The 54800-nt window shown below is 68.3% G+C and carries 58 protein-coding genes (2 of these 58 running past the window's edge); 36 read left to right on the top strand and 22 right to left on the bottom strand.

Annotated features, from left to right (window positions below; all coding sequences use genetic code 11):
- Together proC and ACIP5T_RS07820 are read left to right on the top strand one after the other, a co-directional pair.
- A protein-coding gene (proC, locus tag ACIP5T_RS07825; protein WP_400862060.1) for a pyrroline-5-carboxylate reductase crosses the window boundary here: on the top strand, positions 1-472 show its 3' portion. It extends 368 nt beyond the left edge of the window; the window shows 472 of its 840 coding nt (coding positions 369-840); the start codon falls outside the window, past its left edge; it ends in the stop codon at positions 470-472.
- Between the two features lies 1 nt (position 473).
- Positions 474-761, top strand: a complete 288-nt coding sequence (locus ACIP5T_RS07820) for a DUF1905 domain-containing protein (protein WP_400862058.1) — start codon at positions 474-476, stop codon at positions 759-761.
- Positions 762-780: 19 nt separating this feature from the next.
- On the opposite strand, the gene ACIP5T_RS07815 is transcribed toward ACIP5T_RS07820, so the two are convergent.
- Entirely contained in the window at positions 781-1452 is a 672-nt protein-coding gene (locus ACIP5T_RS07815; RefSeq protein WP_042538973.1) for a TrkA family potassium uptake protein, read from the bottom strand.
- On the bottom strand, positions 1445-2875 hold the full coding sequence (locus tag ACIP5T_RS07810; RefSeq protein WP_400862056.1) for a TrkH family potassium uptake protein: 1431 nt from the start codon (positions 2873-2875) through the stop codon (positions 1445-1447). Before ACIP5T_RS07810 ends, ACIP5T_RS07815 begins: the two co-directional genes overlap by 8 nt.
- A gap of 104 nt (positions 2876-2979) precedes the next feature.
- On the opposite strand from ACIP5T_RS07810, the gene ACIP5T_RS07805 reads away from it, so the two are divergent.
- Positions 2980-3396 carry an ArsR/SmtB family transcription factor gene (locus ACIP5T_RS07805; RefSeq protein WP_400862054.1) on the top strand — a complete coding sequence of 139 codons (417 nt, stop codon included), beginning with the start codon at positions 2980-2982 and terminating at the stop codon, positions 3394-3396.
- 195 nt (positions 3397-3591) lie between these two features.
- On the opposite strand, the gene ACIP5T_RS07800 is transcribed toward ACIP5T_RS07805, so the two are convergent.
- Positions 3592-4410: an ABC transporter permease gene (locus tag ACIP5T_RS07800; protein WP_400862053.1), complete on the bottom strand. Its 819-nt coding sequence runs from the start codon at positions 4408-4410 to the stop codon at positions 3592-3594.
- The gene (locus ACIP5T_RS07795) at positions 4407-5297 is read right to left on the bottom strand and encodes an ATP-binding cassette domain-containing protein (protein WP_400862051.1); all 891 of its coding nucleotides are present in this window, start codon (positions 5295-5297) and stop codon (positions 4407-4409) included. Before ACIP5T_RS07795 ends, ACIP5T_RS07800 begins: the two co-directional genes overlap by 4 nt.
- Before the next feature lie 113 nt (positions 5298-5410).
- On the opposite strand from ACIP5T_RS07795, the gene ACIP5T_RS07790 reads away from it, so the two are divergent.
- The 8 genes from ACIP5T_RS07790 (at position 5411) to ACIP5T_RS07755 (ending at position 9440) form a co-directional block, all read left to right on the top strand.
- Positions 5411-6343 carry a TetR/AcrR family transcriptional regulator gene (locus tag ACIP5T_RS07790; RefSeq protein WP_400862049.1) on the top strand — a complete coding sequence of 311 codons (933 nt, stop codon included), beginning with the start codon at positions 5411-5413 and terminating at the stop codon, positions 6341-6343.
- A 29-nt stretch (positions 6344-6372) separates the two neighbouring features.
- Positions 6373-7302, top strand: a complete 930-nt coding sequence (locus ACIP5T_RS07785; protein ID WP_400862047.1) for a cyclase family protein — start codon at positions 6373-6375, stop codon at positions 7300-7302.
- A gap of 77 nt (positions 7303-7379) precedes the next feature.
- Positions 7380-7571, top strand: coding sequence for a helix-turn-helix domain-containing protein (locus ACIP5T_RS07780; protein ID WP_042538977.1), 192 nt, complete (start codon positions 7380-7382; stop codon positions 7569-7571).
- Between the two features lie 135 nt (positions 7572-7706).
- Entirely contained in the window at positions 7707-7805 is a 99-nt protein-coding gene (locus tag ACIP5T_RS07775) for a 30S ribosomal protein bS22 (RefSeq protein WP_003792170.1), read from the top strand.
- 81 nt (positions 7806-7886) lie between these two features.
- The gene (locus tag ACIP5T_RS07770) at positions 7887-8189 is read left to right on the top strand and encodes a rhodanese-like domain-containing protein (RefSeq protein ID WP_400862045.1); all 303 of its coding nucleotides are present in this window, start codon (positions 7887-7889) and stop codon (positions 8187-8189) included.
- Positions 8186-8476 (top strand): glutaredoxin family protein, encoded by a 291-nt coding sequence (locus tag ACIP5T_RS07765; protein ID WP_400862043.1) that lies wholly within the window; start codon positions 8186-8188, stop codon positions 8474-8476. Before ACIP5T_RS07770 ends, ACIP5T_RS07765 begins: the two co-directional genes overlap by 4 nt.
- Positions 8473-8772, top strand: coding sequence for a Dabb family protein (locus ACIP5T_RS07760; RefSeq protein WP_400862041.1), 300 nt, complete (start codon positions 8473-8475; stop codon positions 8770-8772). The genes ACIP5T_RS07765 and ACIP5T_RS07760 overlap by 4 nt, the downstream gene beginning before the upstream one ends.
- 44 nt (positions 8773-8816) lie before the next feature.
- The gene (locus ACIP5T_RS07755; protein WP_400862039.1) at positions 8817-9440 is read left to right on the top strand and encodes a 4'-phosphopantetheinyl transferase family protein; all 624 of its coding nucleotides are present in this window, start codon (positions 8817-8819) and stop codon (positions 9438-9440) included.
- Positions 9441-9449: 9 nt separating this feature from the next.
- On the opposite strand, the gene ACIP5T_RS07750 is transcribed toward ACIP5T_RS07755, so the two are convergent.
- The 3 genes from ACIP5T_RS07750 to ACIP5T_RS07740 are packed head-to-tail and all read right to left on the bottom strand — an operon-like array spanning position 9450 to position 15314.
- Positions 9450-10757, bottom strand: coding sequence for a M1 family metallopeptidase (locus tag ACIP5T_RS07750; protein WP_400862037.1), 1308 nt, complete (start codon positions 10755-10757; stop codon positions 9450-9452).
- A complete protein-coding gene (locus tag ACIP5T_RS07745) occupies positions 10754-14671 on the bottom strand; it encodes a Pls/PosA family non-ribosomal peptide synthetase (protein ID WP_400862035.1) in 3918 nt (1305 codons plus the stop codon). Before ACIP5T_RS07745 ends, ACIP5T_RS07750 begins: the two co-directional genes overlap by 4 nt.
- Before the next feature lies 1 nt (position 14672).
- Positions 14673-15314 (bottom strand): hypothetical protein, encoded by a 642-nt coding sequence (locus ACIP5T_RS07740; RefSeq protein ID WP_400862033.1) that lies wholly within the window; start codon positions 15312-15314, stop codon positions 14673-14675.
- 236 nt (positions 15315-15550) lie between these two features.
- On the opposite strand from ACIP5T_RS07740, the gene ACIP5T_RS07735 reads away from it, so the two are divergent.
- The 3 genes from ACIP5T_RS07735 to ACIP5T_RS07725 are packed head-to-tail and all read left to right on the top strand — an operon-like array spanning position 15551 to position 17950.
- On the top strand, positions 15551-16366 hold the full coding sequence (locus tag ACIP5T_RS07735) for a transporter substrate-binding domain-containing protein (protein WP_400862031.1): 816 nt from the start codon (positions 15551-15553) through the stop codon (positions 16364-16366).
- Between the two features lie 34 nt (positions 16367-16400).
- A complete protein-coding gene (locus ACIP5T_RS07730; RefSeq protein ID WP_290159859.1) occupies positions 16401-17198 on the top strand; it encodes an amino acid ABC transporter permease in 798 nt (265 codons plus the stop codon).
- On the top strand, positions 17195-17950 hold the full coding sequence (locus ACIP5T_RS07725) for an amino acid ABC transporter ATP-binding protein (RefSeq protein WP_400862029.1): 756 nt from the start codon (positions 17195-17197) through the stop codon (positions 17948-17950). Before ACIP5T_RS07730 ends, ACIP5T_RS07725 begins: the two co-directional genes overlap by 4 nt.
- A gap of 89 nt (positions 17951-18039) precedes the next feature.
- On the opposite strand, the gene ACIP5T_RS07720 is transcribed toward ACIP5T_RS07725, so the two are convergent.
- The 5 genes from ACIP5T_RS07720 to ACIP5T_RS07700 form a co-directional block, all read right to left on the bottom strand.
- A complete protein-coding gene (locus tag ACIP5T_RS07720; RefSeq protein WP_400862027.1) occupies positions 18040-18219 on the bottom strand; it encodes a YegP family protein in 180 nt (59 codons plus the stop codon).
- A gap of 87 nt (positions 18220-18306) precedes the next feature.
- Positions 18307-19386, bottom strand: coding sequence for an ABC transporter ATP-binding protein (locus ACIP5T_RS07715; RefSeq protein WP_400862025.1), 1080 nt, complete (start codon positions 19384-19386; stop codon positions 18307-18309).
- The gene (locus ACIP5T_RS07710) at positions 19383-20177 is read right to left on the bottom strand and encodes an ABC transporter permease (protein ID WP_400862023.1); all 795 of its coding nucleotides are present in this window, start codon (positions 20175-20177) and stop codon (positions 19383-19385) included. Before ACIP5T_RS07710 ends, ACIP5T_RS07715 begins: the two co-directional genes overlap by 4 nt.
- A complete protein-coding gene (locus ACIP5T_RS07705; RefSeq protein WP_400862021.1) occupies positions 20174-21121 on the bottom strand; it encodes an ABC transporter permease in 948 nt (315 codons plus the stop codon). Before ACIP5T_RS07705 ends, ACIP5T_RS07710 begins: the two co-directional genes overlap by 4 nt.
- On the bottom strand, positions 21118-22266 hold the full coding sequence (locus ACIP5T_RS07700) for an ABC transporter substrate-binding protein (protein WP_400862019.1): 1149 nt from the start codon (positions 22264-22266) through the stop codon (positions 21118-21120). Before ACIP5T_RS07700 ends, ACIP5T_RS07705 begins: the two co-directional genes overlap by 4 nt.
- Before the next feature lie 169 nt (positions 22267-22435).
- Here ACIP5T_RS07700 and ACIP5T_RS07695 point away from each other — a divergent pair, with 169 nt between their 5' ends.
- Positions 22436-23263 (top strand): sulfite exporter TauE/SafE family protein, encoded by an 828-nt coding sequence (locus tag ACIP5T_RS07695; RefSeq protein WP_400862017.1) that lies wholly within the window; start codon positions 22436-22438, stop codon positions 23261-23263.
- A 230-nt stretch (positions 23264-23493) separates the two neighbouring features.
- Here ACIP5T_RS07695 and aspS read toward each other — a convergent pair whose 3' ends face one another.
- Positions 23494-25275, bottom strand: a complete 1782-nt coding sequence (aspS, locus tag ACIP5T_RS07690; protein WP_400862015.1) for an aspartate--tRNA ligase — start codon at positions 25273-25275, stop codon at positions 23494-23496.
- Positions 25276-25404: 129 nt separating this feature from the next.
- Between aspS and ACIP5T_RS07685 the strand changes: the two genes are divergently transcribed.
- Both ACIP5T_RS07685 and ACIP5T_RS07680 read left to right on the top strand, forming a co-directional pair.
- A complete protein-coding gene (locus tag ACIP5T_RS07685) occupies positions 25405-25779 on the top strand; it encodes a DUF5684 domain-containing protein (protein WP_400862013.1) in 375 nt (124 codons plus the stop codon).
- Position 25780: 1 nt separating this feature from the next.
- Positions 25781-26410: a histidine phosphatase family protein gene (locus ACIP5T_RS07680; protein WP_400862011.1), complete on the top strand. Its 630-nt coding sequence runs from the start codon at positions 25781-25783 to the stop codon at positions 26408-26410.
- Positions 26411-26497: 87 nt separating this feature from the next.
- On the opposite strand, the gene ACIP5T_RS07675 is transcribed toward ACIP5T_RS07680, so the two are convergent.
- Entirely contained in the window at positions 26498-27397 is a 900-nt protein-coding gene (locus ACIP5T_RS07675; RefSeq protein ID WP_400862009.1) for an NAD(P)/FAD-dependent oxidoreductase, read from the bottom strand.
- Positions 27398-27457: 60 nt separating this feature from the next.
- On the opposite strand from ACIP5T_RS07675, the gene ACIP5T_RS07670 reads away from it, so the two are divergent.
- From ACIP5T_RS07670 to ccsB, 5 genes are all read left to right on the top strand, one after another.
- Positions 27458-27862, top strand: coding sequence for a MerR family transcriptional regulator (locus ACIP5T_RS07670; RefSeq protein WP_400862007.1), 405 nt, complete (start codon positions 27458-27460; stop codon positions 27860-27862).
- A 64-nt stretch (positions 27863-27926) separates the two neighbouring features.
- Positions 27927-28580, top strand: a complete 654-nt coding sequence (locus tag ACIP5T_RS07665; RefSeq protein WP_400862005.1) for a TlpA family protein disulfide reductase — start codon at positions 27927-27929, stop codon at positions 28578-28580.
- A 16-nt stretch (positions 28581-28596) separates the two neighbouring features.
- The gene (locus tag ACIP5T_RS07660; RefSeq protein WP_400862004.1) at positions 28597-29373 is read left to right on the top strand and encodes a cytochrome c biogenesis CcdA family protein; all 777 of its coding nucleotides are present in this window, start codon (positions 28597-28599) and stop codon (positions 29371-29373) included.
- A gap of 28 nt (positions 29374-29401) precedes the next feature.
- A complete protein-coding gene (locus ACIP5T_RS07655; protein WP_400862002.1) occupies positions 29402-31189 on the top strand; it encodes a cytochrome c biogenesis protein ResB in 1788 nt (595 codons plus the stop codon).
- A gap of 4 nt (positions 31190-31193) precedes the next feature.
- Positions 31194-32180 (top strand): c-type cytochrome biogenesis protein CcsB, encoded by a 987-nt coding sequence (gene ccsB, locus ACIP5T_RS07650; RefSeq protein ID WP_400862000.1) that lies wholly within the window; start codon positions 31194-31196, stop codon positions 32178-32180.
- A gap of 15 nt (positions 32181-32195) precedes the next feature.
- Here ccsB and ACIP5T_RS07645 read toward each other — a convergent pair whose 3' ends face one another.
- The 3 genes from ACIP5T_RS07645 to ACIP5T_RS07635 form a co-directional block, all read right to left on the bottom strand.
- Positions 32196-32792, bottom strand: coding sequence for a 2'-5' RNA ligase family protein (locus tag ACIP5T_RS07645; RefSeq protein WP_400861999.1), 597 nt, complete (start codon positions 32790-32792; stop codon positions 32196-32198).
- A 164-nt stretch (positions 32793-32956) separates the two neighbouring features.
- Positions 32957-34921: a YhgE/Pip domain-containing protein gene (locus ACIP5T_RS07640; protein ID WP_400861997.1), complete on the bottom strand. Its 1965-nt coding sequence runs from the start codon at positions 34919-34921 to the stop codon at positions 32957-32959.
- Positions 34918-37719 (bottom strand): efflux RND transporter permease subunit, encoded by a 2802-nt coding sequence (locus ACIP5T_RS07635; RefSeq protein ID WP_400861995.1) that lies wholly within the window; start codon positions 37717-37719, stop codon positions 34918-34920. Before ACIP5T_RS07635 ends, ACIP5T_RS07640 begins: the two co-directional genes overlap by 4 nt.
- 121 nt (positions 37720-37840) lie before the next feature.
- On the opposite strand from ACIP5T_RS07635, the gene ACIP5T_RS07630 reads away from it, so the two are divergent.
- On the top strand, positions 37841-38464 hold the full coding sequence (locus ACIP5T_RS07630; RefSeq protein WP_400861994.1) for a TetR/AcrR family transcriptional regulator: 624 nt from the start codon (positions 37841-37843) through the stop codon (positions 38462-38464).
- A 97-nt stretch (positions 38465-38561) separates the two neighbouring features.
- On the opposite strand, the gene ACIP5T_RS07625 is transcribed toward ACIP5T_RS07630, so the two are convergent.
- Positions 38562-39539 (bottom strand): o-succinylbenzoate synthase, encoded by a 978-nt coding sequence (locus ACIP5T_RS07625; protein ID WP_400861993.1) that lies wholly within the window; start codon positions 39537-39539, stop codon positions 38562-38564.
- 59 nt (positions 39540-39598) lie between these two features.
- A complete protein-coding gene (locus ACIP5T_RS07620; protein WP_400861991.1) occupies positions 39599-40618 on the bottom strand; it encodes a GNAT family N-acetyltransferase in 1020 nt (339 codons plus the stop codon).
- Positions 40619-40718: 100 nt separating this feature from the next.
- On the opposite strand from ACIP5T_RS07620, the gene ACIP5T_RS07615 reads away from it, so the two are divergent.
- The 11 genes from ACIP5T_RS07615 (at position 40719) to ACIP5T_RS07565 (ending at position 50631) form a co-directional block, all read left to right on the top strand.
- Positions 40719-41051, top strand: coding sequence for a PadR family transcriptional regulator (locus tag ACIP5T_RS07615; RefSeq protein WP_082586537.1), 333 nt, complete (start codon positions 40719-40721; stop codon positions 41049-41051).
- 1 nt (position 41052) lies between these two features.
- Positions 41053-42012: a permease prefix domain 1-containing protein gene (locus ACIP5T_RS07610; protein ID WP_400861988.1), complete on the top strand. Its 960-nt coding sequence runs from the start codon at positions 41053-41055 to the stop codon at positions 42010-42012.
- A gap of 78 nt (positions 42013-42090) precedes the next feature.
- Positions 42091-43002 carry a 1,4-dihydroxy-2-naphthoyl-CoA synthase gene (locus ACIP5T_RS07605; RefSeq protein WP_400861987.1) on the top strand — a complete coding sequence of 304 codons (912 nt, stop codon included), beginning with the start codon at positions 42091-42093 and terminating at the stop codon, positions 43000-43002.
- 16 nt (positions 43003-43018) lie between these two features.
- Positions 43019-44179 carry an AMP-binding protein gene (locus tag ACIP5T_RS07600; RefSeq protein WP_400861985.1) on the top strand — a complete coding sequence of 387 codons (1161 nt, stop codon included), beginning with the start codon at positions 43019-43021 and terminating at the stop codon, positions 44177-44179.
- A 30-nt stretch (positions 44180-44209) separates the two neighbouring features.
- A complete protein-coding gene (locus tag ACIP5T_RS07595) occupies positions 44210-45001 on the top strand; it encodes a class I SAM-dependent methyltransferase (protein ID WP_400861984.1) in 792 nt (263 codons plus the stop codon).
- 64 nt (positions 45002-45065) lie between these two features.
- A complete protein-coding gene (locus ACIP5T_RS07590; RefSeq protein WP_400861980.1) occupies positions 45066-46241 on the top strand; it encodes a sensor histidine kinase in 1176 nt (391 codons plus the stop codon).
- The gene (locus tag ACIP5T_RS07585) at positions 46238-46873 is read left to right on the top strand and encodes a response regulator (protein WP_400861978.1); all 636 of its coding nucleotides are present in this window, start codon (positions 46238-46240) and stop codon (positions 46871-46873) included. The genes ACIP5T_RS07590 and ACIP5T_RS07585 overlap by 4 nt, the downstream gene beginning before the upstream one ends.
- Positions 46874-46981: 108 nt before the next feature.
- Positions 46982-47743 carry an ABC transporter ATP-binding protein gene (locus ACIP5T_RS07580; RefSeq protein WP_400861977.1) on the top strand — a complete coding sequence of 254 codons (762 nt, stop codon included), beginning with the start codon at positions 46982-46984 and terminating at the stop codon, positions 47741-47743.
- Positions 47740-49212, top strand: coding sequence for an FtsX-like permease family protein (locus ACIP5T_RS07575; RefSeq protein ID WP_400861975.1), 1473 nt, complete (start codon positions 47740-47742; stop codon positions 49210-49212). Before ACIP5T_RS07580 ends, ACIP5T_RS07575 begins: the two co-directional genes overlap by 4 nt.
- A gap of 85 nt (positions 49213-49297) precedes the next feature.
- Positions 49298-49954, top strand: a complete 657-nt coding sequence (locus tag ACIP5T_RS07570) for a 2-phosphosulfolactate phosphatase (protein ID WP_400861973.1) — start codon at positions 49298-49300, stop codon at positions 49952-49954.
- 134 nt (positions 49955-50088) lie between these two features.
- Positions 50089-50631: a DUF3054 domain-containing protein gene (locus ACIP5T_RS07565; protein WP_400861971.1), complete on the top strand. Its 543-nt coding sequence runs from the start codon at positions 50089-50091 to the stop codon at positions 50629-50631.
- A 113-nt stretch (positions 50632-50744) separates the two neighbouring features.
- On the opposite strand, the gene ACIP5T_RS07560 is transcribed toward ACIP5T_RS07565, so the two are convergent.
- From ACIP5T_RS07560 to ACIP5T_RS07550, 3 genes are all read right to left on the bottom strand, one after another.
- On the bottom strand, positions 50745-51233 hold the full coding sequence (locus ACIP5T_RS07560) for a SprT-like domain-containing protein (protein ID WP_140036311.1): 489 nt from the start codon (positions 51231-51233) through the stop codon (positions 50745-50747).
- 106 nt (positions 51234-51339) lie between these two features.
- Positions 51340-51867, bottom strand: a complete 528-nt coding sequence (locus tag ACIP5T_RS07555) for a hypothetical protein (protein WP_400861969.1) — start codon at positions 51865-51867, stop codon at positions 51340-51342.
- A 101-nt stretch (positions 51868-51968) separates the two neighbouring features.
- Positions 51969-52829: a spermidine synthase gene (locus ACIP5T_RS07550; RefSeq protein WP_400861967.1), complete on the bottom strand. Its 861-nt coding sequence runs from the start codon at positions 52827-52829 to the stop codon at positions 51969-51971.
- A 327-nt stretch (positions 52830-53156) separates the two neighbouring features.
- Here ACIP5T_RS07550 and ACIP5T_RS07545 point away from each other — a divergent pair, with 327 nt between their 5' ends.
- Together ACIP5T_RS07545 and ACIP5T_RS07540 are read left to right on the top strand one after the other, a co-directional pair.
- Complete coding sequence (locus ACIP5T_RS07545) at positions 53157-54449, top strand: sugar ABC transporter substrate-binding protein (RefSeq protein ID WP_400861965.1); 1293 nt, start codon at positions 53157-53159, stop codon at positions 54447-54449.
- A 14-nt stretch (positions 54450-54463) separates the two neighbouring features.
- A protein-coding gene (locus tag ACIP5T_RS07540; protein ID WP_042539064.1) for a carbohydrate ABC transporter permease crosses the window boundary here: on the top strand, positions 54464-54800 show its 5' end (the start). 641 nt of this gene lie beyond the right edge of the window; the window shows 337 of its 978 coding nt (coding positions 1-337); its start codon is at positions 54464-54466; its stop codon lies off the right edge, out of view.

Genomic DNA, 54800 nt, shown 5'->3' with positions numbered 1-54800 from the left:
CGTCATCCGCTCGATGCCGAACACTCCGTCGACCGTCGGCAAGGGCGTCACGGGCCTCGCGGCGGGTGCAGCCGCATCCGCTGACGATCTCGCCCTCGTGCACCGCCTCTTCGCGACAGTGGGCGCTGTGGTCGAGGTGCCCGAGTCGCAGATCGATGCGCTCTCGACGATCTCCGGGTCGGGCCCCGCCTACGTCTACCTGCTCATCGAGGAGCTGACGAAGGCCGCCATCGGCATGGGCTTCAGCGAGAGCGATGCGCGGATCATGGTGGAGCAGACCTTCATCGGAGCAACGGCACTGCTCGACGCATCGGGGGAGGAGCCGTCGGAACTCCGCCGCCGGGTCACGAGTCCGAAGGGCACCACAGAGCGGGCCGTCGCGGTGCTGCAGGACGCGCACCTCGACCGGACGTTCGCGGAAGCCGCCGATGCGGCACTGGCCCGGGCGAAGGAACTCGCCGCAGGAGGCTGACATGCAGCTGCGGTTCTCGGGAGAGATCTGGTTCTGGCGCGGACCCGCGCCGTTCCATTTCGTCACCGTGCCGCCGGTCGAGAGCGAGATGATCGGCGAGATCGCCGGCGTCGTCACCTATGGGTGGGGCATGATCCCCGCGTCCGTGACGATCGGACGCACGACCGTGACGACGGCACTGTGGCCGAAGGACGGCGGCTACATCGTTCCGATCAAGAAGGCGCTGCAGGATCGGGAGAGCGTCGGGATCGACGACGTCGTCGAGATCACGCTCGACATCGACGCCTGAACTCGCGGCGGGCTGTCGTTCAGCGGTCGAGGGCCGCGAAGCGTTCGATGTCGCTGTTCGTTCCCGAGACGATGATGAGGTCGTGATTCGTGACGATCGTGTTCGCCTCGGCGTAGCGGAACGGCTTGCCGGGGCTCTTCACGCCGACGACGGTGACCTTGTACTTGCTGCGCACGCCGGATTCGTTGAGCCCCACGCCGCGGATGAACTTCGGCGGGTACATCTTCGCGAGGACGAAGTCGTCGTCGAAGCGGATGAAGTCGAGCATCCGTCCGGAGACGAGGTGAGCTACGCGCTCTCCGGCTTCGCGCTCGGGGTAGATGACGTGGTTGGCGCCCACTCGGGCGAGGATCTTGCCGTGCGACTGCGAGACGGCCTTCGCCCAGATCTGCGGCACCTTGAGGTCGACCAGGTTCGCGGTGATCAGCACGGATGCCTCGATCGACGAGCCGACGGCGACGACGGCGACCTGGAAGTCCTGGGCGCCGATCTGACGCAGGGCGTCGATGTTCTTGGCGTCGGCCTGAACGGTGTGCGTGACGCGGTCGGACCACTTCTGGACGAGCTCCAGGTTGCCGTCGATCGCGAGGACCTCGCGGTCGAGGCGGTCGAGCTCGCCGGCGCATGCGGCGCCGAAGCGGCCGAGGCCGATGACGAGTACGGGAGCGTCGCCCCGGAGCACTTCAACCAACGATCGGCCTTTCCACGGGCAGCGAGTAATACTGCGATCGCGATGTCGCGGCGACTGCCGCGGCGAGAGTCACTGTACCAACGCGCCCCATGAAGATGGTGGTCGCGAGCACGTACGAGGCGGAATCGGGGAGCTCGGCCGTGAGGCCGGTCGACAGGCCGACGGTGCCGAATGCCGAGATCACATCGAACAGCACATGACTGATGTCGGCCTTGGTGATCTGGGCGATGATGATCGTCGACAGTGCGACGATCGTGGCGCCCCAGGCGACGACGCTGAGCGCCACACGCTGCACGTCGCTGGGGATGCGGCGGCCGAAGACCTCGACCGACTGGCGTCCCTTCGCCTCAGACCACACCGCGATGGCGAGTACGGCGAGCGTCGTGACCTTGATTCCTCCGGCGGTGGATGCCGAGCCGCCGCCGACGAACATCAGCATGCTCGCGGCCAGCAACGACGAGCCGTTGAGGTCGTCCATCTCGATCACGTTGAAGCCGCCCGAACGGGTCATCGCCGAGAGGAAGAAGGCCTGGAAGGTGGTGTCCGCCGCGTCCATCGAGCCGAACGTCTTCGGGTTCGCGTACTCGAGGATGAGGAACACGGCTGCGCCGAGCACGAACAGGAGCACGGTGGTCACGAGAGTGAGCTTGGTGTGCAGCGACCACTTCTTCACGTGCCACACGTGCTTGGCCAGTGTGTAGATCACGGGGAAGCCGATGCTGCCGAGGAAGACGCCCACCATCAGAAGAGACAGCACGAGATAGTCGTCGGCGAAGACGGCCACGCCGCCGTCGTTGGGAGCGAAGCCGGTGTTCGTGAACGCCATGGCCGCGAAGTACGGAGCCTCCCACAGGGCGGCGATCGGGTCGACCTCCGCGAGGACCAGTGCGGGGTAGAGGAGTACCGCGAGTGCGCCTTCGATGATGAGCGACGACACCGCGACGGTGCGCAGGAGCTGGCCGACCTCGCCCAGCCGAACGGTCTGGCTCTCGTTCACGACGCCGCCGTGCGCTCGCAGCGGGTTCGTGTCGCCGGCCGCCATCAGCTTGGCCCGCAGCCCGAGGCGCTTGGAGATGACGAGACCCATCAGCGATGCCAGGGTGAGCACACCGAGCCCGCCGATGTTGACACCGACGAAGATCAGCACGTGCCCGAAGGGAGACCAGTGATTCGCCATGTCGACGGTGGCGAGACCGGTGACGCAGATGGTGGACACGGCGGTGAACAGCGCGTCGGCCAGCGGGGTGACCGTGCGCGATGCCGACGCGATCGGCAGCGACAGCAGCACGGTGAACAGGAGGATGAGCAGCGCGAAGATGACGATCGCGAAGCGCGAGGGCGACGAGGTGACGATGTGCTTGCCCCAGGAGGCGGCATTCTGAAGACGCTGTCGAGGTGACGACGCCGAAGCGATGCCCGACATCGAGTCCCCCTTCGCTTTCCCCTCGCCGCGCACCGCGGCTGCACGACGCCGATCGCCGAGCCTTCGTCATGGTACTCCGTGCCGGGGACGACTACCCTGATCACATGACGGACATCTTCGACGTGATCGCAGACGGTACGAGGCGCGACATCCTCCAGCTTCTCCTGCGACGCACCACCGAAGGGGACGCCGGTACCAGCGTGAGCCAGATCGTCGCCGATCTGGGCATCAGCCAGCCCACCGTCTCGAAGCATCTGAAGGTGCTCCGCGAGGCCGAGCTCGTCAGCGTGCGCGAAGACGGTCAGCGCCGCTTCTACAGCCTCGCTGTCGAGCCGTTGGAGGTCGTCGACGACTGGCTCGTCCCGTTCCTCATGGACGCCTACGGTGACGATGCGCCTGACATCGACTACCCCGGACTGCCGCTTCCCGACGGGGCCGCACACGCTGCCGAGGTCGTCGGCCGTGCCGCGGCATCTGCGAAGCACGTCGTCGCCACCGCGCTCAAGCGCTTCGGCGGCTGACGCCCCGGACGCACTTCGCCCCCGATGACAACGGGGGGCTTGTCAACGGGGGCGTGGCCGCGGGCCCCAGCCCGCGTGGACTCGGACGGTGCCATCGTGAGTCGTGGGTTCAGCATCCCAGTGCACCCTGAACGGTTGCGGCAAACGTCCTATGTCTCCGCTGTGACCCGGGCGCCCGTTCGCGACAGTCGGCCCTCAGCGGCGAGCGGACCTGCGTCGGAACAGCCATGCACCCCACGCGACCGAGCTGGCCAGGATCACGACGCACCAGCCGATCGCCCACAGCGGTGCCGCCTCCAGCGGAGTGCCCGTGAGCAGGCCGCGGATCGTGTCGACGATCGGTGTGATCGGCTGGTACATCGCGACGGGCTGCAGCCACCCTGGCATGCTCGCCACCGGCACGAAGGCGCTCGAGAGGTAGGGGAGGAACAGCAGCACGAACCCGTATCCGTTCGCGCCTTCCGGTGACCTCGCCGCCAGGCCGATCGCCGCGAACAGGTAGGTGATCGCCAGGATGTACAGAGCGATGAGTCCGGTCAACGCCAGCCATTCGACGAACGAGGCATCGGGCCGGAAGCCCACGAGGATGCCCACGACGATCACGATCGCCGTGGCGACCAGATTGCGAAGCAGGCTCGCCACGACATGACCGGTGAGCACCGCGCTCGCGCGCAACGGCATGGTGCGGAAGCGGTCGATGATCCCCGTGCGCATGTCGTTGGCGACGTACACGGCGGTCGACGAGGCCCCGAAGCCGGCGCACGTGAGGATGATGCCGGGAACGACATAGTCGACGTATGCACCGGACGGGTCGATCGCGCCGCCGAACACCCACGTGAACATCAGCATGAGCATCACGGGCAGCAGGACCGCCATCAGCAGCGATTCGCCGTCTCGTAGCGAGTGCCGCAGACTTCTCCCGACGAAGACGCTCTCGGCCGTCAGGCCCCGCAGCCGTGGTCGCGGCCGGAGTGTCGAGGGCGCCGTGAGAGCATCGGCGGTCGTGGCGTTCATGAGTGCTCCTTCGTGAGTTCGGCGGGCTCGGTCGTGGTGACTGCGAGGAAGACATCGTCGAGAGTCGGACGCCGCAGCGAGACCACGCCATCGAGGCCCTCCTCGTCCAGGCGGTCGAGCGCTCGCCGCAGGTCGGCGACGGTGCCGTCGGTGGCGATCTCGCGCACCAGCTCGCCGTGGGCGTCGTGCAGCTCGACCGTGTCGCCGCCGATGCGCGCCTTGAGCTCTCCGGGTGTGCCGAGCGCGGCGATGCGTCCCTCGTGCAGGACGGCGATGCGATCGGCGAGCTGATCGGCCTCCTCGAGATACTGCGTCGTGAGCAGAACAGTGGTGCCCGAGGCCGCGACAGCGCGGATGAGCTCCCAGAGATCGCGCCTGCTTCGAGTGTCGAGACCCGTCGTGGGTTCGTCGAGGAAGAGCACCTCGGGGGTGACGACGAAGCTCAGAGCGAGGTCGAGACGACGCCTCATGCCTCCGGAGAACGTGCGCACGGATCGCGTCGCCGCCTCGATCAGGTCGAAACGCGTGATGAGCTCGGTCGCGCGCCGCGCCGACTCGCTCCGGGTCATGCCGGCGAGGCGGGCGAACATGACCACGTTCTCGACTGCGGTCAGGGCGTCGTCGACGGCGGCGGACTGTCCGGTGAGGCTGATCCGCCGCTGGACCTCTCGAGGTTCGGATCTCGTGTCGAATCCCGCGACGAGAGCAGCGCCGGAATCTGCGGCAGTCAAGGTCGTGAGGATGTTCATCGTGGTCGTCTTGCCCGCGCCGTTCGGCCCGAGCAGCGCGAAGACCTCTCCGCGGGACACGGTGAAGTCGAGGTCGTCGATGACGCGTCTGCTTCCGAAGGCCTTGCTCAGCCCGCGGACTTCGATCGCCTGATTCATCGGTGCTTTCCTTTCGGTTCGGAGCTCTGTGCCAACAGAACTGTGTGCGTCATACGCAATTGTGTATGACAGTAACACACGGTTTACGTAATATACAGAAGTAGGATGGCGGCATGACCGAGATCGAGCCTCCGGAGCTGCCCCGCGGCATCGCACTCGCCTGGGGGGTCGCGACGAACCCCCAGCGAGGGCCCAAGCGCGAGATGAGCGTCGAGCGCATCGTCGACGCGGCCGTCGAGCTGGCGGATGCCGACGGGATCGGCGCCGTCTCGATGGCGGCCGTCGCTTCGGCACTCGGGTTCACGCCGATGTCCCTCTATCGATACGTGAGCGCGAAGGACGACCTCCTGCTGCTCATGCAGGAGCAGGCCACGGGCCTGCCGCCGGAGGCGCTGCGAGACATCGACGGATGGCGCGAGCGGCTGCTCGCGCTGTACACGGAGCAGGTGCTCCTGTATCAACGGCACCCCTGGATGCTGTCCCTGCCGATCAACGGCTCGCCGATCACACCCCACAGCTCTGCGTGGCTGGACGCGAGTCTCGAGGCGTTGGAGGCGACGCCGCTCTCGGCCGATGAGCGGGTGGCTGTGGCGCTCGCCGTCACGGGCAACGCACGATGGTGCGGAATCGTGCAGGCGGGCTACACGGAGCAGTCGCGAGGCAGCGGACTCACGCCGGAGGAGGTGGCGCGACGCGAGTCAGATCTGTACGACCGCGTCATCACCGCAGACGAGTTCCCCGCGCTGCGCCGGGCGATAGACGATGGGGTGTTCACGTCGGCATCCGATCCGTTCCGATTCGGCATCGAGCGCGTGTTCGACGGCGTCGACGCCTACATCGCCGCCCTCGACCGCGGAACGCCGGCTCAGCCGGTGACCGATTGGATCGCCCTCGACCCTGTCGAGCTCGCGGGCGACCGGCGCCTCAAGGATGCCCAGAAGGCCGTGCGTGAGGCCGAGAAGGCGCTTCGGCTCGCGCACAGGGCCGAGCGGCAGGCGCTCCGCGAGGCGCGCGAGCGAGCGGCGAGAACGAACAGGTCTCGCTGACCGCGTCTCGCGCTTGCCATGATGTGAGCATGACGACAGCTTCGCCCTCGTACCGAGCGCATTTCGACTTCACCATCTCGTTCGCGAACGGCGGGGGGATGAGCGGTGAGAGCTTCCGCCTCGACCTCCCTGATCCGAACCTGGAGGCTGACGAGATCGGTGCGCTGCTGGTGCGGCATCTCGGTCTCGCTCTCGTGAGCACGGTCGAGCTGCAGCGGCTGCGCATCGTCGAAGAGGTGCACCGCGGCAGTCGTGGGATCGAGGTTCCTGCCGAAGACGCGTGGCGGGTGATCGATCTCAGCCATCCGATCGAGGCCGGCCTCGTGACCTACCCGGGCCTCCCGGCGCCGATCATCACTCCTCATCTCACGCGCGAGGAATCCCGTGCGAAGTACGCGCAGGGCACGCAGTTCGCCATGGACATCATCACGATGATCGGCAACACGGGCACCTACCTCGACTCGCCCTTTCACCGGTATGAGGACGGAGGAGACCTGGCGTCGCTCGAGCTCAGCTCCCTCATCGGCCTGCGCACTGAGGTCTTCCACCTGCACGACGCCTGGAGCGATGCGCGCCGGGGGATCGACGCGGTGACCCTCGCCGATCGCGAACTGCGCGGCACCGCCGTGCTGCTGGACACCGGGTGGAGTGAGCACTTCGGAACGCCGGAGTACGGCCATGGGGCGCCGTTCCTCACCGAAGGAGGAGCGCGATTCCTCGCCGACGCCGGGGTCGCGCTCGTCGGGATCGACTCGCTCAACATCGACGACACGGAGAGCGGCGGAGAGCGTCCGGCGCACAGCATCCTGCTCGCGGCGGGAATCCATGTGGTCGAGCATCTGACGCGTCTCGCCGAGGTGCCGGCGCGGGGTGCGCGATTCACCGCGGCTCCTCCGGCTGTACGCGGATTCGGCACCTTCCCGGTACGAGCGTTCGCCACCGTCGGCGATCCTCACTGATCACACAGGCCACATGGGTTTACACGCGTCCCAGATTCCCCCTAGAGTGTGCACAAATCGAGAAAGGGGTACGTGGGATGCCCGAGGTTCCAGATGTCCGGTTCCTTACGGTGGCTGAGGTCGCCGAACTCATGCGCGTGTCGAAGATGACCGTCTATCGGATGGTGCACGCTGGGGAGCTGCCAGCCATTCGCTTCGGTCGCAGTTTCCGGGTTCCGGAATCCGCTGTGGCCGATGCCCTGCAACGACCGATAGCCGACGTCGGCTGACGCTCTCGGCTCGGTCTCGTGAGCGCGTGCAGCAGGAGCTCCACGATTTGCTAGACTGATCCGAGGCATTTTTCCGTGCCCGTACCCGGGTGTCCGTCACCGACGACACCCAGCCACTGACTTAGTGAGGTTTCCGTGGGTTCTGTCATCAAGAAGCGCCGCAAGCGCATGGCGAAGAAGAAGCACCGCAAGCTGCTTCGTAAGACTCGCCACCAGCGTCGCAACAAGAAGTAAGCGACCAGACACGAGCGCCTGTCTCCGGACGGGCGCTTTGTGTCTCTGCCCCCGGTTTCCCACTCGTCGCAGGAGCATGCCATGAAGTCGATCACCGTCACCGAGCTCGCCGAGCGTTCGAACACTCCGCTCATCGATGTCCGCGAGGTGGACGAGTTCGCCGCAGGACACGTCCCCGGGGCGGTGAACATCCCGATGTCCGAGATCGGCAACCGGCTCGACGAGCTTCCTTCGGAGTCGTTCGACGTCATCTGCCAGGCCGGCGGACGCTCGGCGCGCGTCGTCGAGGCGCTCGAATCCCGCGGGTACGACGCGACCAACGTCGAGGGCGGGACTGGCGAGTGGATCGCCCAGGGCCGCGATGTCGAGGTGCCGTCGGCGTGACCACGCTGACCCTCATCGGCAAGCCCGACTGCCACCTGTGCGACGTGGCGTCCGAGATCATCGACTCCGTGGTCGCCGAGCTGCCCGATGCGGCTGCCGAGCGCATCGAGATCGTCGAGGCGTCGATCAAGGACGACCCCGCACTCTACGAGCTGTGGTGGGAGAAGATTCCCGTCGTCCTCATCGACGGGGAACTGCATGCGCACTGGCGCCTGTCGGCCGACCGACTGCGCGAGGCCCTCGAGGCCGCTGTGCAGCACGATGCTCTGAAGAAGGAAGCGCGATGATCCGTCACGTCGTCACCTGGAAGCTCGCGGCAGACGATGCGGCGACGCGCGCCGAACAGGCCGCCGAGGTCGCTCGCCGGCTGAATGCACTCGACGGCGTCGTGCCGCAGCTCCGCTCGATCTCCGCGGGCGCGAACGTCGCATACCCGGACGCGAACTGGGACGTCACGCTGGTTGCGGACGTCGATTCGATCGACGCGCTCGAGGAGTACCAGGTGCATCCGGCTCACGAAGAAGTCGTGACGTACGTGCGCTCGGTGGTCGCGTCGCGCGTGGCCGTCGATTTCGAGGTCTGAGCCGCCGATCTTCGACTGTCCATTCGATGGGAGCAGGCGGACTGATGGGCGAGATCACCTGGCGCGACGTGACCGTCGCGTGGGCGCGGCCCTCTGATCCTCACGGGTTCACCGAGACCGACGCCGCCGCGATGGGGCAGGGGCAGATAGACCGCCTCCGTCAGCTGAGTGGCAGCCGCGCCCAGTCCTTTCTTGCGGGAAGGGCGCTGATCCGCGCACTCGTGCGCAGGATCCGAGGCTCCGATGAGGTGCTGCTCTTCAGCCGCTGCGCCAGATGCGGCGCGGAACACGGCCGCCCGCGGTCGGCCGGCGTCTCGCTCAGCGTGAGCCACGCGGAGGATCTCGTCGTCGTCGCGGCGTCGGCGGGGTCGATCGAGTTGGGCGTCGACGTCGAGGAGGAAGCGGCAGCCGGCCGTGTCGAGGGATTGGGGCCGATGTTCCCCGACGGGCGCGCCCCGGATCTCGGTGCGTGGACGCGCATCGAGGCGGCTGTCAAGGCGGACGGGCGCGGTTTCGAGATCGACCCGTCGGAGGTGATCCTGCAGCCGCACGCTGATGAGTCCGAGCCGTGCGTGTGGTCAGCGGTGGTGCCCGGACGTCTGCGTCCCCTCGAGGTCACGACGCTCGGTGGGCCACCCGGATACGTGGTGAGCGTCGCCGTCGGCTGATTCTCCTCGTCAGCGCCGGAGGGGAGCAGCAGGGAGGGCGGGCAGCGGGAGCTCGTCGATCCAGGTCCGCACGAGCGCGCGCGCCCGACCGTCGGCGACCTCGTCGACGAGTCCGAGGAAGTCATCGCTCGTCACTGCGAGCCCGGCGAAGCGCGACGTCCACTCCCGAGTCAGAGCGAAGAACCGCTCGTCGCCGATGGTCAGACGCAGAGCGTGGAGGGTGAGCGCGCCCCGCTTGTACACGCGGTCGTCGAACATGTCAGTCGGGCCGGGGTCCGAGAGCACGAGATCCTGGGGCAGGATGCGGAGGCTGGCGTGGTGCATCAGAGCCTTCGCGTGGGCGGTGGGCCCACCCGCGGCCTCCGACCACAGCCATTCCGAGTAGCACGCGTACCCCTCGTTCAGCCAGATGTCCTGCCAGCGGGCGACGCCGACGCTGTTGCCGAACCACTGGTGCGCGAGCTCGTGCGCGATCAGGCGCTCACTGCCCCCCAGGCCGTCGACGTGGTTCGCTCCGAAGATCGCCATGCCCTGCGCCTCGAGCGGGATCTCGAGGACGTCGGGGGTGACGACGATCTTGTACGACTCGTAGGGATACGGACCGAAGGCCTCGACGAACGTCTCCATCATCTGCGGCAATGCGGCGAAGTCGGAGCGCACCCGCGGTGCGAGCGCCCGGGGGTGGAACAGACGCCCCGGAGTCGTGCCGAGCTCGACCCTGTCGTCGTCGTACTGACCCAGCTGCACCGTCATCAGATACGTGGCCGTCGGCACCGGCTGGTCGAAGGTCCATCGAGTGCGTCCCCGTTGCGTCGACCGGGTGGCTGTGCCGCCGCTCACGACGGTGTACTCGGGATCGGCCGTGAACTCCAGACGATACGTCGCCTTGTCGGAGGGGATGTCGTTGCACGGGAACCAGGTCGGGGCACCCGTGGGCTGCGACGCGACCAGCACGCCGTCTTCGAGCTCTTCCCAGCCGAGGAGCCCCCACCGGGTGCGGCGGGGCGAGGGGGCCCCGGAGTATTCGACCGTGACGGTGAGTTCCTGACCGCTCGTGCGCTCGCCGCCGAAGGTCACCTTGAGCCGACGGTCGTCCTGGCGGAACGAGGCGGCCCGGTCGCCGCTCACCCGCACCTTCGTGGCCTTGAGGCCGACCAGGTCGAGGGATATGTGCTTGGTCGACTCCTGCATCCGCAACCGGATCGTCGCGATGCCGGCCAGGCGGTTCGTGGTCACGCGGTAGTCGATCGCGAGGTCGTAGTGCAGCACCCCGTAGCGTCGATCGCCGCTGTGCGGGGTGTACGGGTCGACGTTCATGCGCCCGACGCCTGGTAGGAACGCACCTTCACGGCACGCCACGGTCCGATGGGGTTGCCGCTCCATCGGCTGCCGACCGGCACGAACTCGCCGCGCATCACGAGCGACGCAGGGCCAACCGTCGCGTCCGCTCCGATCGTCGCGGCGGGGAGGATCACGCTGTGCGGCCCGAGGGTCGCACCGTTCTCGAGGGTCACTGCGTCGATGCTCATCACTCGATCATGGAACAGATGCGTCTGAACCACACATCCGCGGTTCACCGTCGCGCCGTCGCCGAGTGTCACGAGGTCGGGTTCGGGCAGCCAGTAGCTGTCGGTCCAGACGCCTCGACCGATCTTGGCTCCGAGCGTGCGCAGCCAGATGGCGAGTGCGGGGGTGCCGGATGCCGAGTTCGCGAACCACGGGGCCGCGACCATCTCGGTGAAGGTGTCGGACACCTCGGTGCGCCAGACGAAGCTCGACCAGAGCGGATGCTCTCCCGCGCGGATCGGCCCGACGATGATCCACTTCGCTGCGGTCGTGACGAGTGCGGCGATCGCGCCGGCGGCGAGCATGACGGCGCTCGAGAGCACGACCGCCCATCCGAGACCCCAGGCGTCGACCACGGTGGCGAGCGTGAGCATCACGGCCAGTCCGATCGCACAGGTCACGAACACCGGGATGATGCGGCCCAGCTCCCACAGTGCTCGTGCCACGCGCAGACCGGCGCGCGGGCGGTAGGTGCGCTCGAGGTCGGAGTCGTTGACGACACGACGCAGTCGGGCGGCCGGCGAGCCCAACCACGACGACCCGGCCTTGGCCTTGGGCGGCGCGACAGAGAGCACGGCCACCAGACCGTCTCGGGGCACGTTGTGCCCACCGGCCGCCATGCCGGAGTTGCCGAGGAACGCGCGTTTGCCGATCCGCGCGGTCCCCAGCCGCATCCACCCGCCCTGCAGCTCGTAGGTGGCGACCATCGTGTCGTCGGCGAGGAACGCGCCGTCGGCGATCGTGGTGAGCTTCGGGATGAGCAGCACGGTCGACGCCTCGACATCGCGACCGACGTCGGCCCCGAGGGCGCGCAGCCAGAACGGGGTGAAGCTGCTGGAGTACAGCGGGAAGAGGAAGGTGCGAGCAGAGTCGAGGAGGCGTTCGGTCGTCCACGCCTGCCACGCGATGCGAGAGCGCACGGGGTAGACGCCCTCTGACAGGCCGAGGCCGAGCAGGCGCACCAGAGCCAGCACGAGGACGGCGAAGACCAGACCAGCGAGCAGCACGGCGGGCACGAGCAGCGCCAGGATGCCGGGAATCGCGGACGTGAGGGAGTCAGCTCCTCGGATGCCGAGTGCCACCACCCACGCCCCCGTAGCAAGCGAGACGACGGGCAGCAGGCCCAGGAACGCCGAGGATGCGGCATAGGCCCACAGCCAACGGGTGCGGCTCGGAGGACGACCGGCCGCGAACGGCTTCGAGACACCGCCGACGCGTGCTGCCGGGGATCCGGCCCAGCGCTGCCCGGAGCGCACGCGTCCGAACACGGCCGAACCCGGTGCGATCTCGGCGCCGCGGCCGATCTTCGTGCCGGGGGCGAGGGTGCTTCGTGCGCCGATCGTCGAGTCGGCGCCGATGCGGATGCCGCCGATGCGCACCGTGTCGCCGTCGATCCAGTATCCGGTGAGGTCGACCTCGGGCTCGATCGAGGCCCCGGCCCCGATGTCGAGCATGCCCGTGATCGGAGGGACCGTGTGCAGATCGACGTCCTTGTGGATGCGCGCACCGAGCGCTCGGGCGTAGTAGACGACCCAGGGTGCTCCGGCGAGGCCGACAGGGTCGACCTGCTGCGCGATCTGCTCGGCGAGCCACAGCCGCAGGTGCACGCCGCCGCCTCGCGGGTAGTCGCCGGGCCGGAGTCCCGCGAGCAGCAGGCGGGCGGCGACCGCGGCGATGGTCATCTTGCCCAGCGGGGTCACGAAGATCACCAGGCCCACGATGATCGTCCACAGCGGAACCTCGGGAAGGAATTCGAATCCGGGCGACAGGCGCAGGATCCAGCTCGCGGTGAGCAGGAAGAGCAGCCAGCGGATGCCGGTGAACACGAACAGCGGCAGGCCCGCGATCGTCTGCACCCACTGCATGCGCCGCGGTGTCGGTGCCTGCTGGCTGAAGACCCGCTCAGCGGTGTCTTCATCGTCGGACTCGTCATCGACGGCATCGGCCATCTGTCGAAGCCGCGGCAGATCGTAGACGTCGGTCATCGTGAACTCGGGGGCGCGGGTGCGCAGTCGCGAGACCAGCTGTGCGGCGGCGAGCGAGCCTCCACCCAGCTGGAAGAAGTCTGCGTCCTCATCGCTCGGGCGGATGCCGAGCACGGCGAACCACTGCTCGGCGAGCCACGCTGCGGTGCCGGAGAGCGAGGATCCGCCCTCGTCGCCGGAATCGAGGGGCCACGGCAGTGCCGCCTTGTCGACCTTGCCCGATGTGCGCACAGGCAGATCGTCGACGGTCGCGAGCAGCGGGATCAGGGGAGCCGGCAGCATCTCGGCGAGCTCACCACGCGCCACCTGTCTGTCGAAGCCCTCGTCGGGAACCACGTAGCCGACGAGGATCGGCATGCCCGCTTCGGTCTTCTGCACCACCACGGTCGCGGCTGAGACGGAGCTCAGTCCCTGCAGCGCCGCCTCGACCTCGCCGAGCTCGATGCGCCGACCGCCTATCTTGACCTGGTCGTCTGCGCGGCCCTGGAAGATCAGGCCCTCGGCCTCCACGCGCACGACATCGCCGGAGCGATAGGCGCGGTCCCAGCCGAGCGTAGGCATCGGGGCGTACTTCTCGGCATCCTTGGCGGGGTCGAGATATCGCGCGAGGCCCACGCCGCCGATGATGAGCTCGCCCGCTTCGCCGTCGGCCACGCGCTGGCCGTCCGCATCGACCACGGCCAGCGACCAGCCGTCCAGAGGCAGGCCGATGCGCACCGGACCCGTCCCGTCCATGAGAGAGGCGCAGGCGACGACCGTGGCCTCGGTCGGGCCGTACGTGTTCCAGACCTCCCGACCATCGGATGCCAGTCGTGCGACCAACTCTGGCGGGCAGGCCTCACCTCCGAAGATCAGCAGGCGCACGTTCTCGATCGCATCCTGGGGCCAGAGGGCTGCGAGCGTGGGAACGGTCGAGACGACGGTGATGCCGTGCCCGAGCAGCCAAGGGCCCAGGTCCTCGCCCGACCGGACCAGCGCTCTCGGAGCCGGAACGAGGCAGGCGCCGTGGCCCCAGGCGAGCCACATCTCCTCGCACGAGGCGTCGAAGGCGACCGAGAGGCCCGCGAGCACGCGGTCGCCGGGGCCGAGCGGTGCACCCTGCAGGAACAGACGTGCCTCTGCGTCGACGAAAGCCGCTGCGGAGCGATGCGAGACGGCGACTCCCTTGGGCACTCCGGTCGAGCCGGACGTGAAGATGATCCAGGCGTCGTCCTCGATCGTCGGCGGGGCGACGACAGGGATCGCCGAGGTGCTCGGGTGCGGTGTCGCGCCCGTGAACAGCTCCCTCGCCTCAGGGGTGTCCGCGGGGAGGTAGCCGGCGTCGGTGATCATGCCGACGATGCGTGCCTCGCGGAACACGAGGTCCGCGCGCTCCTGAGGATCGTCGGCGTCGACGGGGACGTATGCGGCGCCGACAGCCATCGCACCCAGGATCGCGATGTAGAGATCACGGCGCCCCGATGTCATCCTGATGCCGACGCGGTCGCCCCGTCCCACCCCGTGCTCTCGCAGCAGGCCTGCAGTGCGCCACACCTGCGCCAGAAGCTCGGCGTAGCTCAGGGCGCCGTCCGCGTCCTCGACCGCCGATGCATCCGGATGCCGATCGGTGGTGTCCCGGAGGATGTCGATCAGTGTGCGGGGGAGTGGCGCCTCGGCAGCGCGGTCCAGCGCCTCCTGCACGTCAGTTCGCAAGGAGGTCGAGCAGTGCGGCCTTCGACAGTCGCGAGTACCCGGTGCGGCCCTCGGCGCGGGCGCGGGCCCGGAGCTGGACGACCGTGAGGTCACTCAGGTCAGATGCGGGGGCCGGCGTCGGTGCGGCCGGCTTCGGCGTCGCCGTCCTCGTGGTGGTCGTCTTCTTCACAGGACGAGCAGCAGGCGTAGGTGCGGCCGTGGCCGTGGCCGTGGCCGCCGCGGGAGCCGGGGCGACCTTCTGCGTCGGTGCCTTCGGTGCGGCTGCGACTGCCTTCGGTGCGGTCGCCTTCGCGTTCGGCTTCTTCCCCTCGGACTTCTTCGCCGACGGCCGCTTCGAGTCCTTCTTGTCCGCCTTCTTCTTGTCCGCCTTCTTCGGGGCCTGCAGACGCGCGGTGGCCTCCTGCAGTCGCTCGGTGGCCGCGGTGGCCGACTTCGCGACCTTCTTGGGCCGGTCTGCGATCTTCTTCTTCGAGGCGCTCGCCGCGTCCTTCGCGTCCTCGACGAGAGGCTTCAGCTTCTTGGCCGCCTTCTTCGGAAGGGTCTTGATCAGCTTCTTCGCGTCCTTCGCCGCATCCTTGGCGGCGTCGAGTGCTGCCTCGGCGTTCCGGTGGGCTGGTGTCTTCTTGGCCATGATCGGTCCTCCCGTACGACCCGAGCGCGTCCGCTCGGGTGTTGGCACAGAGGATACTCAGGCAAGGTGAACAATCGGTGCCACGAAGTTCACCGGGGGTGTCACATTCAGTCACACTTGCAACACAAATGTGATCCGGAGAAGGCGGCTGGCGACCGGTACGGCCCGGTGGTGCATGTTTAGATGTTCTCCTACCCGTCCGTGGGCAACCACACCCTCGTCGTTCAGGAGCTGACATGCGCCGTCGCAACATCATCGCCGGGATCGCGCTCGCCGCGACCGCAACCCTCGCCCTCGCCGGATGCGCGACCGGCGGCAGCGACGCGGGATCGGGCGAGCCCGCTGCTGGCGGCGAGTACGACCTCATCGAGGCGGGCACGCTCACGGTCTGCTCCGACATCCCCTACGCGCCCTTCGAGTTCGAGGGCGGCGACAACGGCACCGGCTACACCGGCTTCGACATCGACCTGCTCGACGCGATCGCCAAGGAGCTCGACCTCAAGCTCGCCGTGCAGGACGTCGGATTCGACGCACTGCAGTCGGGCACGACGCTCGCAGCCGGTCAGTGCGACATCGGCGCCTCCGCGATGACGATCACCGACGAGCGCAAGGCCAACATCGACTTCTCCGAGCCGTACTACGAGTCGCTGCAGTCGCTGCTCGTTCGCACCGACTCGGGCATCGAGTCGATCGACGACCTCTCCGGCAAGAACGTCGGCGTGCAGCAGGGCACCACTGGCGAGGCGTACGCGACCGAGAACGCCACCGGAGCGCAGCTCGTGCAGTACCCCTCCGACGGCGAGCTGTGGCCCGCGATGCAGGCCGGTCAGATCGACGCGATCCTTCAGGACCAGCCCGTCAACCTCGAGCACGAGAAGGCCGACAGCGCCTACAAGATCGTCGAGGAGTACGAGACGGGCGAGTCCTACGGCTTCGCATACGCGAAGGGCGAGAAGGATGCGCTGCGCGAGGCGATCGACGGTGCGCTGCAGGATCTGCGCGACAGCGGCGACTACCAGACGATCTACGACACCTACTTCACCGCGAAGTAATCGGCGAGCGACGCAGGACAGGGAGACCTTGACAATGGCGTTGAGGCGCACCACGAAGAGCAAGCTCTACCGTTACACCGTCTACGCGGTGCTGATCGCGGTCGCCGTCTGGCTGATCGTCAGCACCGACTGGGCCCGGATCGCGCAGCTGTACTTCAACCCCGAGGTCGCGGCGAAGATGCTCCCGGGCATCATCACCACGGCGCTCGTGAACACGCTGTGGTTCACAGCCGTCGCGTTCGCCGGTGGCCTGCTGCTCGGCATCGTGCTGGCACTCCTGAAGCTGTCGAGCATCGGACCATTCCGGTGGATCGCGACGGCGTGGATCGAGCTGTTCCGCGGGCTTCCCGCGATCCTCACGATCTTCGCCATCGCCTTCATCCTGCCGATCGGACTCGGTGTGCCGGGCACGAAGCTCGGCGGACCGGTCGTGCTCGGCCTGATCGGTCTGATCCTGGTGGCGTCGGCGTACATGGCCGAGACCATCCGCGCGGGCATCCAGGCGGTCCCGAAGGGGCAGACGGAGGCGGCTCGCTCACTCGGCATGTCACCCATGAAGACGACCTTCTGGATCGTCGTGCCGCAGGGCTTCCGCATCATCATCCCGCCGCTGACCAACGAGTTCGTCCTGCTGCTGAAGGACACCTCGCTGCTCTTCGTCGCGGGGTCCTTCATCTGGTCGAAGGAGCTGACGAACTTCGCCCGTGATGCGAGCACGCAGAACGCGAACGGAACGCCGCTGATCATGGCGGCGGCCCTCTACCTGATCGTGACGATCCCCCTCACGCGCTTCAGTGCGTACCTGGAACGAAGGATGTCGAGGCAGCGATGATCACCGATCTGATTGACGTCCACGCACCCGCGATCGACCTGCAGGGGCTCGTGAAGAGCTTCGGCGACAACGAGGTGCTCAAGGGCATCGACCTCACCGTCTCCGCAGGAGAGGTCGTCTGCATCATCGGCCCGTCGGGTTCGGGCAAGTCGACGCTGCTGCGCTCGGTGAACCTGCTCGAGGAGCCCACCGGCGGCAAGGTGCTCATCGAGGGCATCGACATCACCGACCCCGATGTCGACATCGACCGCGTGCGCACCCGCATCGGCATGGTGTTCCAGAGCTTCAACCTCTTCCCGCACCTCGATGTGATGGGCAACCTGATGATCGCGCAGCAGCGCGTGAAGAAGCGCTCCAAGGCCGAGGCCGAGCGAGTCGCGAAGGAGATGCTCGGACGCGTCGGCCTCGAAGAGAAGGCGGACGCCTATCCCGGGCACCTCTCGGGCGGTCAGCAGCAGCGCGTCGCGATCGCGCGTGCACTGTGCATGAACCCGGACATGATGCTGTTCGACGAGCCGACCTCTGCGCTCGACCCCGAACTCGTCGGCGAGGTGCTGCAGGTCATGCGCTCGCTTGCCGACGAAGGCATGACGATGCTGGTCGTCACGCACGAGATGGGCTTCGCCCGCGAGGTCGGGTCACGTCTGATCTTCATGGACGGCGGTCACATCGTCGAAGAGGGCGACCCGCGCGAGGTGCTCGCCAACCCGCAGCATCCGCGTACGCAGGACTTCCTCGCTCGCGTTCTCTGATCTCGCGGTCGCACGACCCGCATCATACGAAGACCCCCTCCCGCTGAGTCAACGGGAGGGGGTCTCTTCGTGCAGTGCGACGCAGGAGATCAGTCGAGTTCGACGACCGTGGCTCCTGGTGCGTTGGTCTTGATCGACTCGATGCCGTTCTTCGCAGCGGACCGCGTGGTGTAGCTCTCGCTCGACGCGATCACCTCGCCATTACCGGCCTTCAGGCGGAACCGGTGACCGCCGGCACTGTCGGTGTACAGCTCGAACTTGCCTGCCATGAGGCGTCCTTTCTCTGCCGAATCGAGGGAGAGATGCCCTCGAGCATCACGGTATCCCGGAGTACTGGCCCAGGGATAGAGCACGACTCAGCCGCGAGGATGCACGGCCACGGGCTCGGGCGCGACAGCGATCCGCACACGATCTCCGAAGGCGGGATGGATGCCGGGGGCGTGCTGCAGTCGCACGAGCTCACCCGACTCGGTGCGCACGAGCGTGCGGCGCATGCTGCCGAGGAACGTGCTCTCCTGCACGAGCGCATCGGTCGCGGCATCCGCCTCCGAGGCGAAGTGCACGTTCTCCGGGCGCAGGTAGACGTCGACCGGTCCGTCGGCGGGAGCCTGCAGCGGCAGCTTCTGCCCCCACACCACCACGTGGTCGCCCTCGGCGACGCCCGACACGACACTCGAGAGACCGACGAAGGCGGCGACACCTGCCGTCGAAGGGGTCGTGTACAGCTGCTCGGGGGTGCCGATCTGCTCGATGGTCCCCGCGTTCATCACGGCGATCCGGTCGGAGACGGCCAGTGCCTCCTCCTGGTCGTGGGTCACGAAGACGGTGGTGATGCCGAGGCGCAGCTGGATGCGGCGGATCTCATCACGCAGTTGCACGCGCACCTTCGCGTCGAGTGCCGACAGCGGCTCGTCGAGCAGCAGCACCTTCGGTTCGGTCACCAGTGCACGGGCGAGCGCCACACGCTGTTGCTGGCCACCGGAGAGCTGATGCGGGAAGCGGTCGGCGAAGTCGGCGAGGCCCACCAGGGCCAGCGCGTCGAGAGCCCTCTTCGCGGCCTCGGTTCTGCCGAGTCCACGGCGGCGCAACCCGAAGGCGGTGTTCTCCGCGACACGGAGGTGCGGGAACAGCGAATAGGACTGGAAGACCATGCCGATGTCGCGCTTGTTCGTCGGGACGCGGGAGACGTCGCTCCCGCCGAGAAGCACCGCGCCGCTGTCGAGACCCTCGAGCCCCGCGAGCACCCGCAGCAGAGTGGTCTTGCCGCATCCTGACGGACCGAGCAGGGAGACGAACTCACCCGGCGCGATGTCGAGGTCGACTCCGTGCAGCACGGTGTTGCCCGAGTAGCTCTTCACGATGCCCTGCAGCTGCACGCGGGTGCCCTCGCCGGCCTCGGCGAGAAGCATGTTGTCGGCGGTCTGGGGGAGGGTCATGAGCGGGCCTTTCCGTTGCCGCGCGCGACGCGGCCGATGAGGAGGAGCAGGAGGAAGACGAACAGCAGCGCCAGCAGGGTGAAGATCGCCGGCGCGTACGGGTCCTGCTTCTGGACGACGACCATGGCCGTCTGGAACACCTGACGGTTGAGGAGCGAAGCGATCGTGAACTCACCGAGCACGACGGCGATCGAGATGAGCGATGCCGCGAGCAGTCCCTGGCGCAGATTCGGTGCGAGCACCTTGAGCACGACGGTCGGCCAGCTCGCACCGAGCGAGCGTGCAGCCTCGGCGAGGGTGCGCAGATCGGCGGCGTCGATGGAGGCCTGGATCGAGCGGTAGGCGAACGGCAGCACGGTGATGCCGTAGGCGAAGGCGAGCGTCCAGGTGCCCGTGCCGAGCGCGCGGCCGATCTGCAGGTAGATGGGCGCGAGGCCGACGACGAGCACGATCGCGGGGATCGAGATCGGCAGCAGCACCGCGAACTCGAACACCGGCTTGAGCTTCGCGAAGCGCAGGTTGACCAGGATCATCGTCGGCGCGAGCAGAAGCAGCACGATCGCGACCGTCACGACGGCCAGGATCAGCGAGTTGCCCAGGCCCATCCAGATCGGTTTGATGGCTGCCGACTTGGCGGGGTCGAACAGCGCGAACCACCGCTCGAGGCCGAGGTTTCCGTCTGTCTGGCGCAGCGTGTAGAGGAAGGTCGAGGCCAGCGGGATGGCGAAGAAGGCGCCGACGGCGATGCCGATGATCCAGCGGGTCGCGAGAGAAGGGCCGAGACGATTCATGACTGCCACCTCGCGGCTCGTCGCTGGATGATCGAGTACAGGGCCATGACGACCCCGACGATCACGATCATGCCGAGCGCGAGCGCACCGGCCAGGTTCTCGCGGCCGAGCACGGTCTCGCTGGTGAGCGCAGCCCGGATCTGCAGCGGGACGATCTGCGCGCCCTGGCTCGCGAGTGCTGCGGCCGTGGCGTAGGACGAGAAGGCGTTCGCGAACAGCAGCAGCAGGCTCGCGAGGAACGAGGGCGCCAGCACCGGGATGCCGATGCGCAGCCAGAAGCTCGAGCGTGTGCCGCCGAGCGTGAGGTTCGCTTCCGCCCACTGCGGCTTGAGCGCGGCGAGGGCGGGCATGAACGTGATCACCATGAGGGGGATCTGGAAGTAGATGTAGGGCAGGATCAGGCCGGGGAGTTCATAGAGCCAGGTGCCGTTCGCGAAGATGTCGACGCCCAGGTCGTCCTTGAGGAAGAGCGTCACCACGCCCTGGATGCCGATCGTCGCGATGAACGCGAACGCGAGCATCACGCCGCCGAACTGCGCGAGCACGCCGGCCGCGGCATCCACGGTCGACCGCACCGCCCCGTCCGGGTTCATGCCGAGGAGGGCATAGCAGACGAGGGCTCCGACGATCGCGCCGACCAGGGCTGTCAGCAGCGAGAGTCCGGCGGAGTTCGCGAACGTGGTGAGGACGACGGGATCGCCGAGGGCCGAGACGTTCGACCAGGTGAATGAGCCGTCCTCCGTGAAGAAGCCCGACCCGATCGCGAGGATCGTCGGCACGGCGAGGAAGAGCAGAACATATGCGGCGAACGGCACGAGACCGAGCCAGGCCGGGGACGGCGCCGAGCGCCGGGCCCCCGAGACGATGGGCCCGGCGCTGGCCGGAGCGAGGGGGACGGGGGCGGATGCCGTGGCATCCGCCCCCGTCGTGGTGGCAGTGGTCACTGGACCGCCGCTGCCCACTTCTCGCCGAGCAGCGTGCCGGCGTTCGTCGACTGCTCCTCGGTCGGGACGACCGTCTCGCTCGGGACCTCGGGCAGCGCCGCTGCGAGGTCGGCGTCGATCGTGCCGGCCTCGGTCATGGCCTCCATACGAGCCGGACGTGCGCCGCCCTTGAGCCACAGGTTCTGCACCTCGTCGCTGTAGAGGAACTCCTGCCACAGGCGAGCAGCCGCCGGGTTCGGGGCATCCTTGTTGATCGCCTGGTTGTAGTAGCCGGCATAGCCGGTGCCGTCGAGGACGACGACCTTCCAGTTCTTGTTGCCGTCATCGCCCTGCGCGTGCGCGGCGTTCAGGTAGTCCCAGTCGAAGACGACGGGGGTCTCGCCGCTCGCGACGGTCGCCGTGGTGACATCGACCTTGAGCAGGTTGCCGGCCTTCTGCAGCTCGGAGAAGAAGTCGATGCCCGGCTGGAAGTCGTCGAGCGTGCCGTCGGACTGCACGGTGGCGAGGCCCACGGCGGCGAACGCCGCACCGGCCTGCGTCGGGTCGCCGTTGATGGCGACGGCGCCCTTGTACGAGGCGTCCTTCAGGTCGTCGAGCGACTCGGGAGCGTCGAACTTCGACGAGTCGTAGCCGATCGACATGTATCCGCCGTAGTCGCCGACGAACAGTCCGGTCGGCTCCTTGAGCGCGTCGGGGATCTCGTCCCACGTCTGCACCTGGTACGGGGCGAACACGTCGGTGTTCTGCAGCGCGACCGTGAGGCCGAGGTCGAACACGTCGGGTGCGGTGTCGAGGCCCTCGTTGGTCTTCGCGGCCTGGATCTCTTCGGCGCTCGAGACATCGGGCGACGCCTCGTTGATGGTGATCTCGGGGTACTTCTCGGCGAACAGGTCGATGATCTCGCCGTAGTTCGCCCAGTCGCGCGGAAGGGCGATGACATTGAGCTGGCCTTCGGCCTTCGCAGCCTCTTCGAGGTCGGCGAACGAGCCGAAGTCCTCGACCGAGGTCGCGGCTGCGGCATCGACGTCGTCGCTGCCGGCGGCGGGAGTCTCAGCGCCCGTGGCGCAGGCCGTGAGGCCGAGCGCAGCGGTGGTGAACAGGGCGATGCCTGCGCCGATGCGCGCGCGGCGGTGGAAGTTCGTCATCAGGGTCCTCTCGGTGTCCGGCGCTGTGAGCCGGATTCGGGTTGCGAGAGGACACTATGAGCCGAGGGTTGCCGATCATCGCGGTCTCGGTGAACGCGAGGTGTCCGCGGTGTGGCGGGTCGGGCCGCGGTGGCGGTCGAGTCGCCACGCAGTCTGACATCCTGGACGGATGGACATCGGCAGTGTGCTCGGGCTCGAGCAGCTCACCTGGGGCACGCTGATCCTCATCGTCGTCGCGGCCTTCGCGGCGGGCTGGATCGATGCCGTCGTAGGCGGGGGAGGGCTGCTGCAGCTGCCCGCCCTGCTGCTCATCCCCGGCATCTCGCCGATCCAGGCGCTCGCCACCAACAAGCTCGCCTCGGTCTTCGGCACGGCCACGAGCAGCGTCACGTACTACCGCCGGGCGAAACCCGACATCCGCACGGCCCTGCCGATGGCCGCGATCGCGCTCGTCGGGTCGTTCGGCGGTGCCGCCGTCGCCACGGTGCTGCCGGCCGCGGCATTCAAGCCGATCATCGTGGTCGCACTCCTCGCGGTCGCCCTCTTCACGGCATTCCGCCCGCAGATGGGCGCGGCCACCCGCTTGCGGTTCAGCGGGCACAAACACCACATCATGGCGGGGCTCGCCGGACTGGTGATCGGCTTCTACGACGGGCTGATCGGGCCGGGAACCGGGACATTCCTGGTGATCTCGCTCGTCGCACTGCTGGGGTACGACTTCCTGCAGGCGAGTGCCAAGGCGAAGATCGTGAATCTCGCCACGAACACCGGTGCCCTGCTGCTCTTCATCCCTCACGGTGCCGTGCTGTGGCTGCTGGGCGGCATCCTCGCGGTCGCGAATGTCGCCGGGAGCTACCTCGGCTCTCGCATGGCGATCTCACGCGGCACGACCTTCATCCGCGTCGTCTTCCTCGTCGTGGTGGTCGCCCTCATCGCGAAACTCGGCGTCGATGTGTGGAACGAGAACATCGCGCCGGCGCTCGCCGCGCTGCGCTGAGCATCCGTCCTGCCGCACCTGCGCTCCGGCATCCGCCCGCGGGCATCCGCTCGCCGTCCGCGCGGTGTTCTGCGCGTGCTGCGGCCGAATTCGGCGAGTCCGGCCGATTCTGGCGCATTCGGCCGAACCGGGGAGGCGCGGCGCAGGAGTCCGGGATCCGGCCCGGCGCATACGCAGAGACCCCGCTCCGCTGAGCGGAACGGGGTCTCGGTGCGACGGGCGAGGTGTCGTCAGGCCTCGTCGTCTTCGGGCTCGAAGTCGACGCCGGCCTCGGCGCGCTGCTCCGCGGTGATGGGAGCCGGAGCTGCAGTCAGCGGATCGAAGCCGTTGCCCGACTTCGGGAACGCGATGACGTCGCGGATCGACTCGGTCTTGGCCAGGTGCTGCAGCACGCGGTCCATGCCGAGCGCGATTCCACCGTGCGGCGGTGCGCCGAACTTGAACGCGTCGAGCAGGAAGCCGAACTGCTCCTGCGCGACCTCGTCGCTGATGCCCATGACCTCGAACACGCGCTTCTGCACGTCTTCGCGGTGGATGCGGATCGATCCGCCGCCGAGCTCCGAGCCGTTGCACACGATGTCGTACGCGTAGGCGAGAGCGGAACCGGGGTCGGTGTCGAACGTGTCCTGGAACTCCGGCTTCGGTCCCGTGAACGCGTGGTGCACAGCGGTCCACGCTCCGGCGCCGACGGCGACGTCACCGGATGCCACGGCATCCGCTGCCGGCTCGAACATCGGAGCGTCGACCACCCACGTGAAGGCGAACTCGTCGGGGCTCAGCAGGCCGAGGCGACGGCCGATCTCGACGCGGGCGGCGCCGAGGAGCGCACGGCTCTCCTTGGTCGAGCCGGCGGCGAAGAACACGCAGTCCCCGGCGGAGGCGCCGACGAACTCCGCGAGACCTGCCTGCTCGGCCTCGGACAGGTTCTTGGCCGCGGGGCCGCCGAGAGAGCCGTCCTCGTTGAAGAGGACGTATGCAAGACCGCGGGCACCGCGCTGCTTGGCCCAGTCCTGCCACGCGTCGAGCTGCTTGCGCGGCTGGCTCGCGCCGCCGGGCATGACGACGGCACCGACGTACTCGGCCTGGAAGACGCGGAACGGAGTCTCGGCGAAGTACTCGGTCGCCTCGACGAGCTCGAGTCCGAAACGCAGATCGGGCTTGTCCGAGCCGTACTTGGCCATCGCCTCGGCATAGGTCATGCGCGGCAGTGGGGTCTGCACCTCGACGCCGATGGTCTTCCACATCGCCTGGATGAGCGACTCCATCAGCGTGATGACGTCTTCCTGGTCGACGAAGCTCATCTCGATGTCGAGCTGCGTGAACTCCGGCTGACGGTCGGCACGGAAGTCCTCATCGCGGTAGCAGCGCGCGATCTGGTAGTACTTCTCGACGCCGCCGACCATGAGCAGCTGCTTGAACAGCTGCGGCGACTGCGGCAGGGCGTACCAGCTGCCCGGGTGCAGGCGAGCGGGCACGACGAAGTCGCGGGCGCCCTCGGGCGTCGAGCGCGTGAGCGTCGGGGTCTCGACCTCGGTGAAGTCCTCGCCGTGCAGCACGTCTCGGACGGCCTTGTAGACGTTCGAGCGCAGACGCAGAGCGGATGCCGCGGCGGGGCGACGCAGATCGAGGTAGCGGTACTTGAGGCGGGCCTCTTCGCCGACCGTCTCGGTGTCGGCGACAGCCGTCGACACCTGGAACGGCAGCGGAGCGGACTCGTTCAGCACCACGACGTCGGTCGCGATGAGCTCGATGTCGCCGGTCGGCAGGTTCGGGTTCGCGTTTCCCTCGGGGCGGCGCGAGACCTCGCCCGTCACCTGGAGGACGAACTCGTTGCGCAACGGGTGCGCGATCTCTTCATCGCGGATGACGACCTGGGCGATGCCCGATGCGTCCCGAAGATCGATGAATGCGACTCCTCCGTGATCACGACGGCGATCGACCCAACCCGAGAGGGTGACGGTCTGACCGATATGCTCGGCTCGCAGTGAGCCTGCCGAGTGGGTGCGAAGCACGGAGGATTCCTCCTGATCTGGGAAATGATGAACCCGCCCATTCTACGGGGGCGGTGTCGCCTCCTCCGCCGGTGGCATATCGGTCAGTAGGATCGCCACGACAGCCGCTCGACCAGCGAAAGGGTCATCATGGACTCCAACGGCATCTCGGATCTCTACGCATCGATCTTCTCCGGCACGACGGGCCTGATCGCCCTCGTCTTCTACGTCCTCGTCGTCATCGGCCTGTGGAAGGTGTTCACGAAGGCCGGTTACCCCGGCATCCTCGCGATCATCCCCATCGTGAATGTGGTGTTCCTCGTCAAGATCGCCGGGATGTCCGGCTGGCTCGCGCTGCTCTATCTGATCCCCATCGTCGGTTTCGTCTTCGGGATCATCGTCGCGATCAAGCTCGGCGAGCGGTTCGGCAAGGGCGGGCTCTTCTCGTTCTTCCTGCTGTTCGTCTTCCCCTACATCGGATACCTGATCATCGGCTTCGGCGAGTCCCGCTACCGCCAGGTCTGACGTGGTGGCGTCGCGACTGCACCTCGTCCGTCACGGTGAGGTGCACAACCCGAAGCGTGTGCTCTACGGCCGCCTCCCGGACTATCACCTCAGCAAGGCGGGGCGGGAGATGGCGCGAGCCGCGTCCGATCACATCGCCGGCCTCGATCGTCCGGTCGCAGGGCTCTACTCGTCTCCGCTCGAGCGTGCACAGGAGTCGGCGGAGCCGTTCTCCGAGCGCTTCGGCCTCACGCCCGAGATCGACATCCGCCTGATCGAGCCGACCAACGTGTTCGAGGGCACTCAGATGCGTCGCTCGCTCATGAATCCGCTCAAGTGGTGGCACCTGCGTCAGCCGTCGCTGCCGAGCTGGGGCGAGCCGTACGCGTCGATCGCCGAGCGGATGCTGGGCATGATGGCGGAAGCGTGGCGGTCGGTCGACTCCGGCGACCTCGTGATGGTGTCGCACCAGGCGCCGATCTGGATCACGCACCTCCGCGTCGCTGGTCTGCCGCTGCAGCACGACCCGCGTACCCGTCGCTGCGCGCTCTCGAGCGTCACCTCATTCGAGCTCGTCGGTGATGTGTGGCGAGAGGTCGCCTATGCCGAGCCTGCGGCGACCGGGGGTGCGGTCGACGTCGGGGCGGTCTGACCCGGCAACCCGAGTTCCGCGCGTAGAGATGGTCGCTCCCGCTGTGGAAGGAAAGCGGCCATCTCTAGCGAGGGGCAGGATGCTCTCTCAAGGAGCCATAAGCGACTGGATGACTCCGACCGCCGCCAGCTGACCAGCGGCGGCGGCCAGCAGCACCGACGCCATCGGCCCCGGCAGCGACGCGCGGTGCGCGAGATCGCCCGCGGCGAAGACGCCAGGCAGTGAGGTGCGACCGAAGTCGTCGATCTCTATCGATCCGGACGACAGCAGATGCAGACCGAGCTGGTCGGCGAACGGCGCCCGATGGCGCAGAGAACCGGATGCGACGAAGACGCCGGCGACGCTCTGCTCGCCGGACTCCGTGCTGATGCGCACGCCGTCGGCATCCGGGGCCACGGCGGTCACGATCTCTGCACTGACGCGGGCACCCAGCCCCTCAAGCGTCTGCGCCTCTTCAGGGGAGAACGCCTGTTCGACCGGGAACACGATGATGTCGCTGACGATGCGTCCGAGGAGCCCGATCAGGTGCTCGGCCCGAGGCGCGGGGCCGAGGATGGCGATGGAGCGCCCCGCGTGCTCGTGACCGTCGCAGAACGGGCAGCTGAAGGCCTTCACGCCCCACAGCTCCTGCAGGCCGGGCACCGGGGGAAGATCGTCGGCGACCCCGGTGGCGAGGATCACGTGTCGGGTCTCGGCCGTCTCTCCGTCGGCGAGAAGCACGGTGAAGCCGGCATCCGTGGGCGTGACCGTCTGCGCCCCGACGTCGCGGATCCCGATGTCGGCGTACTCGGCGAGCTGAGTGCGGGCCGTCGCGCGGAACTCGGCCGGGGGCGTTCCGTCGTTCGCGACGACGTTGTGCATGTGCAGCACTGTGCCGTTGCGGTACTGGCCGGAATCCAGCAGCAGCGTCGAGCGGTGCATCCGTCCCAGCGTCAGTGCCGCCTGGAGGCCGGCGGGGCCTGCTCCGATCACGATCGCGTCGTACATGTGGTGTCCTTCCGAGGGGCGGCGTTTGCATTCGTCCTCAGTCTGTGACTTCATGTCAACATGAAGTCAAGCGTCGAGAGTCCCTGGTCCGTCGGTGAGGTCGCTGCGCGCTTCGAGCTGCCGACGAACGTATTGAGGCACTGGGAGACGGTCGGCCTGCTGCGGCCCGCTCGCGACCCCGCCGGGAGGCGCCGCTACGGGCAGGACGAGGTCGTGCGCATCGCGGTGATCCAGCGCAGCAAGGCGGCCGGAATGACCCTCGACCAGATCGCCGTTCTGCTCGACGACGGAAGCGCCGGGCGGCATGAGGTGCTGCAGCGGCATCTCGATGACCTTGATCGGCGGATGGAGGACATGCGCCGATCGCGCGAGATGACCGAGCATGCGATGGGATGCCGTTCGCACGACATCGCCACGTGTCCTCGCTTCCGCGCGAGTGTGGCGGACGTGCTGGCGCGGCTCTGACAGAGGCGCACGACGGCCAGGGCGCCCGGCCCACGCATAGGAACCCCTGCGTAAACTGGGAATCGTGCCACTCGCCTCGACGGTTCTTCCGATCCGCAGCGGCCGCCCCTCCCGCATCCGGCCTTCTCGCCGCGCGGTCGGTGCCGCGCTCGCCGCGGTACTAGCCATCGGTCTGAGCGCCTGCGCTCCCGATCCCGTGAACGACTCGTTCCTCAGCGGTGACAATCCCGGCTACGTCGCAGCCGACGGAGCGATCGTCGAGATCCCGGTCGCCGAGCGCGGTGAACCCGTCGTCGACTTCGGCGGCGTCACCGAGAACGGCGACGACTTCAGCAGTTCCGAGCTCGCGGGCAAGGTGACCGTCGTCAACTTCTGGTACGCCGGCTGCGCTCCGTGCCGTGTCGAGGCAGAAGACCTCGAGAGCGTGTGGCAGGAGCACGGCGGAGACGACGTGGCCTTCCTGGGCATCAACACCCGCGACCAGGCCGACACCGCCAAGGCGTTCTCGGCTGAGTTCGGCGTGACGTACCCGAGTCTCATCGATGTCGACACCGCCGAGGCGAAGCTCGCCTTCGCGTCGTCGGTGCCGATCCAGGCGACGCCGACCACTCTGGTGCTCGACAAGCAGGGCCGAGTCGCCGCTCGCATCATCGGTCCGATCGACGGCACCTCGATCCTCTCGACGCTCGTCAAGGACGCGCTCGCGGAGGACTCGTGAGTCTCTCGGGAGCGCCATGAACCCCGAAGCCATCATCGGATCGGGTGCCCTCTGGCTCGCGATCCCGGTCGCGATGCTCGCCGGCCTCGTCTCCTTCCTGTCGCCGTGCGTCCTGCCGCTCGTGCCGGGCTACCTCGGGTTCCTCGGGGGAGCGGTCGCCCCGCGCCGCGAGCGCATGACGAACGGCAGTGCCGTCTCGACGGCGGAGGCTCCCGCCCGGGGTCGACTCGTGGTCGGCGTGCTGCTCTTCATCCTCGGTTTCAGTCTCGTGTTCGTGTCGCTGACAGCGCTCGGCGGGCTCGCCAACGTCTTCCTGCTCCAGTGGGGAGAGCTGATCACCCGCATCCTCGGTGGAGTGATCATCCTGATGGGCCTCGTCTTCCTGGGCCTTTTCGGCTTCGCCCAGCGCGAGCTGCGCTTCCACGTCGACTCGAAGGCGGGCTTGATCGGCGCACCGCTGCTGGGCGTCGCGCTCGGTATCGGCTGGGCCCCCTGCCTCGGCCCCACCCTCACCGCGATCTTCGCCCTCTCGTTCAACCAGGGAGACCCGGTGCGTGCGGGCTTTCTCGGCCTCGCTTACTCCCTCGGCCTCGGTATCCCGTTCCTTCTGGTCGCGCTCGGATTCGGGTGGGCCACGAAGACGATCGGGTTCCTCCGTCGCCACATCCGCATCGTGAACATCATCGGCGGCGTACTGCTGATCGTCCTCGGTGTACTGATGGTGACCGGGCTCTGGACCGACATCATGTCGCGACTGACGGCGGTGATGAACAGTGTCGTCCTCCCGATCTGATCAGAAGAAGACGCATCGGAAGGATGACGTGAGCAGCACAACCGAGAGGTCCAGCGATCCGCTCCGGCCCTCAGACCACGTCGACGGCGAGGAGTCGATCACCCAGCCGCGCCTCGGCTTCGTGGGCTGGCTGCGCTGGGGCTGGCGTCAGCTGACCTCCATGCGCACCGCGCTGATCCTGCTGCTCGTGCTCGCGATCGCGGCGATCCCCGGCTCGATCTTCCCCCAGCGGATGGCCGACCCCAACGGTGTGACCCAGTGGGAGCGCGACAACCCCGATCTCTTCCCGATCCTCGACGGTCTGAAGCTGTTCGACGTCTACCTGTCGCCGTGGTTCTCGGCGATCTACCTGCTCCTGTTCGCCTCGCTCGTCGGCTGCGTCATCCCGCGCATCCGTCATCATGCCAAGGCGCTGCAGGCGAGGCCGCCTCGCACCCCTGCGCGTCTGAAGCGCCTCGCCGACTTCCGCGCTGTGGAGCGCACCTCGACGGATGCTCCGGCTGAGGCCGCCGCATCGATCGACATCGCGCAGAAGCAGCTCAAAGCCCTGGGCTACCGGGTCGAGCGCTATGACGACAAGCGATCGTCGTCGGTCTCGGCTGAGCGCGGCTACTGGCGCGAGTCGGGCAACCTGCTCTTCCACCTCGCCCTCGTCGGCGTGCTGATCACCGTGGGCGTCGGGGGAGGGTTCGCCTACACCGGCCAGCGCGTGCTGGTCGAGGGTGAGACCTTCGCCAACACCCTGCTCGACTACGACTCGATGAACCGCGGCCGCTTCGTCAGCGACGGGGCGCTCGCGCCGTACTCGATGCGCCTCGACAGCTTCGACGTCACCTACCAGCCGTTCGGCGAGCCCGGCTCCGGTCAGGCCGGCGACTTCTCGGCCAACGTCACCGTGCAGGAGAACGGCGAGGAGCGCACCGGCTCGGTCAAGGTCAACGAGCCACTCGGCGTCGCCGACGACAACGTCTTCCTGCTCGGCAACGGCTACGCGCCGACGATCACCGTGCGCGATCCCGACGGAGAGGTCGTGTTCACGAACAGCACGCCCTTCCTGCCGCAGGACAACAACATGACCTCGCTGGGCGTCATCAAGATCCCCGACGGGCTCAGCGAGCAGGTCGGCCTCGTCGGCTTCTTCTACCCGACCACCGGTGTGCTCGACACCGGCGCGTTCTTCTCGGGCTTCGGCGATCTCACCAACCCGACTCTCACCCTCGACGTCTACACCGGAGACCTGGGCATCAACGAGGGCATTCCGCGGTCGGTCTATGTGCTCGACACCACCGGCATGACCAAGGTCACCGGACGCACGACAGACCTCGAATCGATCGAGCTGGCGCCCGGACAGACCGCCGACCTGCCGAACGGCATGGGAACGGTGACCTTCGAGGACGAGTCCCCGGCCGGCGCGACAGATGCGTCGCAGTCGGTCAAGCGCTTCGCCTCGCTGCAGATCCACCGCGACGCATCGGGCCCCTGGGTGCTCGGCTTCGCGCTTCTGGCGCTCGGCGGACTCATGCTCGCGCTGTTCATCCCGCGACGCCGGGTGTGGGTAAAGGCTACGGCGCAGGACGGCGTCGTCTCGCTCGAATACGCCGGCCTCGCGCGAGGCGAGGATCCGACGCTCGCCACGGCTGTCGACGATCTCGTGGCCGGTCACGCGCGGCTGATGGACGCTGCAGGAGTGACGACTGCGGTCGAGGCGGACGATGAGCCCGACGCTGACGACTCCGACCAGGCTGAGACGGCGTCCGAGGCCGTTCGCGACGGTGACCCCGGGCTCCCCGCATCCGACACCCCGAAAGTAGACTGACACCATGTTCGATCTCGAAGTGATCTCGCCGATCCTGCTGTGGACGGCGATCGCGATCTATGCGGCGGCCTTCGTGGCCTACGCCTTCGACCTTGCCCGCCGGTCGCAGCTGTCGGCCGATGCGGCGAGCGTCCGGGACTTCGAACTCGTCGGAGCCGGAACCGGCTCGCGCGGCGGCACGGCAGCGAAGGGCTCCTCGGCATCCGACTCGACGGCCGCCCCGCAGCGTTTCGTGATGGCACGCATCGGCACCTCGCTCACCGTGCTCGCCTTCATCTTCCACCTCGCTGCGACGCTCACGCGTGGTTTCGCGGCCGGGCGCGTGCCGTGGGCCAACCTCTACGAGTTCGCGATGATGGGCACGCTGCTGATCGTCGCGGTGTTCCTCGTGGTTCTGACGCGCATCGATCTGCGTTTCCTCGGCACATTCATCACCGGTCTCGTCGTCGTGCTGCTGGGCCTCTCCGCCACGAACTTCTACGTCGAGGTGTCGCCTCTGATGGACCCGCTCAAGAGCGTGTGGCTGGTGATCCACGTCTTCGTGGCATCCCTCGGCACCGCGTTCTTCGCGCTGGCCTTCGCACTGTCGGTGATCCAGCTGATGCAGTCCCGCCGCGAGCGCCTCATCTCCGAGGGTGCCGAGAAGACCGGTCCGGGCTTCCTGCGCACGTTCCCCGGGTCGGAGCGCCTCGAGAGCATGGCCTACCGCTTCACGATCATCGGCTTCATCCTCTGGACGTTCACGCTCATCGCCGGCTCGATCTGGGCGTACTACGCCTGGAGCCGCTTCTGGGGCTTCGACGTCAAGGAGACATGGACCTTCGTGATCTGGGTGCTCTACGCGGGGTACATCCACGCCCGCGCGACGCGCGGCTGGCGCGGCAACCCGTCGGCTTGGCTGGCGATCGTCGGATTCTCGGCCGTGCTGTTCAACTTCACGATCGTCAACGTGTTCTTCAAGGGCCTGCACGCATACTCGGGCCTCAGCTGAGCGCCCGAGCGCACCTCATCTGAACGAACGCAGTCCGAACGGGATCACCTCGGCGTGCTCGACGCCGTCTTCGTACCAGACGAGCTCGGCCTCGCTGATGGTCTCGGCGGGGCGTGAGCTGAGCGAGCGACGGGACTTGTGCGACAGCTCAGTCCACGCCGCGGGTGCGAGCGTCTTCGCGTAGATCACCGACAGGTGGAACGTCCAGTCCTCCGTGCTGCGCTCGTCCAGGCGACGGAAGTCCGTGCCTCCGAGGGCTTCGCTGAGATTCGCGTAGGCGGACACGAGGGAGGGAGTGCGTCTCAGGCGCAGGATGACGACCTGCCACGGCGCCGGAAACACGTCGACGGCCTCGGCGACGACCTCGATGGGGCGCTGCGCCACCGCCCATTCGCGGACGAGGGCGAGCAGGTCTTCCCGGCGCTCGGGCTCGTGGAATGCGCGCAGCGTGACATGCTCGGTGTGCGGGTGCGGGGCGTCCATCCGGCCGAGCGCCGACCTCTGCTCTGCCCGGTACACGTCCGACACGGCTCTCGTCGGACGCAGCACGAGATACTGCTGTCCCTCGAGTGACTCGAGCTGGGCGGGAGAGGTCATGAACGGGCGACGCATCTTCTGATCGTACGTGCGTCGGGGAGTGTGCGAATACCGCGTCTGTCCGGGCGAGCACGGTTTCGGAGCTGGACGACGACGCGCCGCGCATCGAGAACGAGGCGCGGCGCGTCGTCGTGTGTGGTCCGACATTGTGCCCGGGTGGGGTGCCCGGAGAGGGGGGGTCAGGCGGTCGCCACGGCCGCCTTCACCGATGTCGTGCGACGCAGGGCGACCGCGATGGTGGTCGCGACGAGCGACAGCACACCCCACACGATGAGGCCGGCGGCTGCGCCTCCGTTCGCGGCGATCAGTCCGGCGAACGCGGGGGCTGTCGGCAGGGAGGCGCCGAGATCCGCCAGCCAGCCGGGCACCGTCGAGATGAGTCCTGTCGCGATCGCGAGCACCCCGACGAGGGCGCTGATCCAGCGACCTACGCCGCCGAAGACCGCGACGAGCGCCTGGTTGACGGCGGCGAAGACGATCCCGGCCAGCACGGCGATACCGGCGAATGCCCACCAGGTGGCGGCATCGTAGCTCGCGACGATCTGCACGATCAGTGCGACCAGCAGGCCCTGAGCGGCACCGATCCCTGCAGCCGGTGCGAAGGCGCGCAGCGCGAGCCCGGCAGACGAACGCCGCGAGGTGAGAGTGCGTGCGGTGTGCGCCCGCATCACGAGGAACGACGCGAGAGCTCCGAACCACAGCACCACGGCTGTGAGCAGCGGGATCGCGGTCGGGCCGAAGATCGTTGCTCCGTCGGCTCCCTCCGACGCCACAGGGTCGGCGATCACCGAGGCGAGCGAGGTCGACTCGGAGTCGCTGAACGATGGCAGGGAGTCGGATGCGGTGCGCAGGCCTCCCGCGAGGTCACCCGTGCCGGTCGCGAGGGTGTCGAGGCCGGTCGCCAGTTCGGAGGCTCCGGTCGCGAGCTCGGTCGCCCCATCGGACAACTGGACAGCTCCCGTCGACAGTGCACGTGCGCCGGCGGCGGATTCGTCGAGGCCCTGGGATGCGAGCTGGTTCAAGCCGTCCGCGAGAGTCGTCGCGCCGGCGCCGGCCTCGCCGAGCTGGGTCGAGAGGGCGGTGAACGCGCCGGGGAGGGTCGCGATCTGCGGTTCGACTTCCGTGAGCCATCCCGACGCGGTCCCCGCTGCCTTCGCGGCCGCTCCCGCGTTCGCGGCTTCGGTGGCGAGCTGAGCGCACAGCTCTCCGGAGACCTCGGGGTCGCAGCTCGCCGCCATCGTGCCGAGCTTCTGCGCGAGCGTCGCGGTCTTCGTCGCGGCGTCCGTGGCCGCATCCGTTCCGGTGGTGATCGCCCCCACCAGCGCGGGCATCTGCCCGGCCTGGTTCTGAAGCTCCGTCGCTCCTGCGGTCAGACCGGTGCCGATCTGACTCGCCCCACCGGCAGCCTCGCGGGTCTTCGCCGCGAGGGTATCGAGTCCGGATGCCAACGAGGAGGCCCCCGTGCCGAGTTCGGCGGCACCGGAGGCGAGCTGCGTCGCGCCGTCGGGGATCGCTGTCGCGCCCGTCGCCGCATCCCGCGCGCCGGTGGCCAGCTGGGCGGCACCGTCGGCGGCCTCTCCGATCTGGTCGCCGATCGTGGTGAAGCCGACGAGGATGTTCTCTGTCGTCGCCTCCGACAGCAGCGTGCCCATGCTCGACGCGGCGACGTTCGCGATCTGACTCGTGATCAGATCGTCGGCGACGAGGCCGTCCTCCGGAGTGGTGACCTGGATCGTCGCCTGCTCGGCGTCGCCTCCGCCGTCCGAGATCGCCTGCCCCGCAGAGGTCGCGGCGGCCGAGAACTCCTCGGGGATCGTGATGACCGCCTGGTACGACCCGTCGGCGAGGCCGTCGGCCGCGTCGTCCTCGTTCGAGATCACCCAGGTGAGGTTGGAGTCGAGCTCGTCCGATCCTTCGACGAGTCCTGATGCGAGCTGCCGCCCCAGCGGGGTCAGCTGTCCGTCGATCTCCACGGGCTCGTCGAGATTGACGATCGCCGCGGTCATCGATTCGAGTCGCTCGGTCGGGTTCTGCAGCGCCGCGACCAGGATGCCGCCGACGGCCGCCGGCAGCAGCAGGACGCCGAGGATCGTCAGCCAGGTGATGGGCTTGCGGGAACGGGCGCGTTCGATGGGGAGGGTCATGCGTTCACCTCGGTCGATTCGGTGGTGCCGTCTGCGGTGCGGGGCACCGAGGACTCGGGTCGTGTCTGAGGGGCGGGTGCGTCGGTGTCGACCACGTCGGCGGGGGAGCGACCGGCGTCTGCGAGCAGCTCGAGGCCGATCTCCGCGTCGAGCGCGGTGAGCACGATCGCGGTCGCGCTGCGGGAGTCACGCAGCCGTGCCGCGAGCTGATCACGTTCCGAGCGCGAGAGGCGGTCGGCTCCGTCGATGACCACGAGCGCGGGTCGTCCGCGCAGCGCCTCGGAGAGGTCGGCCGGCAGGCTTCCGGCATCCGCGGCCATGACGGCTCCGACATGCGCCCGCACCCAGGCCGCTCGCCCGGGAAGGAGATGGCCGGCGACCCGGAGGCGCCCGTCGTCGGCAGTCGCCCGGCCGGCGATCGTCAATGCCAGAGCGCGCAGCGCGCCAGCGGAGGAGCCGGTGAGCACGGCAGAACCCCCGGGTGCGACGCGCAGGTGAAGGCCGTCGATCCCGGCATCCGTCACCGTGAGATCGTCGGCGGCCACGACCGAGTCGTCGCCCGGCCATCCGGCCAGGTGGCGCTCGCGCTCGACCGCCTCGCCCTCGATGTCGACGCTCGGGAGAATCCTCTCCAGCCACGCAGGGATCTCCCACGCCCGCTCGCCGAGGATGGCCATGAGCGCCGGGATCAGCGTCATCCGCACGAGGAACGCATCGATCGCGATGCCGGCGGCGAGGCCGAGCGCGATGGGCTTCAGCGACGAGTCGCCTTCGGGGACGAACGCCACGAACACCGCGAACATGATGAGGCCGGCCGCGGTGACGACCTTCGCAGAGCCCGTGAAGCCGCTGCGCACGGCCCGCAGCGCGGCGGCGCGACGCATGGCTCGGTCGGGGCTCTTCCCATCGGGGTCGTGCACGAAGTCCTCGCGCATCCGCGAGACGAGGAACACCTGGTAGTCCATCGCGAGCCCGAACAGCACGCCCATCAGGATGATGGGCATGAAGCTGATGATCGGGCCGACCTTCGCGACGTGCAGGGCGTCGGCGAACCAGCCCCACTCGAACACCGCGCCGACGATGCCGAACGCGGCCACGATCGAGAGCAGGTATCCGGCGGCGGCGGTGATCGGCACCCAGAGCGACCGGAAGACGATCGTCAACAGGATCAGCGACAGACCGATCACGAAGATGCCGAACGGCAGCAGCGCGTTGCCCAGCTGATCCGAGATGTCGATGCCGACCGCGGTGAATCCGGTCACCTTGAGGTCGATTCCGAACTCGTCGAGCCACTCGTCATGGTGCGATCGCAGCTCGCGCACGAGGTCGGCGGTCGCGGGGTCGTCGGGCGCGGTCTCGGGGATGATCTGCACGATGCCGGTGTCAGCCGTCTCGTTCGGGGTCGCGAGGGCGACCTCCTTGACGCCGTCGATCTTCGCGACCTCGTCGCCGAGATCCTCCATCAGCGTGAGCGGATCGGTCGAGGTGACGATCGTGCCCGTGAGGATCATGGGTCCGTTGAAGCCGGGCCCGAACTCTTCGGCGACGAGGTCGTAGCTCTGCCGCGCTTCGGAGTCCTTCGGCAGCACACCGGCGTTGGGCAGCGCGAGGTTCAGGCTCAGTGCCGGCACTGCGATGATTCCGAGGCCGATCACGACCGCGAGTGAGACGAGTATCGGGCGCTTGGTCACGCCGGTCACCCAGCGCTCGCTGAATCGCACGCGCGGAGCGGGTGCAGGCTTGCCTTCCTTCGCTTTCGGAGCCTTGCGCGGCCGGCCGGCCACCCGGCCCTTCATGAAGCCCAGCATCGCAGGGGTGAGCGTCACGGCGATAGCGACGGCGACAGCGACGGCGGCGGAAGCGGCGATGCCCATGGTGGTCAGGAACGGGATGCCGGCGAAGCCGAGTCCGATCAGGGCGATCAGCACGGTCACGCCCGCGAACACCACTGCGGAGCCGGCCGTGCCGACGGCGCGGGCCGTGGATTCCTCGGGGTCGACTCCGTCGCGCACCTGATCCTGGTGTCTGGCCATGATGAACAGCGCATAGTCGATGCCGACGGCGAGTCCGAGCATGAGCGCGAGGAGAGGAGTGGTCGACGAGACGGTGGCGAAGGCGGTCGCGGCGAAGATGCCGGCCATCGAGATGCCGACACCGAGCACTGCTGTGAGCAGCGGGAGTCCTGCGACGACGAACGAGCGGAAGGTCACGATCAGCACGAGCAGGGCGATGAGCAGACCCACAGCCTCGGTGAGGGTGACACCGGGGATGGAGGTGGCGAACAATTCGCCACCGAGAGAGGTCTGCGATCCATCGGGGAGCTCATCGGCGAGCTCGGCCACGACGGCTCGCAGGTCGTCCTGCGTCTCGTCCGAGACATCGCTCGCCTGGCCGTCGAACTGCAGGCGGATGATGCCTGCGGTCTCGTCGTCGTTGATCATGCCGCTGACCATCTCGTCGAACGGGGACGTGGCCGAGAGCACGGAGTCGTCGAGATCGGCGAGCCGATCGACGACGTCCTCGATGTCGTTCCTGTACGCGTCGTCGGTGATCGCGTCGCCGTCAGCCGCCACCACGATGATCTGCGCACTGGTTCCGCTGACTGCGGGGAACGAGCGGTTGAGCTGCTCGAGACCGGCCTGCGACTCGGTTCCAGGGATGGAGAACGAGTTGTCCGTTCCCGCTCCGAGCACGAGTGCGCCGGCGCCGGCGATGCCGAGCGCGAGCAGCCAGGAGACGAGGACGCGCCAGGGGTGCCGGTAAGACCAGCGGCCGAGCGACGACAGGAGTGTGGACACGAGGCTCCTCAGGGAATGCGGGCTGGATACACAGGTGTATCCAATACATACCTGTATCGTAAGGTGGTCCGAGCCCCGGAGTCTGTGTGCGGGGTGTGAGAATGAGAAGCAGGAGGATTCGATGACGACACCCGCCACTCGCAGCAGAGAGAACACGCGAGCCAGGCTTCTCGATGCCGCGGCACAGGTCTTCGCAGAGGTCGGACTCGACGGCGCATCGGTCGAAGCGGTCTGCGACCGCGCCGGCTTCACACGCGGAGCCTTCTACTCGAACTTCGAGTCGAAGGACGAGCTGTTCCTCGTGCTCGCCGGCAGCGTCGGCGAGCAGAGAGTCAACGCGGTGCGCGAGCGCGTCGACGAGATCGCCGCCGAGGGCGGGCTGTCAGAGGGATGCGACCCGGTCGAGCTCGTCCAACGCATCATGGATGCGGGCGGCGACGATCGGCTCGGCGTCATGCTGATGAGCGAGATCCGTATCCGCGCGCTGCGCGACCAGCAGTTCGGCTCGGCCTATCTCGTGCAGGAGCGCGAGATGGTCTCCAGCATCGCCGTGATCATCACCGACATAGTCTCGGTGAGCTCGCTCGAGTTGAAGGTGCCTGCCGAAGAGGCGGCGAGGATGCTGATGATCATCTGGGAGGGCATGACCGTTCGCGGGGCGATGGCCGGCCAGGACTCCGATCAGCTGCGGCATTCCAGCGGTGAGGAACTCGGACGCCTCGTACAGCTGCTTCTCGCGAAATGACACGGTCACTCGACAGATACGTGTCGAGATGACGGTCGTCTGTCGAGGTGGCTCGTGGCGACCAGCGTCCCTGTCCTCGGCACGCGGATGACACCGTTCAGCGGGCGGCGAGCGCCTCGTGGCAGCGGCTGAGGCGATCGAGCCACCACTCGCGACGGTCGTCGCCGGCGGCGAGTCGAGTCAACGCGGCGGCATCCGGTGTCACTCGTCCAGCGGGGATCGACCCGTCGACCGGGCGCAGGTCGGCGACGTCGTCGAGGAACAGTGATGCGGTGCCGAGCCCGCAGTCGTAGTCGAGCGTCGGCAGCGCGGCGGCGAGCGCGGCCCCCTGTGAGAGTCCGATCGCGGTGTCGAGCGCGCTGGAGACGACCACGGGGAGGCCGGCGGCGGTGATGATCTGCAATGCGTGGGTGATCCCGCCCAGTGGTTGCGCCTTGATCACGAGCAGGTCGGCGGCCTTCTCCCGAGCGACGGCGAGCGGGTCGGAAGACTTGCGGATGCTCTCGTCGGCCGCGACCGGGATGCCCATGTACTTCACGCGGGTGCGCAGTTCGGCGAGCTCGGGCACCGTGGCGCAGGGCTGCTCGACGTATTCGAGATCGAACTCGTTGAGGGCGTGCACCGCGTGTTCGGCCTCGTCGACGTTCCAGGCGCCGTTGGCATCCACGCGGATCCGCCCCTCCGGCCCCATCGCCTCGCGTACGGCTCGCACGCGGGCGACGTCGTCTCCCAGCGTCTGGCCGGGCTCTGCGACCTTCACCTTCGCGGTGCGGCAGCCGGCGAACCGGGCGAGCACCTCGGCGACGCGTGCGGCTTCGATGGCGGGGATCGTGGCGTTCACGCCGATGCGCTCCCGCAGAGGTGCCGGCTGCGACCGCCAGGCGAAGTCGATCGCCGCAGCGAGCCAGGTCGCCGCTTCGGCATCGTCGTACTCCAGGAACGGCGAGAACTCGGCCCACCCCTCAGGGCCTTCGAAGAGCAGCGCCTCGCGGGTGTCGACCCCGCGGAATCGGGTGTGCATCGGAAGCGAGACGACCCTGGCCGAGCCGAGCAGGTCTGCGAGCGGTGGGAGCATGTGCTCATTCTGCTCTGTCGCAGCCGGTGTGGGGCATCCGCCGTGCCGACGGACCCTGCTCAGGTCAGACGCTTCTGAAGTTCGCCCATCCGCTCGCTCGGACGGAAGCCGAGCATGGTGTTCACCGCGAGCATGTGCGCATTCGATTCCGCGTTGTAGGTGTAGACGGCGCGTGCCTGCGGCGCCTCGCGGTGCAGCATCCGCAGGTTGGCGACCTTGACGGCGACGCCGAGTCGGTGACCCCGGTCGGCGGCGCGCACGAGCGTGCCCCACTGATACGCGTTGCCGTCATCGGTCGACACGACGAGCTGTGAATAGGCGGCGGCTGCTCCATCAGGTGCGAGAGCGATCGTGCCGAACGAGATGCGGTGCTGCAGGTCGAGCAGCTCTTCGCTCTCGCGGATGCTGTCGATGTCGGGCTTCTGGGGTTCGATGTCGAGTTCGCCGGTCGGCGCCTCGGTCTCGAGCGTGGCGTCGAGAGTCGTCCAGCGCTCGACGACATCGTCGGGGACGCGCCCGACCCAGCTGCGGATCTCGTATCCCTCCGTCGACTCGGCGATCTCGGCTTCGATCCGGTCGAGTGTCGCAGGAACCACCGGCAGCGCGAGTCGGCTCTGCACGTCACCGAGTGCGAGTGCATACCCGTGCGCCCGCGCGAACTCGCGGCCGGGGGCTCCGGTTCCCCCCGGCCCGAGCGTATGGGGCCACGATGTCGAGGCCTGCAGAGTCGTCCGCGCGGATGCCGCCGCCTCGCCCTCGAGGAATGTCAGCGCTGCGGTGCCGACGCCCCGCCTGCGATTCTCTGGCGGCACGCTGATCGCGAGATGGGCCGTGTGCACGTTGTCCTTCAGAGGGAGAGCCAGGCTTGCGGAGCCGACGATCTCGTCGTCGTCTCGGAGGAGAAAAGCACGTCTGTCCACGACTGCAGAGTCCTGCTGCAGCTCGCTTCGGCTCTCCGCGAGCGACCACACCACGGCATCCGCGCCGCGGTCCGCTCGCTCGGCCGCCGCGTAGGCCTCCCACCAGGCATCGACGTCATGGGGATCGAAGGGATCGATGCGCGAGATCTCGATGGTCATGTGTCAACGCTACGTGCTGTCGTCAGGCTCGCCGAGGAGGGTGGCCGCCACATAAGTGTGTGATTGACAATGGTGTGTGCCACACAGTAATGTGGCGAACATGAACGAGACCCTCGACACGCATCTGCAGGAACTGCGCCGCGGCACCGTGGTGCTGGCCTGTCTGCAGCTGCTGCGCACCGCGGGGTATGGCTATGGGCTGCTCGAAGACCTCGAGCGCCGCGGCTTCGCCACCGATGCGAACACGCTGTACCCGCTGCTTCGCAGGCTCGAGAAGCAGGAGTACCTCACGAGCGAGTGGAACACCGACGAGGCGCGGCCCCGCAAGTTCTACCGCACATCGGAGGCCGGCATCCGGCTCGCCGACACCCTGACCGAAGAATGGCGCTCGCTCACCACCGCGATCGCGACCCTCACAGCTGAGGAGAACTGACATGACCACGACCGCCACGCTCACCGAGCGCTACATCAGCGCCACGATCCGCAGCCTCACGCCCGAGGTCCAGGACGACGTCCGCGCAGAGCTCGAAGGGTCGATCGCCGATGCGATCGACGCGAGGCTCGATCAGGGGGAGGCGCCGGCAGACGCCGAGCGCGCCGTCCTCACCGAGCTCGGCGACCCCGGCATCCTGGCGGCGGGATACGCCGATCGTCCTCTTCACCTGATCGGACCGAAGTACTTCCTCGTCTATTGGCGCCTACTGAAGGTCCTGCTCTGGATCGTCCCTGCCTGCGCCTTCGCAGGGGTCGTCCTCGGCCAGCTTCTCGACGGCGCTCCGACAGGCACGGTCATCGGCACCGCGGTCGCCGCCACGATCGGCTCGATCGTGCACGTCGGGTTCTGGGTCACGCTGGTCTTCTTCATCCTCGAGCGTGCCGGCGCCGACACCGGGGTCAAGTGGAACGTCGACCAGCTGCCCGAGCCGACGCAGAACGGTGCGGGGCGGGCGGATGCGATCGCCTCCCTCGTCTTCCTGCTGCTCGGAGTCGGAGCGGTGTTCTGGGACGCTTCCTTCGGCTTCTTCCCGACGGACGGTGCTCCGATCCCGATCCTCAACCCGACGCTCTGGCCCTGGGGCATCACCTTCTTCCTCGCGCTGTTCGTCGCCGAGGCGCTGCTGGCCGTCGTGGTCTACGCCCACCGGCGCTGGACGATCGGCGCCGCAGCGGTCAACACCCTGCTCGCGGTGGTGTTCGCCGCCTGGTCGCTCACCCTGCTGGTGCGAGGTGAGCTGCTCAACCCCGAGTTCCTCAGCTACGTCTTCACCGACAGCGGCGTGACCGAGGAGACGATGCGGATCCTCGCGGTGATCACCGGATTCTGCCTCGTGGCCTTCCCTGTCTGGGACATCATCGACGGGTGGATCAAGACAGTACGCGCTCGCCGCGGCTGAGCGGGACACCCAGACGGCGTCGCCTCTCCGGGCGACGCCGTCTGCGTCTGCAACCCCTGCGGGAATAGGCTGGATGCTGTGACCAGCGCATTCGTCTCAGACCTGTTCGACCCGGACGAATGGGTGCTCGCGCCCGGTGCCGAGGACTACACCGACATCACCGCCCACATCAGCAAGGACGGCGGAGTCGCCCGCATCGCGTTCAACCGCCCGGAGGTGCGCAACGCCTTCCGCCCGCACACCGTCGACGAGCTCTACCGCGCCCTCGACGACGCACGGCAGAACCCGCGCATCGGCGCCGTGCTGCTCACCGGCAACGGCCCGAGCCCGAAGGACGGCGGCTGGGCGTTCTGCTCGGGCGGCGACCAGCGCATTCGAGGTCGCGACGGCTACAAGTACTCCGACGACGAGAAGACCGTGCACGACCCCGCGAGAGCCGGCCGCCTGCACATCCTCGAGGTCCAGCGCCTCATCCGCTTCATGCCCAAGGTCGTCATCGCCGTCGTGCCCGGGTGGGCCGCGGGCGGCGGACACTCGCTGCACGTCGTCTGCGACCTCACGATCGCCTCCGCCGAGGAGGCCCGGTTCAAGCAGACGGACGCCGACGTCGGCAGCTTCGACGCGGGCTACGGCTCGGCGTACATGGCCAGGCAGACCGGGCAGAAGTTCGCGCGCGAGGTGTTCTTCCTCGCCGAGGAGTACTCGGCGCAGCGGGCGTACGAGGCCGGGGCGGTCAACCGGGTCGTTCCCCATGCCGACCTCGAGCGCGAGGCGTTGAAGATGGCGCGCACCGTGCTCACCAAGTCGCCCACGGCGATCCGCATGCTGAAGTTCGCGTTCAACGCGGTGGACGACGGTCTCGTCGGTCAGCAGGTCTTCGCGGGCGAAGCCACGCGTCTCGCCTACGGCACCGACGAAGCGGTCGAGGGCCGCGACTCGTTCCTCGAGAAGAGGGACGCCGACTGGTCGTCGTTCCCTTGGCACTACTGAGCGGATCGAGACGGACATGGTCGCGCTGACGCCGACGGATGCCGAGGATCCGGCCGAACTGCGCGACGCTCTCGCGCGGGCGCTCGACGGCGGGCCCGCACTCGGGTTCGGGATGCTCGGCGACGCGCCGAAATGGGTGCCGGACGGCACGGCCGTGGTGATCGCCACCTCCGGCTCCAGCGGCGTGCCCAAGAGGGTAGCCCTGAGCGGCGAGGCGCTGCGGGCCAGCGCCGAAGCCACGGCGGCGAGGGTCGGAGGCGGACGCTGGCTGCTCGCGCTGCCGGCCGGATACGTGGCAGGCCTCCAGGTTCTGGTGAGGTCGCTGGTCGCCGGCACGCACCCTGTCGTCTTGAGCGGTCGGTTCTCACCCGAGTCCTTCGCCGATGCGACGCTCTCGATGCTCCGTCCGTCCGCGGGCGGCTCCGCGACGATCCCCGAGCTGTATACGTCTCTCGTGCCCGCACAGCTGTCGACCCTGCTCGACGCCGCCGATGACCGACCGGTGCGGGCCGCGTTGCAGGCCTACCGGGCCATCCTCGTCGGGGGGCAGGCGCTGCCAGTGCCGCTCCGGGAGCGGGCCGCCGATCTCGGCGTCCGGCTCGTCCGCACCTACGGTTCCACCGAGACCAGCGGAGGATGCGTGTACGACGGCGTTCCTCTCGACACGGTCGCCGTGCGCACGGTGAACGGCGAGCTGCGAATCGCCGGCCCGATGCTCGCCGACGGATATCTCGGTGAGGGGGAGCTGACAGCGAAGAACTTCTCGCGCGACGAGCACGGCATCCGCTGGTACCACACCGGCGACCTCGGGCTCTTCGACGACGGCGTGGTGCGGGTGCACGGTCGTGCCGACAACGTGATCGTCTCCGGCGGCATCAACATCTCCCTCGACCGGGTCGAGCGGCTGGTTCGCGGCGTTCCCGGACTCACGGGTGCCGTGGTGGTCGGCGTGCCGGACGAACGGTGGGGTGAGGCCTCGGTCATCGTCGCGCCCAGGGGAGAGGCGCTGCGGCGCAGCGAGGCCGAGCAGCTCGCCCACGCGCGAGACCTCGTGGCGGAGGAGCTCGGCAAGCATGCCCGACCGGCACGTCTGATCCTGGTCGACGAGCTCGCCGTGCTGGCCTCCGGGAAGCCGGATCGCGAGTCGATCAGCCGGGCCGCCGCCGAGCTGCACTGAGCGATGCGCGAGCGCCTGCCAGACTGAGTCATGGCCATCTACACGCACGGACATCACGAGACCGTCCTCCGGTCGCACAGCAACCGTGACATCTCCAATTCCGCGGAGTACCTCCGCCCGCACCTGACCGAGACCACGAGGCTTCTGGACGTGGGAGCAGGGCCAGGCAGCATCACGGTCGACTTCGCCGGGATCGTGGGTCATGTGACGGCGACCGAGATCGATGAGAACGCGCTCTCGCTGTCGCGTGATCTCGCCTCGAGCCGAGGTCTGCGCAACCTCGACTTCGCGATCGAAGACGTGCACTCGCTGAGCTTCGCCGACGACAGCTTCGACGTCGTGCACACGCACCAGGTGCTGCAGCATGTCGGAGATCCCGTGCAGGCGCTCCGCGAGATGCGGCGGGTGACGGCTCCGGGGGGAGTGGTCGCGGCGCGCGACGCCGACTACGCGGGCTTCATCTGGTTCCCCATGCTCCCTGAACTCGACCACTGGCTCGACCTCTACCGGCGAGCGGCACGGGCCAACGGAGGGGAGCCCGACGCGGGGCGCCGCCTTCTCGCCTGGGCCCGCGCGGCCGGATTCGATGACGTCACCGCGACGACGTCCAACTGGACCTACGCGACGCCCGAGGATCGCGCCTGGTGGGGCGGCATGTGGGCCGACCGCATCCTCGAGTCTGCGCTCGCCCGGCAGCTGGTCGACAGCCGGATGGCGACGTCGAGCGACCTGCAGGCCATCAGCGATGCCTGGAAGCGCTGGGCCGATGACGGCGACGGGTGGTACCTCGTGCCGCACGGCGAGATCATCGCCCGCGCCTGAGGTGGGTCGCGGATACATCTCCAGGCGGATGCGAGGCGCACGCCGCGCCGCGTAGCGTGGGGGAGTGATCCGCCCGCTCTCCCGCACGGCGCTCGTGCTCGACATCGTCGGGGCGGCGCTGTTCTTCGTCATCCTCACTCCCTTCTCCGTGGCGTTCTACGGTCCGGGAACGGCAGGCCAGGGGATCGACGCTGCTGCGGTCGTCGCGGTCGTGGCGGCGGGCATCCTGATGTTCGGCGGTGTCGCCATTGGCAGGCTCGCTCCCGGACTCGCGCTCGCCGCGGCCTGGGCGGGCGCGATCGTGCAGATGCTCTCCGGCTTCGGGCCGCTTCCGATCGATATCGCGATCCTTCTCGTGCTCTACGCGACCGCCGCCTGGGGATCCCGGGCCGTGCTGTGGTGGGGTTTCGGCTCGGCGCTGCTGGGCGCCTTCGTGTCGGCGGTCTACCTCGTGGTCGTCACCGGCGTCACCTCCGGCACCAGCGGCTGGGATCAGCTGACCACCGGCACTCTGCTCCTCGTCGTCTCCGTGCTCGCTCTCGGCTTCGCCTGGGTGTGCGGTCTGCTGTGGCGTGTGGTGCTTCGCGCACGGAGCACCCGGTCGGCGCAGCTGAAGGCGGAGTCGCTCGCGGCGGAGGAGCAGGAGCGCGTGCGCATCGCTCGCGACATGCACGACATCGTCGCGCACTCGCTGGCCGTGGTGATCGCCCAGGCTGACGGTGCGAGGTACGCCGCGGCCGCGAAGCCCGAGATGGCCACCGAGGCGCTGGGCACCATCGCCCAGACCGCACGCAGCGCCCTGAGCGATGTGCGGCTGCTGCTCACCCAGCTGCGCCACCGACAGGGAGACGGTCCCCAGCCGACGCTCGCAGACCTCGAGGCGCTGTTCGCTCAGGTGCGCCAAGCAGGCGTCGAGCCCCGCATCACGGTCGATCCGATGCCACCGGGGGAGCCGCCGGGGGCGATCCAGCTGGCGGTCTTTCGTATCCTCCAGGAGGCGCTCACGAACGCCATCCGGCACGGCGACGGGGCCGTCGACGTGCACCTCGCCTGGCTTCCCGACCGTGTCGACATCCGGGTCCGCAACACGATCGGCCAGGCTCAGCCGCAGGTCGGCGGCGGGCACGGGGTGATCGGAATGCGCGAACGGGCTCAGCTCGTCGGCGGTAGCCTTCAGGCGGAGCGTCAGGGCGCGCAGTTCGTCGTCGATGCCTCGCTCCCGATCGGAGAAATCGCATGATCAGGGTCGTCCTCGTCGATGATCAGGCGCTGTTCCGCGCGGGGGTCCGCATGCTCTTGGCCTCCCAACCCGACCTCGACGTCGTCGGCGAAGCGGGCAACGGGCGTGAGGCGGTGACGCTCGTGCACGCGACCCGACCGGATGTGGTCCTGATGGACATCAGGATGCCGGTGATGGACGGTCTCGCCGCGACCGCCGAGATCCTCGCCCAGCCCGATCCTCCCCGCATCGTGATGCTGACGACGTTCGACCTCGACGAGGCGGCCGCGCGTGCGATCCGCCAGGGAGCCAGCGGGTTCCTCCTCAAAGATGCCGACCCCGAGTTCCTCCTCGCCGCGATCCGCACCGTCCATTCCGGGTCGAGCGTGATCGCCGCGTCCGCCACGCGTGAGCTGTTCGAGCATTTCGCCGAGGAGACGAAGCCGGTTCCGGCGCAGTTCTCGGCGCTGACCGACCGCGAGCGGGAGATCTTCGCGCTCGCGGCCAGGGGACTGTCGAACTCCGAGATCGCCGCTCGCGAATATCTCAGCGAGGCGACCGTGAAGACCCACATCAGTCGCATCCTGACCAAGCTCTCCCTCCGCGACCGTGTGCAGCTCGTCGTCTTCGCCTTCGAGCACGGGCTCGCCTGACCTCAGACTGCCGGCCCGCAGGCCCGCAGGCGGGATCATCCTTCCGATGTAGGCGGATGCGCCGCCAGGGCGACGCGGCGCCGCACCCGCCGTCCGTAGCGTCGAGGTATGGAGATCACGACCACCGACCTCGGGCTCGCAGCCCGCGTCCAGCACCTCACCAAGACCTACGGCGCCGGCGAAGGCACCGTCCACGCGCTGGATGACGTCAGCGTCGGCATCCGCCGGGGGCAGTTCACCGCCATCATGGGTCCGTCCGGCTCGGGGAAGTCCACCCTCATGCACATCATGGCCGGCCTCGACACCCCGACGCAGGGGAGGAGCTGGATCGGCGACACCGAGATCACCGAGCTGGGAGACCTCGATCTGACGATCCTTCGTCGTCGCCGAGTCGGATTCATCTTCCAGGCGTTCAACCTCGTGCCCACGCTCACCGCCCTGGGGAACATCATGCTGCCGTTCGAGCTCGACGGACGCCGAGCCAGGGCGATCGAGAAGGCGCGCATCGACGGACTGATCGAGACGCTCGGGCTCGGATCACGGCTGCAGCACCGACCTCATCAGCTGTCGGGCGGTCAGCAGCAGCGCGTCGCGATCGCCCGCGCTCTCGCCACCGCGCCCGACCTGGTCTTCGCGGATGAGCCGACCGGCAACGTCGACTCGAAGACCGGTCGCGAGGTGCTGCAGCTGCTTGCGACCGCGAGCCGCGAGCACGGGCAGTCGATCGCGATGGTCACGCACGACGCGATCGCCGCGAGCTACGCCGACCGGGTGCTGTTCCTCGGCGACGGACGGATCGTCGCCGATCACCCACGTCAGAGCGCTGAGCAGATCTCGGCCTACATGCTCGCCGCCGAGGTCGCGGCATGAGCGCGGTCATCGATTCTCCGGTCCGCGCGGTCGTCGCGCAGACGTCCGCGACAGGTCCGCGCCTGGCCTGGCTGCGCGACCGGGGCATGGGAGCCAGCATCCTGGTCGCGACGCTCTCGGCCGCCTTCGGCGTGGTGCTGGTCGAGACCACGGCCTACCTCGGAGCGGTGCTGCAGGCAGACCCGTTCATCGGAGACAGTGAGACCCTCGCGTTCGTGGTCGGGCTGCTCTCGGTGCTTCTCACGGGGGTCGCGATGTACGTCGCGGCGATCGTCACCGCCAACACCTTCTCGACGATCATCGCCGGGCGCACTCGTCAGATAGCGCTGATGCGACTCATCGGTGCGACCGCGCGGTCGCAGAGGGCGGAGGTCGGCAAGCAGGGCTTCGTGGTCGGTGTCATCGGCGCGGCACTCGGGCTGCTCGCGGGGCTCGCGATCGCGGCAGTCGGTGTGCAGATCGGCTCCGGACTGATCGAGAACGTGCCTGCGGGGTTCTCGCTCGCGCAGCCGTTCGTCGCGTTGCCCGTGATCGGCGTCGCCCTCACCACCTGGGCCGCGGCCTGGGCGGGATCCAGACGCGTACTCGCCGTCACACCGCTGCAGGCGATCGGCGGATCGGTCGAACGCAGCCACGAGGAGATGTCGCGCCCCGGGCGTCACATCGGTGCGTGGGTGCTGCTGGGCACCGGCACCGTCCTGCTGGCCGCAGGGGTCGTGGTCGGACTCGCGCATCCCCTCGGGGTGGTCGTCGCCTTCTTCGGTGGGCTGCTGTCGTTCACGGGACTCGCGCTCGGATCGGTGCTGTTCATGCCGCCGGTGCTGCGACTGGTGGGGCGGATGTTCGGTTCGAGTGCCACCGCGCGGCTCGCCGCCGAGAACGCACTGCGCTATCCGGAGCGTTCCTCGCGGATGGCGATCGGCGTCGTGATGGGGGTCACGCTCGTCACGATGTTCGCCGTCGCGCTCGAATCGGTCAAGCAGATGCTCATCGGTCAGGTCGAAGGCGAGACACCCGCCGAGTTCTTCACTCCGTTCGACGCCTTCGCGTCGGTGATGATGGTTCTCGTCGCCGTATCGGCGGTGATCGCCGCGGTCGGCCTGGTCAACCTCCTGACGATCGGCGTCGTGCAGCGTCGCCACGAGCTCGGCCTTCTCCGCTCGATCGGCCTCTCCAACGGGCAGGTGCGCCGCATGGTGCTGCTCGAGGCCGCGCACATCACGGTGGCGGCGACGCTGACCGGGTTGATCCTGGGCATCGCGTACGGGTGGATCGCTGCGCAGTCCCTGCTCGGATCGGTGCCGACCCTGCCCGACTTCGAACCCGCCGGGCTCGTCGCGCCTCACGTGCCGTGGCTGCCCGTCGTCATCATCGTCGCGGCGACCGCCGTGCTGACCCTGGTCGCGGCTGCGACGCCGACCCGCCTCGCCACCCGGGTGGCGCCGGTCGATGCGCTCGCCGCTGACTGACGGCGTTCATGCCGGCCAGCGCGCCCCCGTGACCCAAACGGTCATCGGGGCGTTCTGGCGCATCCGGTCGCTCTAGGCTGGACGGATGCCGTCTCCGTTCGACCAGTCCACTTATCAGGTGCGCCTCGAGTGGGGCGTCGAAGGGCTCGACCGTCTCGCCCCCTCCGAGATCGTCGTGGTGGTCGACGTGCTCCGCTTCTCGTCGACGGTGGCGGATGTCGTCGCCTCCGGATCCACGGTCTCGCTCGACGACGCCCGAGTGTGGTCCCGCAACGGTGCCGCAGTCGCCGACCGCGCCCGTGAAGCCGTGGTGCTGATCGGAAGTCTCCGCAACGCGTCGGCAGTGGCGCGAGCGATCGCGGCATTGCAGGAGCGCAACCAGGCACGCACCTCGGTGAGCGTGATCGCGGCGGGCGAGGCCGACGCCGACGGCGCAGCGCGCTTCGCGGTCGAAGACCACCTGGGCGCCGGAGCGATCGTCGCGGCGCTCACGGATCTCGGCATCGATCACACCGCGCCCGATGCGGCCGTGGCGGCCGAGGGATTCCGTGCGTTGAAGCGAGCGCTGCGCCATCTGATCGGCGCCAGCGGATCGGCGCGCGAGCTCGCGGACGGGGTCGCCGCGACAGATCGGATTCTGGCATCCGGTGCTGCCCCGACGACCACGTCGAGCGCCGCCGAGCTCGACGCCCTCGATGTCGTGCCCGTGCTGCGCGACGAGGTCTTCGTCGCCTTCGACTGACCCTTCGTCCGGACCCGTGGCGACGAACGCACCGGAAGCCCGCGAAGCAGCGACTGGCCGACGTTTCCCGGCGCGGTCCGCAACAGGCCGTGCACTCGGCACGGGTTTCGGATCTCGCGACGTAGGGTCGTGGCATGAGGTTCGTCCCCGCTTTCATCGTCGATGCCGTCCTGGTGCTCGTCTTCGCTGTGATCGGCCGTGCCTCGCATGGCGAGAGCCCCGGCGGATTCCTGATCACCGCCTGGCCGTTCATCGTCGCGCTGCTGCTGGGTCATGTCGTGGCCGCTCTGCTGCCGGCGAGGCCACGTCGTCCGTGGTCGCTGGGCTGGGGCGCCGTCGTCTGGCTGGTCACGGTCGTCGGCGGACTGCTGCTGCGCGTCGCGGCGGGGGACACCGCTCAGATCGCGTTCATCATCGTCACGACACTCGTGCTCGGAGTCTTCCTCGTCGGATGGCGGGCCGCAGCGGCGTTCCTGCGCCGACGCGCGGCGCGCACGACCGATGCGGGCCCGGGGTCGGAGCTGTCTGACGAGCGAGCGGATGGCGAGCTCCCCGCCCACGCGGTCGCCGATGACGTGCTCCCCGACGAGATCGCTGATGAGGCGGTCGCCGAAGAGCGGTCGTCGGCAGACGCGGCGCCAGAGGCCGACCCGGGAACTGGCGCTCAACCACGCTGACTGCGGCGATCCGGAGCGCGCCCGCGGCGCGTGGTCACAGTCGCATCCATATCAGCCGACTGGGGTGCGTTCTCGACCCCAAAGCCCGTGACGGCTGAACGGCTCGTGTGCTGTCAGCGCGACATCTGGGCGGCGAGCCTCGTATCGGCCGTGATCTCGCGCCGTGTCCAGTCGAAGAGATACCGGGCGTCGTACGAGCGAGAGCATCTCGCGCACGACGTCGCGCGCGACGGGCGCCGGTGACGGTAGGTGACGTGCCCGGCGGGGCATCGGCCGACCCACGGCGCGAGCTCGACCGCGGTCTCGCCATGATGGGTCGTTCCGCCGACGTAGCCCAGGTCGCGGGCCACGCGCTTCCAGGTCGCGCCATGGGCCGCCTCATGACCGGCGAGCGCATGCGCGACCTCGTGCAGCAGCACCTGGTGGATCTCGTCGTCCTCGAACCGGGCTGCCAGATATCGCGACACGGTGATGCGCTTCTTCGTGTAGTCGCACTGCCCCGCTCGACGCTTGGCATGGTCGAAGCCGAACGACCAGCTGTCGTCGAGGTGCATCGTGATCAGTGCCTCGCCCCAGACGCGCACCCGGTCAAGTTCCGCCATGCGATCAGGCTAAGCCATGCCGCCGACATCGCCGCTCAGCAAAGCGGCGGACGGCTCAGCGCAGTGTCAGTCGGCGAAGCTCAGGGGCAGTCGGTGATGTCCAGCGTCAGCCGGCGACGAGCTGCGTCGTGCGGCGCCGTTCGGCGGCTTCGATCGCGAGCAGCACCGTCTCGAGCTCTCGATCCTCGGCCCCCGCTTCGCGGCGCAGGAACAACGACTGCTTGAAGCTCTCGCGGGCCGTCTCGTAGTCCCCGGCCTCGTACGCGTTCTTGCCGTGGTGATGATGGGCGAACGCCGCGATCGAGACCCAGCGCTGCCCTTCCGCCTCGGCGGCGCACGTGGCGAGCTCCTGCGCGGCGGCGGCGTGCGCGCCGCGGTACTGCAGGATCGTGGCGTGCAGCACCCTGGCACGGAGGACGTCCTTGCGGGTCCCCGCCATGCGGGCCTGACGCACGGCTTCGTCAGCGAGGGGGAGTGCTTCATCCAGGCGATCGAGCACCTTCAGCAGCCAGACGCGCTCGAGCAGGGCCGGAAGGCTGCGCTGACCGTCGATCTCCTCCAGTCGTGCCGAGCACTCATCGAGATCGACGCGCTCGCGAAGGCTCTCATGGTCATAGCCTCTGATGAAACTCATTGCTCTCCTTCCGCAGCGTCCCCCCACAAGTGTGCCTCGCGACGGAGCGGTCGTCGGGGCGGCACGCCCCAGGTCCTCGCATCCGATCTCGAACGAGGTGCTCAGCGCAGGAACAGCGAGGCGTCCGGACGAGGGGAGTCCACGGCATCCGCGTCCGTCACCGCGCGCGCACCCTGCACGAAGGCGGTCACCTCGGCGCCCTGGGCGATCTTCGCCGGATGCGGTCCGGCGGCCAGCATCCTCGGCAGCCATTCGCTCGGAAGGGGAGCGGCCGACGCCGCGATCACGAGGTTGCCGAACCTGCGTCCCTTCAGCACCTGCGTATCGGCGAGGACGCCGATCTCAGGCAGCACCTCTGCGATCGTCGCGACCTGACGCCGCGCGAAGGCGAGGCCGGGGCCGTCCGCGACGTTCACGAGCAGCACGCCCCCGGGCGCGAGAAGCTCCGCGAGTTCGCGATAGAACTCGATGCTGGTGAGGTGAGCGGGCGTCTGGGCGCCGGAGTACACGTCGGACACCACCAGATCGCAGCTGCCGACGATGGCCGGCGGAAGACGGCGGACGCCTTCGCGAGCGTCACCGATCCGCAGCCTGATCGACGCGCCTCTCGGCAGGGGGAGGTGCTCGCGCACGAGCGCGGCCAAGGGAGCCTCGAGCTCGATCACCTGCTGTCGCGAACCCGGCCGGGTGGCCTCGATGTAGCGGGGGATGGTCAGCGCTCCCGCTCCCAGGTGCACCGCGGTGAGAGGGCCGCCGACGAGCTGGTCGATCACGGCGCCCATGCGCACGATGTACTCGAAGTGCAGGTGCGTGGGGTCATCGAGGTCGACGTGCGACTGAGGGGTGTCGTCGACGATGAGTTCGAAACCGGTGGTGAACTCCGACGGCACGATGCGGGCGATGCCTCCGTGGTCGAGACGGGCCTGCGGGTGTTCGGTGTCCTTCGCGCGCGTCCTGCCCATTCTCCGAGACTACGCTCTCACTCCGGAGCCTCGGTCGCCGTGCGGTCGGTTGCGACGATGAGAAGATTGAAGGCCCTGTCACTCCGGTGCACACCCGACGGCCCAGTCACGGCCGTGCGCTCGGACACCGCAGCGAACTCGTCGTCGTGGGCGTGGATCCCTTGTCCTCCGGGGTCTCCGGCATGCCGCGAGCCTGCGCGGGAGGCGCGATGTTACGGCCGCATGACGTTTCCGGGAATAACTTGCAGGGAATTAGTTAGTGATGAATACTTTTTCCTACGTGGTAGGCACCCGATGCCGCCAGGACGTTCAAAGAGGAGATCCCTGATGCACAAGCGCATTCTTCCGGTCGTGGCGCTGGGCGCCGCGGCCACCCTGGGCCTGGCGGCCTGTGCCGGTGGCGGAGCAGACACCGGCGGAGCCGTCGACGGAGAGGGCCAGGAGCTCACCGTCTGGATCATGAAGGGCACGAACCCCGACGCGACCGCGTTCTACGACGAGGTCTCGAGCGCGTTCGAAGACGAGACCGGAGCCACGGTCAAGATCGAAGAGATCCAGTGGGCGGATGCTCACGACCGCTTCGTCACGTCGATCGCCGGCGGCACCACGCCCGACATCGCCGAGACGGGCACCACCTGGACGGCGGAGTTCGCGGACGCAGGTGCCCTCGAGCCGCTCGACGAGTACGTCGACGCGGAGAAGGGCCTGCGCGACGACCTCGTCGAAGGTCTCGCCGTCGCCGGCACCTACGACGAAGAGCTGTACGGCATGCCGTGGTACGCCGGTGTCCGGTCGATCGTCTACCGCACCGATGTGTTCGAGGAGCTCGGTCTCGAGGCTCCGAAGACGTGGGACGACATCGTCACCGCCGGTGAGGCGATCAAGGCCGCCAAGCCCGACATGCTGCCGTTCCCCGTCGCGGGCGACGCCGAGTTCCAGGTGTACCCCTGGGTCTGGGGCGCGGGCGGCGAGGTCGCGACCCTCGACGGGAAGACCTGGACGAGCGAGCTCGACAGCAAGGAGTCGCAGGCCGGAATCGAGTTCTACACCGGACTCGCGACCGAGCACGGCTTCTCGTCTGCAGGTGCCACCACCTGGAAGGAGACCGACCTCCGTGACTCGTTCACGCAGGGCAACGTCGCCATGATGCTCTCGGGCTCGTGGACCCCCAAGGCTCTGATCGAGGCGAACCCCGAACTCGACGGCAAGATCGGCGCCGCAGTGATCCCCGGAGAGGACGGCGGAATCGCTCCGTCCGTGCTCGGAGGCTCGCACCTGTCGGTCTTCAACACGACGAAGAACGCCGACCTCGCGTGGGAGTTCGTGAAGCTGATGACCACCGGCGAGTTCGCCGAGCAGTGGGCTGACGAGACCGGCTACTTCCCCGGCGTCCAGTCGGCGATGGAAGAGGCCCTCGCCTCGACCGACCCGCTCGTCGCTCCGTTCGCTCAGCAGATGGTCGAGGGCGGCGCCTCCGTGCCCGTCACCCCGAACTTCGGAGCCGTCCAGGCCAAGAAGACCACCAACTCGATGATCCAGGCGATCCTCGGCGGGCAGAAGGACGTCGCGACCGCGACGAAGGATGCCGCAGCTGAGATGACCGAGCTGCTCAACAAGTAAGGCTGTATCCCTTCATGTCGATGGTGCAAGCGCCACTGCCGGCCACGAAGGCAGAGTCCACCTCCGCCTCCGTGGCCGGCGGCCAGCCCCGGCGGCGAGGACTCTCGCTGCTCACGGCCCGCCCCTGGCTTCTTCTCGCTCCCGGGCTGGTCATCCTCGCGGTGCTCATGCTCTGGCCGCTCATCCAGGTCTTCATCTTCTCGCTGCAGGACTACGGTCTCCGCGAGATCAACACCGGCGAGAACAACTGGATCGGCGTCGACAACTACGTCGAGGCGCTCACCAACCCGACACTGTGGACCGTCGTCCTGCCGAACACCGTCGGCTTCGCCGCCGTGGCCGTGTTCGTCA

This window comes from Microbacterium sp. NPDC088619 (assembly GCF_044752825.1).
GTDB lineage: Bacteria > Actinomycetota > Actinomycetes > Actinomycetales > Microbacteriaceae > Microbacterium.
Note: the sequence above shows the minus strand (reverse complement) of the source record. Positions and strands in the feature narration are given on the sequence as shown.

What these genes read in the sequence shown, in the direction of transcription:
- ACIP5T_RS07780 (WP_042538977.1), top strand. Translation starts at nt 7,380, where the DNA reads ATGCCCGAGGTTCCAGATGTCCGGTTCCTTACGGTGGCTGAGGTCGCC.
- ACIP5T_RS07715 (WP_400862025.1), bottom strand. Translation starts at nt 19,386, where the DNA reads ATGACCCTCCCCCAGACCGCCGACAACATGCTTCTCGCCGAGGCCGGC.
- ACIP5T_RS07800 (WP_400862053.1), bottom strand. Translation starts at nt 4,410, where the DNA reads ATGAACGCCACGACCGCCGATGCTCTCACGGCGCCCTCGACACTCCGG.
- ACIP5T_RS07575 (WP_400861975.1), top strand. Translation starts at nt 47,740, where the DNA reads ATGAGCGCGGTCATCGATTCTCCGGTCCGCGCGGTCGTCGCGCAGACG.
- ACIP5T_RS07790 (WP_400862049.1), top strand. Translation starts at nt 5,411, where the DNA reads ATGACCGAGATCGAGCCTCCGGAGCTGCCCCGCGGCATCGCACTCGCC.
- ACIP5T_RS07580 (WP_400861977.1), top strand. Translation starts at nt 46,982, where the DNA reads ATGGAGATCACGACCACCGACCTCGGGCTCGCAGCCCGCGTCCAGCAC.
- ACIP5T_RS07615 (WP_082586537.1), top strand. Translation starts at nt 40,719, where the DNA reads ATGAACGAGACCCTCGACACGCATCTGCAGGAACTGCGCCGCGGCACC.
- ACIP5T_RS07585 (WP_400861978.1), top strand. Translation starts at nt 46,238, where the DNA reads ATGATCAGGGTCGTCCTCGTCGATGATCAGGCGCTGTTCCGCGCGGGG.
- ACIP5T_RS07560 (WP_140036311.1), bottom strand. Translation starts at nt 51,233, where the DNA reads ATGGCGGAACTTGACCGGGTGCGCGTCTGGGGCGAGGCACTGATCACG.
- ACIP5T_RS07730 (WP_290159859.1), top strand. Translation starts at nt 16,401, where the DNA reads ATGGCGTTGAGGCGCACCACGAAGAGCAAGCTCTACCGTTACACCGTC.
- ACIP5T_RS07625 (WP_400861993.1), bottom strand. Translation starts at nt 39,539, where the DNA reads ATGCTCCCACCGCTCGCAGACCTGCTCGGCTCGGCCAGGGTCGTCTCG.
- ACIP5T_RS07760 (WP_400862041.1), top strand. Translation starts at nt 8,473, where the DNA reads ATGATCCGTCACGTCGTCACCTGGAAGCTCGCGGCAGACGATGCGGCG.
- ACIP5T_RS07645 (WP_400861999.1), bottom strand. Translation starts at nt 32,792, where the DNA reads ATGCGTCGCCCGTTCATGACCTCTCCCGCCCAGCTCGAGTCACTCGAG.
- ACIP5T_RS07720 (WP_400862027.1), bottom strand. Translation starts at nt 18,219, where the DNA reads ATGGCAGGCAAGTTCGAGCTGTACACCGACAGTGCCGGCGGTCACCGG.
- ACIP5T_RS07755 (WP_400862039.1), top strand. Translation starts at nt 8,817, where the DNA reads ATGGGCGAGATCACCTGGCGCGACGTGACCGTCGCGTGGGCGCGGCCC.
- ACIP5T_RS07710 (WP_400862023.1), bottom strand. Translation starts at nt 20,177, where the DNA reads ATGAATCGTCTCGGCCCTTCTCTCGCGACCCGCTGGATCATCGGCATC.
- ACIP5T_RS07660 (WP_400862004.1), top strand. Translation starts at nt 28,597, where the DNA reads ATGAACCCCGAAGCCATCATCGGATCGGGTGCCCTCTGGCTCGCGATC.
- ACIP5T_RS07750 (WP_400862037.1), bottom strand. Translation starts at nt 10,757, where the DNA reads ATGAACGTCGACCCGTACACCCCGCACAGCGGCGATCGACGCTACGGG.
- ccsB (WP_400862000.1), top strand. Translation starts at nt 31,194, where the DNA reads ATGTTCGATCTCGAAGTGATCTCGCCGATCCTGCTGTGGACGGCGATC.
- ACIP5T_RS07610 (WP_400861988.1), top strand. Translation starts at nt 41,053, where the DNA reads ATGACCACGACCGCCACGCTCACCGAGCGCTACATCAGCGCCACGATC.
- ACIP5T_RS07670 (WP_400862007.1), top strand. Translation starts at nt 27,458, where the DNA reads ATGAAGTCAAGCGTCGAGAGTCCCTGGTCCGTCGGTGAGGTCGCTGCG.
- ACIP5T_RS07805 (WP_400862054.1), top strand. Translation starts at nt 2,980, where the DNA reads ATGACGGACATCTTCGACGTGATCGCAGACGGTACGAGGCGCGACATC.
- ACIP5T_RS07630 (WP_400861994.1), top strand. Translation starts at nt 37,841, where the DNA reads ATGACGACACCCGCCACTCGCAGCAGAGAGAACACGCGAGCCAGGCTT.
- ACIP5T_RS07695 (WP_400862017.1), top strand. Translation starts at nt 22,436, where the DNA reads ATGGACATCGGCAGTGTGCTCGGGCTCGAGCAGCTCACCTGGGGCACG.
- ACIP5T_RS07565 (WP_400861971.1), top strand. Translation starts at nt 50,089, where the DNA reads ATGAGGTTCGTCCCCGCTTTCATCGTCGATGCCGTCCTGGTGCTCGTC.
- ACIP5T_RS07545 (WP_400861965.1), top strand. Translation starts at nt 53,157, where the DNA reads ATGCACAAGCGCATTCTTCCGGTCGTGGCGCTGGGCGCCGCGGCCACC.
- ACIP5T_RS07820 (WP_400862058.1), top strand. Translation starts at nt 474, where the DNA reads ATGCAGCTGCGGTTCTCGGGAGAGATCTGGTTCTGGCGCGGACCCGCG.
- ACIP5T_RS07795 (WP_400862051.1), bottom strand. Translation starts at nt 5,297, where the DNA reads ATGAATCAGGCGATCGAAGTCCGCGGGCTGAGCAAGGCCTTCGGAAGC.
- ACIP5T_RS07785 (WP_400862047.1), top strand. Translation starts at nt 6,373, where the DNA reads ATGACGACAGCTTCGCCCTCGTACCGAGCGCATTTCGACTTCACCATC.
- ACIP5T_RS07600 (WP_400861985.1), top strand. Translation starts at nt 43,019, where the DNA reads ATGGTCGCGCTGACGCCGACGGATGCCGAGGATCCGGCCGAACTGCGC.
- ACIP5T_RS07570 (WP_400861973.1), top strand. Translation starts at nt 49,298, where the DNA reads ATGCCGTCTCCGTTCGACCAGTCCACTTATCAGGTGCGCCTCGAGTGG.
- ACIP5T_RS07640 (WP_400861997.1), bottom strand. Translation starts at nt 34,921, where the DNA reads ATGACCCTCCCCATCGAACGCGCCCGTTCCCGCAAGCCCATCACCTGG.
- ACIP5T_RS07555 (WP_400861969.1), bottom strand. Translation starts at nt 51,867, where the DNA reads ATGAGTTTCATCAGAGGCTATGACCATGAGAGCCTTCGCGAGCGCGTC.
- ACIP5T_RS07685 (WP_400862013.1), top strand. Translation starts at nt 25,405, where the DNA reads ATGGACTCCAACGGCATCTCGGATCTCTACGCATCGATCTTCTCCGGC.
- ACIP5T_RS07740 (WP_400862033.1), bottom strand. Translation starts at nt 15,314, where the DNA reads ATGGCCAAGAAGACACCAGCCCACCGGAACGCCGAGGCAGCACTCGAC.
- ACIP5T_RS07595 (WP_400861984.1), top strand. Translation starts at nt 44,210, where the DNA reads ATGGCCATCTACACGCACGGACATCACGAGACCGTCCTCCGGTCGCAC.
- ACIP5T_RS07700 (WP_400862019.1), bottom strand. Translation starts at nt 22,266, where the DNA reads ATGACGAACTTCCACCGCCGCGCGCGCATCGGCGCAGGCATCGCCCTG.
- ACIP5T_RS07550 (WP_400861967.1), bottom strand. Translation starts at nt 52,829, where the DNA reads ATGGGCAGGACGCGCGCGAAGGACACCGAACACCCGCAGGCCCGTCTC.
- ACIP5T_RS07725 (WP_400862029.1), top strand. Translation starts at nt 17,195, where the DNA reads ATGATCACCGATCTGATTGACGTCCACGCACCCGCGATCGACCTGCAG.
- ACIP5T_RS07675 (WP_400862009.1), bottom strand. Translation starts at nt 27,397, where the DNA reads ATGTACGACGCGATCGTGATCGGAGCAGGCCCCGCCGGCCTCCAGGCG.
- ACIP5T_RS07620 (WP_400861991.1), bottom strand. Translation starts at nt 40,618, where the DNA reads ATGACCATCGAGATCTCGCGCATCGATCCCTTCGATCCCCATGACGTC.
- ACIP5T_RS07810 (WP_400862056.1), bottom strand. Translation starts at nt 2,875, where the DNA reads ATGTCGGGCATCGCTTCGGCGTCGTCACCTCGACAGCGTCTTCAGAAT.
- ACIP5T_RS07770 (WP_400862045.1), top strand. Translation starts at nt 7,887, where the DNA reads ATGAAGTCGATCACCGTCACCGAGCTCGCCGAGCGTTCGAACACTCCG.
- ACIP5T_RS07735 (WP_400862031.1), top strand. Translation starts at nt 15,551, where the DNA reads ATGCGCCGTCGCAACATCATCGCCGGGATCGCGCTCGCCGCGACCGCA.